At 72.7% G+C, this 56,744-nt stretch carries 47 protein-coding genes (2 of these 47 running past the window's edge); 29 read left to right on the top strand and 18 right to left on the bottom strand.

The features are described 5' to 3' along the window. Positions 1–1,003 carry the 5' portion of an HNH endonuclease signature motif containing protein gene (locus tag WFJ17_RS10940; protein WP_336648426.1) on the bottom strand. The gene continues 296 nt to the left of window position 1, outside the view, so only the first 1,003 of its 1,299 coding nucleotides appear in the window; the start codon lies at positions 1,001–1,003; its stop codon lies off the left edge, out of view. A gap of 273 nt (positions 1,004–1,276) precedes the next feature. On the opposite strand from WFJ17_RS10940, the gene WFJ17_RS10945 reads away from it, so the two are divergent. Beyond that, complete coding sequence (locus WFJ17_RS10945; protein WP_336648427.1) at positions 1,277–2,173, top strand: EamA family transporter; 897 nt, start codon at positions 1,277–1,279, stop codon at positions 2,171–2,173. A 57-nt stretch (positions 2,174–2,230) separates the two neighbouring features. Here the strand turns inward: WFJ17_RS10945 and WFJ17_RS10950 are convergent, their stop codons facing one another. Next, on the bottom strand, positions 2,231–2,977 hold the full coding sequence (locus WFJ17_RS10950) for a GntR family transcriptional regulator (protein ID WP_336629344.1): 747 nt from the start codon (positions 2,975–2,977) through the stop codon (positions 2,231–2,233). 172 nt (positions 2,978–3,149) lie between these two features. Between WFJ17_RS10950 and WFJ17_RS10955 the strand changes: the two genes are divergently transcribed. From WFJ17_RS10955 to WFJ17_RS10990, 8 genes are all read left to right on the top strand, one after another. Next, on the top strand, positions 3,150–4,076 hold the full coding sequence (locus WFJ17_RS10955) for a phosphate/phosphite/phosphonate ABC transporter substrate-binding protein (RefSeq protein ID WP_336648428.1): 927 nt from the start codon (positions 3,150–3,152) through the stop codon (positions 4,074–4,076). Between the two features lie 178 nt (positions 4,077–4,254). After that, positions 4,255–5,136, top strand: coding sequence for a phosphonate ABC transporter ATP-binding protein (phnC, locus tag WFJ17_RS10960; protein ID WP_251438818.1), 882 nt, complete (start codon positions 4,255–4,257; stop codon positions 5,134–5,136). Further along, a complete protein-coding gene (gene phnE, locus WFJ17_RS10965) occupies positions 5,133–6,872 on the top strand; it encodes a phosphonate ABC transporter, permease protein PhnE (protein ID WP_336648429.1) in 1,740 nt (579 codons plus the stop codon). Before phnC ends, phnE begins: the two co-directional genes overlap by 4 nt. Continuing rightward, entirely contained in the window at positions 6,869–8,146 is a 1,278-nt protein-coding gene (locus WFJ17_RS10970) for a TIGR03364 family FAD-dependent oxidoreductase (protein ID WP_336648430.1), read from the top strand. The genes phnE and WFJ17_RS10970 overlap by 4 nt, the downstream gene beginning before the upstream one ends. Continuing rightward, complete coding sequence (locus tag WFJ17_RS10975) at positions 8,143–8,913, top strand: phosphonatase-like hydrolase (RefSeq protein WP_336648431.1); 771 nt, start codon at positions 8,143–8,145, stop codon at positions 8,911–8,913. The genes WFJ17_RS10970 and WFJ17_RS10975 overlap by 4 nt, the downstream gene beginning before the upstream one ends. A gap of 1 nt (position 8,914) precedes the next feature. Further along, positions 8,915–10,072 carry an alcohol dehydrogenase catalytic domain-containing protein gene (locus WFJ17_RS10980; protein ID WP_336648432.1) on the top strand — a complete coding sequence of 386 codons (1,158 nt, stop codon included), beginning with the start codon at positions 8,915–8,917 and terminating at the stop codon, positions 10,070–10,072. 122 nt (positions 10,073–10,194) lie between these two features. Continuing rightward, the gene (locus tag WFJ17_RS10985; protein WP_251438811.1) at positions 10,195–11,127 is read left to right on the top strand and encodes an EamA family transporter; all 933 of its coding nucleotides are present in this window, start codon (positions 10,195–10,197) and stop codon (positions 11,125–11,127) included. Between the two features lie 61 nt (positions 11,128–11,188). After that, positions 11,189–12,232 (top strand): NAD(P)H-dependent flavin oxidoreductase, encoded by a 1,044-nt coding sequence (locus WFJ17_RS10990; RefSeq protein ID WP_336648433.1) that lies wholly within the window; start codon positions 11,189–11,191, stop codon positions 12,230–12,232. A gap of 46 nt (positions 12,233–12,278) precedes the next feature. Here the strand turns inward: WFJ17_RS10990 and purU are convergent, their stop codons facing one another. The 3 genes from purU to WFJ17_RS11005 form a co-directional block, all read right to left on the bottom strand. Then, positions 12,279–13,130: a formyltetrahydrofolate deformylase gene (gene purU, locus WFJ17_RS10995; protein WP_251438809.1), complete on the bottom strand. Its 852-nt coding sequence runs from the start codon at positions 13,128–13,130 to the stop codon at positions 12,279–12,281. A gap of 126 nt (positions 13,131–13,256) precedes the next feature. Next, positions 13,257–15,878 (bottom strand): discoidin domain-containing protein, encoded by a 2,622-nt coding sequence (locus WFJ17_RS11000; protein ID WP_336648434.1) that lies wholly within the window; start codon positions 15,876–15,878, stop codon positions 13,257–13,259. 338 nt (positions 15,879–16,216) lie between these two features. Further along, entirely contained in the window at positions 16,217–17,245 is a 1,029-nt protein-coding gene (locus WFJ17_RS11005) for a LacI family DNA-binding transcriptional regulator (RefSeq protein WP_251438802.1), read from the bottom strand. A gap of 110 nt (positions 17,246–17,355) precedes the next feature. On the opposite strand from WFJ17_RS11005, the gene WFJ17_RS11010 reads away from it, so the two are divergent. Further along, a complete protein-coding gene (locus WFJ17_RS11010) occupies positions 17,356–17,838 on the top strand; it encodes a glutaminase (RefSeq protein WP_336648435.1) in 483 nt (160 codons plus the stop codon). Between the two features lie 209 nt (positions 17,839–18,047). Here WFJ17_RS11010 and WFJ17_RS11015 read toward each other — a convergent pair whose 3' ends face one another. Continuing rightward, entirely contained in the window at positions 18,048–18,788 is a 741-nt protein-coding gene (locus tag WFJ17_RS11015) for a glutamine amidotransferase-related protein (RefSeq protein ID WP_336648436.1), read from the bottom strand. A 118-nt stretch (positions 18,789–18,906) separates the two neighbouring features. On the opposite strand from WFJ17_RS11015, the gene WFJ17_RS11020 reads away from it, so the two are divergent. Next, positions 18,907–21,453, top strand: coding sequence for an ATP-dependent Clp protease ATP-binding subunit (locus tag WFJ17_RS11020; protein WP_336648437.1), 2,547 nt, complete (start codon positions 18,907–18,909; stop codon positions 21,451–21,453). Between the two features lie 227 nt (positions 21,454–21,680). Here the strand turns inward: WFJ17_RS11020 and WFJ17_RS11025 are convergent, their stop codons facing one another. After that, positions 21,681–22,457, bottom strand: coding sequence for a LysR family substrate-binding domain-containing protein (locus WFJ17_RS11025; RefSeq protein WP_251438798.1), 777 nt, complete (start codon positions 22,455–22,457; stop codon positions 21,681–21,683). A 154-nt stretch (positions 22,458–22,611) separates the two neighbouring features. Here WFJ17_RS11025 and WFJ17_RS11030 point away from each other — a divergent pair, with 154 nt between their 5' ends. Next, positions 22,612–23,019 (top strand): transferase, encoded by a 408-nt coding sequence (locus WFJ17_RS11030; RefSeq protein ID WP_251438797.1) that lies wholly within the window; start codon positions 22,612–22,614, stop codon positions 23,017–23,019. Positions 23,020–23,287: 268 nt separating this feature from the next. On the opposite strand, the gene WFJ17_RS11035 is transcribed toward WFJ17_RS11030, so the two are convergent. Genes WFJ17_RS11035 through WFJ17_RS11045 form a run of 3 tightly spaced genes read right to left on the bottom strand, consistent with a single transcriptional unit; the run spans position 23,288 to position 29,650 of the window. Next, the gene (locus WFJ17_RS11035; protein WP_336648438.1) at positions 23,288–24,061 is read right to left on the bottom strand and encodes a DNA-formamidopyrimidine glycosylase family protein; all 774 of its coding nucleotides are present in this window, start codon (positions 24,059–24,061) and stop codon (positions 23,288–23,290) included. After that, complete coding sequence (locus WFJ17_RS11040) at positions 24,054–24,827, bottom strand: EI24 domain-containing protein (protein WP_336648439.1); 774 nt, start codon at positions 24,825–24,827, stop codon at positions 24,054–24,056. Before WFJ17_RS11040 ends, WFJ17_RS11035 begins: the two co-directional genes overlap by 8 nt. A 29-nt stretch (positions 24,828–24,856) precedes the next feature. Beyond that, the gene (locus tag WFJ17_RS11045) at positions 24,857–29,650 is read right to left on the bottom strand and encodes an ATP-dependent helicase (RefSeq protein WP_336648440.1); all 4,794 of its coding nucleotides are present in this window, start codon (positions 29,648–29,650) and stop codon (positions 24,857–24,859) included. A 161-nt stretch (positions 29,651–29,811) separates the two neighbouring features. Here WFJ17_RS11045 and WFJ17_RS11050 point away from each other — a divergent pair, with 161 nt between their 5' ends. Further along, positions 29,812–30,240: a DUF6157 family protein gene (locus WFJ17_RS11050; protein ID WP_251438793.1), complete on the top strand. Its 429-nt coding sequence runs from the start codon at positions 29,812–29,814 to the stop codon at positions 30,238–30,240. A gap of 13 nt (positions 30,241–30,253) precedes the next feature. On the opposite strand, the gene WFJ17_RS11055 is transcribed toward WFJ17_RS11050, so the two are convergent. From WFJ17_RS11055 to WFJ17_RS11065, 3 genes are all read right to left on the bottom strand, one after another. Continuing rightward, the gene (locus tag WFJ17_RS11055) at positions 30,254–30,436 is read right to left on the bottom strand and encodes a PspC domain-containing protein (protein WP_251438792.1); all 183 of its coding nucleotides are present in this window, start codon (positions 30,434–30,436) and stop codon (positions 30,254–30,256) included. 38 nt (positions 30,437–30,474) lie between these two features. Further along, on the bottom strand, positions 30,475–31,116 hold the full coding sequence (locus WFJ17_RS11060; protein WP_336648441.1) for an NADPH-dependent F420 reductase: 642 nt from the start codon (positions 31,114–31,116) through the stop codon (positions 30,475–30,477). Positions 31,117–31,237: 121 nt separating this feature from the next. Beyond that, positions 31,238–33,001, bottom strand: a complete 1,764-nt coding sequence (locus tag WFJ17_RS11065; RefSeq protein WP_336648442.1) for an ABC-F family ATP-binding cassette domain-containing protein — start codon at positions 32,999–33,001, stop codon at positions 31,238–31,240. A 369-nt stretch (positions 33,002–33,370) separates the two neighbouring features. Between WFJ17_RS11065 and WFJ17_RS11070 the strand changes: the two genes are divergently transcribed. Further along, on the top strand, positions 33,371–33,661 hold the full coding sequence (locus WFJ17_RS11070) for a hypothetical protein (protein ID WP_251438789.1): 291 nt from the start codon (positions 33,371–33,373) through the stop codon (positions 33,659–33,661). Here the strand turns inward: WFJ17_RS11070 and WFJ17_RS11075 are convergent. Next, complete coding sequence (locus tag WFJ17_RS11075; RefSeq protein WP_336648443.1) at positions 33,625–34,302, bottom strand: alpha/beta hydrolase; 678 nt, start codon at positions 34,300–34,302, stop codon at positions 33,625–33,627. The two genes, WFJ17_RS11070 and WFJ17_RS11075, sit on opposite strands and share 37 nt — an antisense overlap. A gap of 158 nt (positions 34,303–34,460) precedes the next feature. On the opposite strand from WFJ17_RS11075, the gene WFJ17_RS11080 reads away from it, so the two are divergent. Next, positions 34,461–35,087 (top strand): NUDIX hydrolase family protein, encoded by a 627-nt coding sequence (locus WFJ17_RS11080; protein ID WP_251438787.1) that lies wholly within the window; start codon positions 34,461–34,463, stop codon positions 35,085–35,087. Positions 35,088–35,151: 64 nt separating this feature from the next. Here WFJ17_RS11080 and WFJ17_RS11085 read toward each other — a convergent pair whose 3' ends face one another. Then, positions 35,152–36,219, bottom strand: coding sequence for a threonine aldolase family protein (locus tag WFJ17_RS11085; protein ID WP_251438786.1), 1,068 nt, complete (start codon positions 36,217–36,219; stop codon positions 35,152–35,154). A 167-nt stretch (positions 36,220–36,386) separates the two neighbouring features. On the opposite strand from WFJ17_RS11085, the gene WFJ17_RS11090 reads away from it, so the two are divergent. Further along, a complete protein-coding gene (locus WFJ17_RS11090; RefSeq protein WP_251438785.1) occupies positions 36,387–37,835 on the top strand; it encodes an MFS transporter in 1,449 nt (482 codons plus the stop codon). Between the two features lie 83 nt (positions 37,836–37,918). Further along, positions 37,919–38,566 carry a TMEM175 family protein gene (locus tag WFJ17_RS11095; RefSeq protein ID WP_336648444.1) on the top strand — a complete coding sequence of 216 codons (648 nt, stop codon included), beginning with the start codon at positions 37,919–37,921 and terminating at the stop codon, positions 38,564–38,566. A gap of 37 nt (positions 38,567–38,603) precedes the next feature. Here the strand turns inward: WFJ17_RS11095 and WFJ17_RS11100 are convergent, their stop codons facing one another. After that, positions 38,604–39,293 (bottom strand): SDR family NAD(P)-dependent oxidoreductase, encoded by a 690-nt coding sequence (locus WFJ17_RS11100; protein WP_251438783.1) that lies wholly within the window; start codon positions 39,291–39,293, stop codon positions 38,604–38,606. Between the two features lie 110 nt (positions 39,294–39,403). Continuing rightward, positions 39,404–40,834 carry a DUF6421 family protein gene (locus WFJ17_RS11105; protein ID WP_292885294.1) on the bottom strand — a complete coding sequence of 477 codons (1,431 nt, stop codon included), beginning with the start codon at positions 40,832–40,834 and terminating at the stop codon, positions 39,404–39,406. A gap of 72 nt (positions 40,835–40,906) precedes the next feature. Between WFJ17_RS11105 and WFJ17_RS11110 the strand changes: the two genes are divergently transcribed. The 11 genes from WFJ17_RS11110 to WFJ17_RS11160 all read left to right on the top strand — a co-directional run bounded on the left by WFJ17_RS11110 (position 40,907) and on the right by WFJ17_RS11160 (position 53,480). Beyond that, positions 40,907–41,359 (top strand): Lrp/AsnC family transcriptional regulator, encoded by a 453-nt coding sequence (locus WFJ17_RS11110; RefSeq protein ID WP_285813935.1) that lies wholly within the window; start codon positions 40,907–40,909, stop codon positions 41,357–41,359. 241 nt (positions 41,360–41,600) lie between these two features. Further along, positions 41,601–42,917 (top strand): aminotransferase class I/II-fold pyridoxal phosphate-dependent enzyme, encoded by a 1,317-nt coding sequence (locus WFJ17_RS11115; protein WP_336648445.1) that lies wholly within the window; start codon positions 41,601–41,603, stop codon positions 42,915–42,917. A 781-nt stretch (positions 42,918–43,698) separates the two neighbouring features. After that, on the top strand, positions 43,699–44,682 hold the full coding sequence (locus WFJ17_RS11120; RefSeq protein WP_442927979.1) for a 1,4-dihydroxy-2-naphthoate polyprenyltransferase: 984 nt from the start codon (positions 43,699–43,701) through the stop codon (positions 44,680–44,682). A gap of 114 nt (positions 44,683–44,796) precedes the next feature. Next, the gene (locus tag WFJ17_RS11125) at positions 44,797–45,471 is read left to right on the top strand and encodes a TlpA family protein disulfide reductase (RefSeq protein WP_336648446.1); all 675 of its coding nucleotides are present in this window, start codon (positions 44,797–44,799) and stop codon (positions 45,469–45,471) included. A 24-nt stretch (positions 45,472–45,495) separates the two neighbouring features. Further along, positions 45,496–46,257, top strand: coding sequence for a cytochrome c biogenesis CcdA family protein (locus tag WFJ17_RS11130; protein WP_251438779.1), 762 nt, complete (start codon positions 45,496–45,498; stop codon positions 46,255–46,257). A gap of 76 nt (positions 46,258–46,333) precedes the next feature. Continuing rightward, positions 46,334–48,142: a cytochrome c biogenesis protein ResB gene (gene resB / locus WFJ17_RS11135; protein WP_336648447.1), complete on the top strand. Its 1,809-nt coding sequence runs from the start codon at positions 46,334–46,336 to the stop codon at positions 48,140–48,142. A 19-nt stretch (positions 48,143–48,161) separates the two neighbouring features. Continuing rightward, positions 48,162–49,169, top strand: coding sequence for a c-type cytochrome biogenesis protein CcsB (gene ccsB, locus WFJ17_RS11140; protein WP_251438777.1), 1,008 nt, complete (start codon positions 48,162–48,164; stop codon positions 49,167–49,169). Positions 49,170–49,281: 112 nt separating this feature from the next. Then, positions 49,282–50,475 (top strand): SLC13 family permease, encoded by a 1,194-nt coding sequence (locus WFJ17_RS11145; protein ID WP_292885275.1) that lies wholly within the window; start codon positions 49,282–49,284, stop codon positions 50,473–50,475. 91 nt (positions 50,476–50,566) lie between these two features. Further along, the gene (locus tag WFJ17_RS11150) at positions 50,567–51,199 is read left to right on the top strand and encodes a response regulator transcription factor (protein ID WP_336648448.1); all 633 of its coding nucleotides are present in this window, start codon (positions 50,567–50,569) and stop codon (positions 51,197–51,199) included. Next, a complete protein-coding gene (locus WFJ17_RS11155) occupies positions 51,196–52,464 on the top strand; it encodes a sensor histidine kinase (RefSeq protein ID WP_336648449.1) in 1,269 nt (422 codons plus the stop codon). The genes WFJ17_RS11150 and WFJ17_RS11155 overlap by 4 nt, the downstream gene beginning before the upstream one ends. After that, a complete protein-coding gene (locus WFJ17_RS11160) occupies positions 52,452–53,480 on the top strand; it encodes a hypothetical protein (protein ID WP_336648450.1) in 1,029 nt (342 codons plus the stop codon). Before WFJ17_RS11155 ends, WFJ17_RS11160 begins: the two co-directional genes overlap by 13 nt. Here the strand turns inward: WFJ17_RS11160 and WFJ17_RS11165 are convergent. Then, positions 53,447–55,015: an SLC13 family permease gene (locus WFJ17_RS11165; protein ID WP_336648451.1), complete on the bottom strand. Its 1,569-nt coding sequence runs from the start codon at positions 55,013–55,015 to the stop codon at positions 53,447–53,449. The two genes, WFJ17_RS11160 and WFJ17_RS11165, sit on opposite strands and share 34 nt — an antisense overlap. A gap of 261 nt (positions 55,016–55,276) precedes the next feature. On the opposite strand from WFJ17_RS11165, the gene WFJ17_RS11170 reads away from it, so the two are divergent. Continuing rightward, positions 55,277–56,744, top strand: the 5' portion of a protein-coding gene (locus WFJ17_RS11170; protein WP_251438771.1) for an AbgT family transporter. Its footprint extends 191 nt past the window's final position; 1,468 of the gene's 1,659 nt are visible here — the first part of the coding sequence; it begins with the start codon at positions 55,277–55,279; its stop codon lies beyond the right edge, outside the window.

The raw sequence follows: 56,744 nt of genomic DNA on the forward strand, positions 1-56,744 counted from the left end.
GGCAGGTGCGATCTCGGGCGCGGAGATGGCGCCGCATCGCCGCGGTCGGCTGATAGGCGGTGGTGCGGGTGATCATCCCCGCGTCGTCGAGGTGCAGTCGTCGCCAGGAGGCGGCGGACGCGGCGAGGTCGCGCGCGAGGTCGGCGTCTGCCGGGCCATGGGCGTCGAGCTCGGCGAGGCGGTCGTCGATCCCCGCGAGGGTGGCGGCGCTGACGGTGACCTGCACCGTCGGGCGGATGCTCTCGAGGATGTCGGCGTCATGGTCGACGCGGCCGGTGAGGAGGCGCAGCAGGATCCGGTCGCAGCGCACCTGATCCAGGGTGCGTGCGTCGCCCAGCGGATCGGGGTCCGCGCCGTCCTGCTTCGCCGCGCGGAGGATCGCATGGCCCTCCTGCGTGACCAGGTCGTACGCGGAGTGGATGAGCACGGCGGGGCCCGTGACGTGCAGGCTCGCCTGTCCGCGGCCCTCGTCGGTCACCGTGACGAGCCGCTGATCCTGTGCGCGGTCGTGCTGCTCCTGCACGGTCGCGGGCGCGAGGGCGGCGACGACGCTCTCGGCGAAGGCCTTCGTGCGCGCGCGGGTCTCCGCGGAGGCGTAGGGGACGACCGCCGTCTCGTAGGCGGCCGCCACGGCATCGTCCCCGGCGGGGAGATCGCGCGCGGCCTCGACGATCACGTCGGCGTGCGCCAGCGTGAGCGCACCGGCGGCGAGGGCTTCACGCGTGCCAGGGAGGCGCTCCTGCAGGGTGTGTGCATTGGCGAGCTGCTTCGCAGCGGCGTAGGCGGTGATGCGCAGCCCCGCGGAGAGCTCGCTGATCATGGATCGTTCGGCCTGCTCGAAACCGTCCTGCCCCGGGCGGATCTCATCGAGGAGCAGCCGCACCCGTTCGGCCAGTCTCTCCGCCTTCCTGGCCTGCAGCCGGGAGATCTCGCGGTCGATCTGCGCGCACTCCTCGACCAGCGCCGCGCTGCGGCGAAGCGTGTGGTCGAGGGCGGGTTCCATGCTTCCAATCTAGAACGCAGCATCGATGCTGGAGAGGGGAAGAGGGGATCTGTGGACAACCGGTTTCGCACATCCGTATGACGGATCGAATCGCGGGTTCAAGGGGTCGCGCGGGCGTCGCTAGGCTGTCCCGTGACAGCGCCTAGGGTTCCGGGGTCCGCCCGACTGGTCCGAGCGGCGCCACGTCGGGCCTTCGTGGGCCCGACGTCATCTGAACGGACAAAAGCCTGGAGGAACCACGTCCGTCGCGCCCGCGCCGGACCGAAGGTTCCCATGTCGCTCGTCGCTCTCGTCCTCGTCTTCTCCGCCGCCATCGCCCACGCGGGCTGGAACGTGCTCGCGCACGGCGTCAGCCGCGCCGGCTACCCGTTCCTGTGGTGGGGCGCCGTCTCCAGCACGCTCGTCTGGATCGGCGTCGTGCCGTTCACCGGCGGCATCGGCACGGGGGACGTCGGCGGCTTCGTGCTGGGCGTGCTGGTCTCGAGCGTGCTGCACGTGACCTACATGGTCGTGCTGCAGCACGGCTACCGCGTCGGCAACCTCTCGACCGTGTACGCGACGGCGCGCGGGACGGGGCCGTTCCTCTCGGTCATCATCGCGATGACCCTGTTCGGCGAGCGGCCCGCGCCGGTCGCCCTCGTCGGCGTCGCGGTCGTGATCATCGGGATCGTGGCGATCGGCTTCGTGGACCGGGCGGGCTCGGCGGTCTCGGCCCTCGCCGCCCCGCAGCCGTCGGCGCCGCGCCGCCGCATCGACCCGGGGCTGCTCTTCGGCCTCCTCACCGGAGTCACGATCGCCGTCTACACGATCTGGGACGCCTTCGTGGTGCGGGCGCACGGCCTCTCGCCGGTCGCGTTCATGGTCGGCACCGCCGCGATGCAGATCCCGTTCTACTCGTTCGCGGTGCGCGGGCGCTGGGCGGCGCTCGCCGCGTTCGGACGCCTCGAATGGCGCCGGATCCTGGCCTTCGGGGTCCTCTCGCCGCTCTCGTACATCCTCGTGCTGCAGGCGATCCGCATCGCTCCCGTGGCGCTCGTCGCGCCGCTGCGCGAGGTGAGCGTGGTGCTGGTGAGCCTGTTCGGGGCGTTCGTGCTGCGCGAGGGGCGCCCGGCCTGGCGGGTGGGGGCCGCGGCGATCGTCGTGGCCGGGATCGCGCTGCTGGCGGTGTGAGCGCGCTGCCCCGGGACCCGGGGGTCGTCAGGGGTGCGCGGGCCCGCGGCGGACGGCTCAGCCGCCCACGGCGCGCAGGTACTGCCCGTCGGAGGAGATGCCGGATCCGGAGACCGTGAACCGCACGATGCGGGAGAGATAGCGGTCCTCGCTGGCCTCGAAGATGCGCCCGTCGGCGTCGCGCGAGGTGCGGCTGAGGCGCAGGATCGGGGCGCCAGGAACGACCTCCAGCAGCGCCGCATCCTGCTCGTCCGCGGCGACGGCGTCGATCTCGTGCTGCAGGCCCACGATCGGGTGGCCCTGCGATGCCAGGAATTCGGTGATCGAGATCGCATCGGTGTCGACGCTGAACAGCAGGCGGCCGACCTCTTCCGTGTAGAAGAGCCGTTCGAGCATCGTGGGGCGGTCGTCGAGGAAGCGCAGTCGCACGACGCTCACGATGGTGTCATCGGGGTCCACCCCGAGGGACTGAGCCTTCTCGGGTCCGGCTCGGCGCAGGCTCAGCTCCTGGGTGCGGGCGCCCGGGCGGGCGCCGAGCTCGCGGGCCCAGCGCGTGAACGGCACCGACACGTCCACGGCCTGGGTCGCCTTGCGCTCCACGACGCGCGCGGGCCTTCCGCGCGCGGTCTCGATGAGCCCCTCGGCGCGGAGCGCGGCCAGCGCGTTGCGGATCGGGCCCCGCGAGGTGCTCCAGCGCTCGGCGAGCTCCGCTTCCGTCGGCACCGCGTCGCCGGGGCGGAGGCGGCCGGAGGCGATCCGGGCGCGCAGATCGTCGGCGATCTGGGTGTAGACAACCTCGGGCACATAGGCATACTACTTCGTCGCCTCGGTGAGCGCACCCTCGTTCCAGCAGTGTTCATGCAGACGAATCGCGGGTGAACAGTCGGGGAACAGTGCCGAGGTAGGTATACATCTCGACTGTGAGCTTGAGAGAGTCTTCGAGGATCCCCTCCGCACCAGAACCCGAAAGGTCCTCATGAAGCTTCGCGCTCTCACCGTCGCAGCCGGCGCCGCCGTGCTCGCCCTCGGCCTCGCCGCATGTTCTGGCGCCGCCGGCGCCGCCACCGGCACCGACGCGCCCGCTGCCGCGAACGGCGGCTATGCCGTCGACGCGAACACCCTCGTCTTCGGCGTCGTGCCCGACTCGGTCGACACCCAGACCAACTACCAGCCCCTCATGGACTACATCGCCAAGGAGACCGGCAAGAAGGTCGAGTACCACGAGTCCACCGACTACGCGGCGCTCATCGAGGCGGCCGTCGCCGGCAAGGTCGACGTCGCCTCCTTCTCCGGCTTCACCTACATCACGGCCACCAACGCCGGCGCGAAGCTCACCCCGATCTCCTCGATCGTCACCAAGCAGGGGCAGGAGCCGGGCTACTACTCCGAGGCGATCGTGCCGAAGGGCTCCTCGATCACCTCCATCAAGGACTTCAAGGGCAAGAAGGTCTGCTTCGTCGACCCGTCCTCGACCTCGGGCTACCTGTTCCCGAGCTACAACCTGCTCAAGGACGGCATCGACCCCAAGGCGGACGTCACCCCGGTCTTCGCAGGCAAGCACGACGTCAGCGTGCAGAAGGTCGGCGAGGGCACGGAGTGCGAGGCGGGCTTCGCCGAGGACTCCGAGGTCGCCAAGAGCGACAAGGTCACCGTCGTCGACAAGACGATGGTCCCCGGTGCTCCGCTGGTCTACAGCTCGGCGCTGCCGAAGGAGACCGCCGACAAGGTCGTGACCGCCCTCAAGGAGGTCACCATCGACGACATCGTCAAGGCCGGCATCAAGGGCGCGGACAGCGACGCGTTCAAGGCCACCTTCTACGCGACCAAGCCGGTCGACGACAAGTACTACGACATCATCCGCGACATCTGCGACAAGACCAAGGCCGACCAGTGCAAGAAGTGATCTGACCGATCACGCCCCCGAACGGGGTCGTCGAGCGACACGTCGACTCGCGCTGCTCGTTCGGTGCAGGTCTTCGCGAGACGGAACGCGGTCGGATGCGAGAGCACCGCGTTCCGTCTCGGTCGCCGTTCCCGCGTCCTCGCTCGACGACCCCGTACACACCCAGGAGCGCAACATCATGAGCACGGCAACCACGGAGCCGGTCATCCGCCTCTCCGGCGTCACCAAGCGGTTCGGCGCCACCACCGCCCTCACGGGCGCCGACCTGGAGGTCGCGCGCGGCGAGATCGTCGTGCTCCTCGGTCTGTCCGGATCCGGCAAGTCGACGCTGCTGCGCCACCTCGACGGCCTCGAGACCCCGACCTCCGGCACCGTCGAGGTGCTCGGATCGGCCGTCCCGACGCTGAAGGGGAAGGCGCTGCGCGGCCTCCGCAGCCGGGTCGGCTTCATCTTCCAGCAGTTCGAGCTGGTGCCCTCGCTGACCGTGCTGGAGAACGTGCTGACCGGATCCCTCTCGTCCGTGCGCGGTCCGCGCCTCGGGCTCTGGGGCTATTCCAGGGATGCGAAGCTGCGCGCCCTCGGCCACCTCGAGCGGGTGGGCCTGCTGGAGCGCGCCTACCAGCGCAGCGACACCCTCTCCGGCGGCCAGCAGCAGCGCGTCGCGATCGCCCGCGCGCTCATGCAGCGCCCCGAGATCCTGCTCGCCGACGAGCCCGTCGCCTCGCTCGACCCGGAGTCGAGCGACCAGGTCATGGCGCTCATCCGCGAGATCGCCGCGGACCAGGGCCTCACCGTGGTGTGCAGCCTGCACCAGGTCGACCTCGCGATCAGCTGGGCGGACCGCATCGTCGGGCTGCGCCACGGCGAGGTCGTCCTGAACACCTCCACCACCGGCCTCAGCAAGGCCGAGGTCATGGAGATCTACGGCCGGGTCGCCACCACCACGGCCGACCTCACCGCCGTGACCACCGAGCTCATCGCGCAGGGCATCGCGACGCCCGCCGACGCGGCGACAGGCGCGGCGGCCGTGGGGTCGGCCGCCGCCGGGGCGCAGGCATGACCGCAGTCGCCTCCCCGCGCCGCGAGGGCTACGTCGGCGGCCTGCTGTCCCGGGCGCCGCGGCCCCGGATCTCGCCGGAGCGCATCGCCGCATCGCTCACGCTCGTCGTGCTCGCCGGGCTCGGCGTCGCCTCGCTCGTGCAGAGCGGCTTCTCTCTCTCCGGCGTCCTGTCGAGCTGGGGCAACGCGCAGCGCTTCATGACCCGCGTGGGGGCCCTGACCTTCCCCGCGCCCCTCGATCTGCTCTGGCTGATCGCGCTCACCGTCGGGCTGGTGCTGGTCGGCACGCTCGTCGCCGCCGCGCTCTCGGTGCCGATCGCCTACCTCGCCGCGGCGAACACCACGCCCGGACCGGTCTGGCGCGGCATCGCCCGGTTCATCGGCGTGCTCACCCGCTCGATCCCCGACGTCGTGCTGGCCATGGCGTTCGTGCTGATGTTCTCGCTGGGGACCCTCCCCGGCATCCTCGCGATCGGGATCCACTCGATCGGCATGATCTCGAAGATGTTCGCCGACGCGATCGAGCAGATCGACGAGGGGCCGCGCCTCGCGATCCGCGCGGCCGGGGGCACGAGGCTGCAGCAGTTCACCGCGGGGGTCCTCCCGCAGGTGCTGCCCAGCTGGGTCGCGACCGTGCTGCACCGCAACGACATCAACCTGCGCGGCAGCGTCGTCCTCGGCTACGTCGGCGTCGCGGGCCTGGGCCTGGAGATGTCCTACGCGTTCAAGGCGCTCAACTACGGACGCGGTCTCGGGATCGCCCTCGTGATCTTCGTGCTCTGCGTCGTCATGGAGATCGTCTCCAGCGCCGTGCGCGGGGCGATGCTCGGGGAGACCGCGCAGACGCGCTCGTGGATCGACCGGATCCTGCATCCGCGTCTGGGCCGGCGCGCCGGTGCCGTGAGCGCCACAGCCCCCGCTGCGAAGCCGGCCTGGGCGGCGACGCCGGAGACCGCCGTGCGGCGCCCGTGGACCCGCGAGCGCCGCCGCAACGCGATCGCCGGCGGGATCGCCGTCGCGATCGTGATCGGCAGCCTCCTCGTGTGCCGGATCCAGTGGAGCGATCTCATCACGGTGTGGGCGAGGATCCCCGAGACCGCGGCGAAGTTCTGGCCGCCCGACTTCGGCAACTACGACACCGCCGTCATGCTCGGCGCCATGCGCGACACGATCGCGATCGCGCTCGCCGCCACCGTGCTGACCCTGCTGCCGTCGCTGCTGCTCGGATCCTTCGCGGCGCGCAACGTCGCCCCGAGCGGCACGGTGCGCGGCATCGCCCGGTTCCTGCTCGTCGGCATCCGCGGGATCCCGGAGCTCATCCTCGCGATCGTGCTCATCGTCGTCACCGGCCTCGGCCCCACGGCGGGCATCGTGGCCCTCGCGATCGGCGGCATCGGGCTGCTCGGGAAGCTCGTGGCGGACTCGTTCGAGGAGGTCGACCGGGGACCCGAGCGGGCCCTGCGCGCCGTCGGCGCGACGCGGCTCCAGACCTACACGGCCGCGACCGTGCCGCAGGGCACCCGCGCGCTCATCGGGCACAGCTTCTACATGCTCGACACCAACATCCGGGCGGCGACGATCCTCGGCATCGTCGGCGGCGGCGGCGTGGGCTACTACCTGCTGAACGCCGGGCAGGGCTCGCGCTACGAGGTGGTCACGGCGATCGTGCTGATGATCCTCGCCACGGTGCTCGTGGTCGAGGGGCTCGCGATGTGGATGCGGAGGGTGTTCCGATGACGGCTTCGTCCCCCGACCGGGTCGACGTCGCGATCGTCGGATCCGGCATCGTCGGCCTCGGCGCGGCTTACGCGGCCGTGCGGCGAGGGCTGCGCGTCGTGGTCGTGGACCGCACCGAGCGCCCCGTGGGCGCGACGATCCGCAACTTCGGACACCTCTGCATCGGCGCGCAGGACGGCCCCGCGCGCGCCTACGGCGAGGCGTCCCGCGGGATCTGGCTCCGCCTCGCGGCAGAGGCCGGATTCTGGGCCCGGGAGAGCGGCACCCTCGTCGTCGCCCGGGCGGAGGACGAGCGGGCGCTGCTGGAGGAGGCGGCTCGCGCCGAGGCCGAGGCCGAGGCCGGGGCCGGGGCCGGAGGCGGCATCCGCCTGCTCTCGCCCGCCGAGGTGACCGCGCTCGCCCCGGTGCGCCCCGACGTCGTGCACGGCGGCGCGCTCGTGGCGGGCGACCTGCAGGTGAACCCTCGGGAGGCCGCCGGCGCGATCGTGCGGCACCTCGCGGCGCTCGGCGTCGAGTTCCGCTTCCGCACCGCGGTCGCCGAGGTCGGCACGGGGCTCGTCCGCACGACCCGCGGCGACATCGCGGCGAGCGACGTGGTCGTGGCCGTGAACCACGACGTCGACCAGCTGCTGCCCGCCCTCGCCGAGCGCGCGGGCGTGATCCGCTGCGCGCTGGACATGATGCGCGTCGCGGCCGATCTCGCCGCGCCGCTGCAGGCGCCCCTGCTCACCGGCTGGTCGCTCGTGCGGTACCGCCGGTTCGCCGGCCTCGGCACGGCGACGGTGCTGCGCGAGCGGCTGCACGCCGAGCGCCCGGAGCTTGCCGCACTCGATCTGAACCAGATGTACACGCAGCTCCCCGACGGCACGCTGCTGCTCGGCGACTCGCACCACAAGGCGGTGCAGCCCGATCCGTTCCAGCCCGAGGCCGCGTTCGACGCGTTCCTCGCCGAGGCGCGTGAGCTCTTCGACGTCGGCGGGATCCGCGTGATCGAGCGCTGGCAGGGCGTGTACGCCGCCGCGGGGGAGGAGTTCCTCATCGAGGAGGCCGCCCCGCAGGTGCTCGCGCTCGCCGCGACCACGGGCATCGGCATGACCACGGGTCTCGGTCTCGCCGAGATCGAGACCGCCCGCGCGTTCGGCTGGGCCGGATCCGGATCCGGGTCAGACGACACCGGCAGGTCCGTCGCGGACGCCGCACAGAACCCCGCCATCGTCGGCGGCGCAGGAACGACCGCCACCGTCGGCGGCATCGCACAGGAGGAGAACGCATGAACCCGCACACCCCGATCGAACTGGTCGTGCTCGACATGGCAGGCACCACCGTGCTCGACGACGGCATCGTGGAGCAGGCGTTCCAGCGCGCCGCCGAGCGCACCGGGGTCGCTTCCCGGATCGGCGGGGACGCGGCGCTGCAGTACGTGCGCGACACCATGGGGCAGTCGAAGATCGACGTGTTCACGCACCTCGCCGACGGGGATGTCGAGACGGCGGAGCGCGCCACCGCGCAGTTCGAGGCCGCCTACGCCGAGATCGTGGCGGAGCAGGGCGTGACCGGGATCCCCGGTGCGGCCGACGCCATCCGGGCGCTGCGGGCCGCGGGCCTGAAGGTCTGGCTGACCACGGGGTTCGCCCCGATCACCCGTGACGCGCTCCTGGATGCTCTGGGCTGGCGCGACCTCGTCGACGGGGTGCTCAGCCCGGTCGACGCGGGGCGCGGCCGCCCGGCTCCCGACCTCGTGCTCACCGCGCTGCTGCGCGCCGGCGCGTCGTCGGTGCAGGCCGTGGCCGTCGCCGGCGACACCGTGAGCGACGTGCAGTCGGGCCGCCGCGCCGGTGCGGGCTTCGTGGCCGGGGTGCTGACCGGTGCGCACGATGCCGCCGCGCTCGCGGCCGCGGGTCCGGACGCCGTGCTGCCCGACGTCACCGCGCTCGCCGCCGCGCTCGTCGAACGCGGGCTCGTGCCCGGCCTCGCGGCGGAGCCCCCGGCATCCGCCACGCTCGCGCCGGAGCCCGCCGTCGCGCCGATCGCGGCCGGCTGACATGCGCGCGGCGCTGGTCCGCCCCGCCGAAGAGGTGCACCGGCACGACGTGCCGCTGCGGCCCTCCGCCGTCGCCATGGCCTGGCTCGGCGTCGGGCTGCCGCACGAGGTGCTCGCCGTGCCGGGCGTCGCCCTGGCCCCGCACGACGTGCTCGTCGCGGTGGAGATGTCGACGATCTGCGGATCCGACATCCACACCGTGCAGGGACGCCGGCATGCGCCCACGCCCCTCGTGCTCGGGCACGAGAGCGTGGGCCGCATCATCGCCATCGGGGACGAGGGCGCGCGCGCCGTGGACGGCGGGGAGCTGCACGTCGGCGACCGTGTGGTGTGGTCGGTCACGGTCTCGTGCGGACACTGCGACCGCTGCCTCGTCGGCCTGACCCAGAAGTGCCGCACGCTCGCGAAGTACGGCCACGCGCGCATCGAGCCGCGCTGGGAGCTCACCGGCGGGTTCGCCGGACACGTGCACCTGCGGGCCGGTACCGCGATCGTGCGGGTGCCGGAGGCGCTGCCGGCCGCCGCCCTCGCCCCGGTCTCGTGCGCGACGGCGACCGCGTGGGCCGGGATCGCCCGGGGCGCGGCGCTGCGCGGGCGAGGACGGCCGGATCCGTTCCCCACGGCTGCGGAGGACGCGGCCGTGCTCGCGTGCGAACGCGTGCTCGTGCTCGGTGCCGGGCTGGTCGGGCTGACCGCCGCGGTGATCGCGGCGGACCTGGGCGGACAGGTGCGGATCGCGGATCCCGATCCCGCGCGCCGGGCGTTCGCCGAGCGCTTCGGCCTCACCGCGCTCGCCCCGGAGGACGTCGCCGAGGAGGGCGCCGACCTGGTGATCGAGGCCTCGGGGCATGCCGTGCGCGCCGCGCTCGACGCCGTCGACGTGGGCGGTGCGGTGGTGCTGCTGGGCAGCGTGTTCCCGGCGGATCCGGTGCCGCTCGACGCCGAGCGCATCGTGCGCGGTCTCGTCGCGGTCGCCGGGGTGCACAACTACACCGGGGCCGAGCTGCACGCCGCCGCCGCCTTCATGGCGGGGCCCGGGCGCGCGCACCCGTTCGCCGACGCCGTGGGCGCCGTGCATCCGCTCGCGGCGGTCGACGGCGCGCTGGCGGAGGCGGGGGCGCCCGGCGCTCCGCTGCGGGTCGGGCTCACCCCGCGCTGAGCGCGGTCCGCGGGGCGCCTCGCGCCATGCCCCGCGAGCCGGCTCGGGCCGCGCACCGGGAACGTCCGCGACGCGTCCGTGCCCGCGACGCATCCCCGTCCAGGCCGTGCCAGGCTTGAGGGGTGAACTCCCAGGAACCGCGGCAGCAGCCCGCTCTCGGTGTGCTGCTGGTCGTCGGATCCTGCCTGTCGCTGCCCTTCGGCGCGGCCGTCGCGACCACGATCTTCCCGCAGCTCGGCTCCTGGGGCGTCACCGGGCTGCGCGTGCTCATCGCCGCGATCGTGGTGCTCGTCATCGCGCGCCCGCGCCTGCGTCGATGGAACCGGGCGCAGTGGACCGCCGCCCTCCTGTTCGGCGTCTCGATCGCCGCGATGAACGGCACCTACTACGCCGCCATCGACCGTATTCCGCTCGGGCCCGCGGTCGCGATCGAGTTCCTCGGCCCGCTCGTGCTGGCGGCGGTGCTGACCCGGCGCCTCGCCGACGCGGTCTGGGTGGGGATCGCTCTGCTCGGCATGGCGCTGCTCGGGCTCGACGGGCTCACGGGAGCGGCGGCGCTGGATCCCTGGGGCGTGCTGTTCGCGCTCATCGCGGCCGCGTTCTGGGTGATGTACATCCGGATGAGCACGCGCGTGGGCGCGCTCACCACGGGAACCGAGGGCCTCGCGGTCGCGCTCGCGGTCGGTGCCGTGCTGCTGCTGCCCTTCGGGGTGCCCGCGGCCGTGACCGCGGTCGCGGATCCCCGCGTGCTGGGACTGGCCGCGCTCACCGCGCTGCTCGCCTCGGTCATCCCCTACATCCTCGAGCTCGCGGCACTGCGCCGCCTGCCGCAGCGGATCTTCGGGATCCTGCTCAGCCTCGAGCCGGTCTTCGCGACGCTCGCCGGGCTGCTCGTCCTGGGGCAGCAGGCCTCGCCGCTGCGGCTCGCAGCGATCGCGCTGGTCGTGATCGCGAGCATCGGCGTCACCGCGGGAGCGCGGCGGCGGCGCGGCGCGGGCCCCGACGAGGAACCGCCCTCCCCGCTCACCGGATCCATCCCCGTGGTGCCGGACTGACCCCGGAGGCTCCTTCGTCACACGCGACGGGCGCGGGCGGGCCCGGCGTAGCCTCGGGAGCATGAGCGCGCTCACCGACCTCCTCGGCATCCGCATCCCCGTCGTCCTCGGCCCGTTCGGCGGACTCAGCTCGATCCCGCTCACCGCCGCGGTCAGCGCGGCCGGCGGGCTCGGCTCGTACGGGCTCTACGGGTACGACGGAGACCGGATCCGCTCCACGATCGCCGGGATCCGCGCGGCGACCTCGGCGCCGTTCGCGGTGAACATCTGGCTGCCCGCCGGCGACGAGGTGGAACCGGGGGCGCAGCACGACGCCGACGCGGCCGCGCTCGCCCCCTTCTTCGCCGAGGTCGGGGTCGAGCCGCCCGCGCGTCCGGAGCGCTATCTGCCGCCGGTCGACGAGCAGGTGGAGGCGATCCTGGAGGCGGCTCCCGCCGTGCTCAGCGTCGTCTTCGGGGCGCCGTCGGCCGCGCTGGTCGCCGAGGCGCACCGCCGTGGAATCCGGGTGGTGGGCACGGCCACGACGGTCGCGGAGGCGGTCGCGCTCGCGGACGCCGGCGCGGACGCCGTCGTCGCGACGGGCGCCGAGGCCGCGGGGCATCGCGTGTCGTTCCTGCGTCCCGCGGAGGAGTCGCTCGTCGGGCTGTTCTCCCTGCTGCCCCAGGTCGTCGACGCCGTCGACGTGCCGGTGATCGCGGCCGGGGGGATCGCCGACCGGCGCGGGGTCGCCGCCGCGTTCGCCCTCGGCGCGCAGGGCGTGCAGGTCGGCACCGCCTTCCTCGCCGTCGCGGAGTCGGCCGCGAACGCGGCGCACCGGGCGGCGATCCGCTCGACGTCGGCGGAGGAGACCGTGCTCACCCGGGCGATGAGCGGGCGGCTCGCCCGCGGGGCGCGCAACCGCGCGCTCGCCGAGATCGAGGCGGCCGGATCCATCGCCCCGTTCCCGGCGCAGAACTGGATCACGGGACGCTTCCGAACTCCGGCCGGGGAGCAGGGGAGGGGCGAGCTGCAGTCGCTCTGGATGGGCCAGTCGGCGCCGCTGGCCCGGTACGGCACGGCGGCGGAGGCGTTCGCCGAGCTCGCCGCGGGTGTGCCGAGCGCCTGACCTGCGCCGGGCGGCCGCGCGCAGAGGGCCCTGAGGCGACCGTGCCTCAGAGGATGACGGTCGAGCGGCCGTGCACGATCACCCGGTCGTCGGCGTGCCACTGCACCGCGCGCGCCAGCACCAGACGCTCCACGTCGGCGCCGCGGCTCTGCAGCTCGGCGGCGGACTCCGCGTGCGTGACGCGCGTGACGTCCTGCTCGATGATCGGGCCCTCGTCGAGGTCGGCCGTGGCGTAGTGCGCCGTGGCGCCGATGAGCTTCACGCCGCGCTCCTTGGCCCGGGCGTACGGGTTCGCGCCGATGAACGCCGGCAGGAAGGAGTGGTGGATGTTGATCACCGGAGCGCCGAGGGAACCGATGAACTCGTCGGTGAGGATCTGCATGTAGCGCGCGAGCACGACCAGATCCACGTTGCCCTGCAGCAGCTCGAGCTGGCGCCGCTCCATCTCCGCCTTGTCGCCCGAGGGGATGTGCACGAACGGCACGCCGAACGAGCGCACCGATTCCGCGAGATCCGGATGGTTCGAGACGACCATGGTGATGTCGATGTCGAGCTGTCCGCGCTGGGTGCGCCAGAGCAGCTCCATCAGGCAGTGGTCGTACTTGGAGACGAAGATCGCCACCCGCTTGCGCTTGGACGCGTCGTGCAGTGACCAGTCCATGCCGAAGCGCTCGGCCACGGCGCCCAGGTCGGCTTCGAGGGCCGGACGGGCGGCGGCGAGCCCGTCGCGGTGGATCACGGTGCGCTGGAAGAAGCGCCCGCCCTCGGCGTCGGTCGAGTGCTGATCGAGGGAGATGATGTTCACCTCGTGCGCGGCGAGGACGCCCGCGACGGCGGCGACGATGCCGGGCTGATCGGCGCACGCGATGAGCAGTCGTGCGGTGTCGGGCTGCGCCATGACGGGTCTCCTTGCAAGGGGGTGTGCGTCGATTCTGCCGTGCGGACGGACCCGAGGCGAATCGCCGGGCGGACGCGACGGCGGGGACCCGGGCACGAGGCCCGGATCCCCGCCGAGACTGATCCGTCAGGAGCGCGTGGTGCGGGCGCGTCGCCGGATCAGGGCGAGCGCGGCGCCGGCGAGGATCAGCAGTCCGGCCGCGATCGCCGGGACGACCGCGAGCGCGCCGCCCGTGCTGGCGAGGGATCCTGCTGCCGTTCCGGTGCCGTGCGACCCGCTGTCGGATCCGGTCGAGCCCGGGCCGGCCGACGGCGTCGGCGTGGGCGTCGGCGTGGGCGTGGTGCCGGGGTCGGGCGTCGAGTCGTCGAACACCGAAAGCGCGATGACCTGGTTCGAGGCCGCGCCGAACGGGGCCGACGACGCGGCCGCAGCCCGTGCCGTGGGGCTCGTCGCGTCCCAGGTGCGGCCCGGTGTCGTCGCCGCGGCCGTGTCGTCCAGGCCCAGCACGAGTCCGGAGTAGCGGTTCACGAGCCGGATCGATCCGGTGGCCTCACCGCTGGCGGGGTCGGTGTTCGGGACGACGAACCACTGCTGCCCGACACCGGCCGATGCCTGATCGGTGAGCGTGAGACCCGCGCCCCAGGCGCGCCCGGCGGTCGTGGACGCGTCGACGCCCAGCAGCGCGCCGCCCTGGGTCGCGACGGTGTACGCGCCGTCCCCCGTCGCCGCGAACGTCCACGCGCCGTGCCCGCGGTCCACGGTGTCCGCGGACGTCAGCGCCGTGCCGTCGCCGGAGACCGCGAGCTTGCGCCCGTCGGCGTTGGCGATCGTGTAGGCCTTCGTCGTGTCGACGGCGGCGGCCGGCGAGACCGAGGGCCCCGCGTCGATCGTGATGTTCGCGAGCTGCGCAGAGGCGTCGCCCATGCAGCCGAACGAGCAGTACGAGCGGAACGACTTGCCCACGATCGCCGAGCTCGTCTTGTTGGCCGGGTCGACGAACCAGCGGTACCAGGAGGCCGTCGTGTACGCGGATCCGCTGTCGCCCAGGCGGAACCACTTCTGCGTCGCGAGGTTCTTCGTGGCGTAGAACTCCTGCGGCGCGTTGCCCGACTGGTCGGGATTCTGCGGCTGGCCGATGTACAGCCCGAGGTACGCGTCGTAGGTGACGTCCATCACGAACAGCGGCGACGTCGCGGGCATCTGCCCCTTCTTGATCTGCTGCTGCGCGGTGCCGGGGGTGTTCGGGTCGTACTCCTCGTCGGTGGGGGTGTAACCCGTCTCGCTGTCGTCGGCGACGGGGACCATGTTGCTCTCCTTGCCGGAGATGCCGGGCTGGGTCCAGGTGCCGTCGTACCACTTCTGCCAGGTGCCGGTCGCCATCTTCCCGGAGATCGGGGCGCGGGCGACGTGCTCGTAGAACGCGACCCAGCCGCCGGTCTTGTTCACGATGCGGGAGCCGTAGAACGCGTAGAAGTAGCCGGAGGCGTAGTCGACGTAGAGGCGGGGATCGCCGTCGCCGTAGGAGTAGGTCTGCTGCGGGAACGCCGTGGTGTCGCCGCGGGTGGTGCTGTACGGCGAGGTGATCGCGTGGCCGGGGATCGTCCAGGTCCTGCCCTGATCGGTCGAGACCGCGTAGTCGATGGCGTCGTAGTGCAGCCCGTCGCCGAAGGGCTGGGGGGTGAACTCGTTGTGCACGAGGCCGTACCAGTCGCCCGAGTCGGGGTCGACCCACATCTGCGTGATGTCGCAGTAGTTCGGCTGGGTGTAGCTGGATCCGGCGGGCGCCTTGGTCGAGTCCACGCCGGTGGGGCTCGCGTTGCAGAAGTCGGTGGTGTCGGGGTTGGTGCCGGCGGCGTTGAGCGCGTCGTCGGGCTTCGCGGTGTCGAAGTCCGTTCCGGTGTACCAGTTCCACTGCCGGATGTCGCCGTTGCTGCCGTCCGGCTCGTTGTAGTAGTTCGCGTGCGACTCGCCGAAGTGGAACGTGCCGTCCTTGTCGATGAACGGGCTCGCGGGGGTGTCGTCCGGATACTGCCAGGTGCTGTCGTCGACCGAGTCGGTGGTCACGGTCGCGGCGGCGGGCTTGGGCGTCGGTGTCGGCGTGGGAGTGGGGGTGGGCGTGGTGATCGGGTCGGTCGTGTAGACGACGATCTCCGAGGCCGAGGCGTTGTTCGACCCGTTCACCGCATCCAGGACCTTGAACTCGACGTAGCGCGCCGACACGGGCTGGGCGAACGCCACGTACTGGATCTGCGTGCCGCTGGTGGGCTGCGAGAAGGTCGCGGTGCCGGCGAGCGACCATCCGCTGTTCTTGCCGTCCTTCGCGACGTCGGCGTCGTTCGTGGTCAGCACCTGCACGTTCTTGACCGGGCCGTTGCCCTGCACCTTGACGGAGTAGCCGAGCCCGGTGAGCGCGTGCTGCGCGCCGATGTCGAACGTGAGGTAGTGCGGCATCGGGTCCGGCGTGCCGCCGTTGTAGTCCGTGGCCCACTGGGTCGAGTAGTCGCCGTCGAACGCCCCCTTCGCGGTGCCGTCGAGCGAGGGCGGGGCGGGGTAGGGCGCCGATTCGGAGTCGACGTCGAGGAGGGTGTACCCCGTGTCGGGGATCGCGGCGCCGGCGGGTGGGGCGGGGTCGGCGTGCGCCGGGGAGAGGGAGCCGAGGCCCAGCGCGGTCGCGGCGATCGCGAGGGCGACGCCGCCGGCGACGGCACCGCCTGACCGGCGCGGGAGGGACAGGATCTGTGGAGGCATCGGTCTTCCTTGCTGCATCGTCGAGGCGGGGAGAACAGGGGACACGGTACGCCCAAGTTATCGCTAACATCAAGTCCTTTCCGCTTAATCAGCGGATCTGATCCGTGCGACAGATATCGCAAACATGTGGATGAGGGATGTCAGGACGCCGGGTCCTCGCGGGGAGTGCTGGCGACGGGACCCCGGGCGCTCCAGCGCCCTGGCCGGACGCGACGCAGGCGGGGAGCTCCGCGAGGCGGGGCTCAGCGGCGCGGCGCGGCGGTCAGCGGCGCGGGGCGGCGGTCGACGGCGCGGGGCGACGGGCGGACGGTGCGGGGCTCAGTCGCGTGGGGCGACGGTCAACGGCGCGGGGCGGCGGTCGAGCGGCGCACCACGAGCTGCGGCGTGATCGACTCCGCCGGGGGCACCGCTCCCGGGTGGGCGATCGCGTGCAGCAGATGCTCGACGGCGATGCGCCCCACGTCGCCGAAGGGCTGGGCGACGGTCGTGAGCGCGGGGGAGCAGAACTCCGCGAGCGGGATGTCGTCCACCCCGACGATCGACACGTCGTCCGGGATCCGGCGGCCGAGCTCGGCGAACGCCCGCGCGAGGCCGAACGCCATCTCGTCGCTCGCCACGAACACCGCGGTGACCTCCGGGATGCGCGCCAGGATCTGCCCGGAACGGTGCCCAGAGGCGGGGGACCAGTCCCCGAGGATCTCGGGCGGGGCCTCCCGGCCGGCGTCTGCGAGGGCCTCCCGCCAGCCCTGGGTGCGGCTGGATGCATCGAGCCACTGCTGCGGCCCCGCGACGTGCCAGACGGTCTCGTGGCCGAGATCCAGCAGATGGCGGGTCGCGATCCGGCCGACTTCGCGCTGGTCGACCGCGACCACCTGGGTCGATGCGGTGCGCGACCCGTCGATGGTGATCGTCGGAACCGCGCGGGTGAGCTCGTCGATCGCCCGAGACGTCGCGATCAGGGGGAGCGCGAGCACGATCCCCTCGACGCCCTGGTCGGCGAGGCGCGACATCGCCAGCTCGATCTCGCCGGCATCGAGCGACGGCGTCGTGACCGAGTTCACGATGTACCCCGCCTCGGACGCGGTCGTCTCGATGCCGACCGTGACCGCGGTGCGCGAGTAGAAGCCGGTCCGCAGCGAGACGACGCCGATCGCCCTGCTCCGCCCGGAAGACAGCGCGCGGGCGGCGTTGTTGCGCCGATAGCCGAGCTGGTCCACGGCCGCGAGCACCTTGGCGCGGGTCTCGGGCTGCACGCTCGGATTGCCGCTCAGAGTGCGCGACACGGTCTGCGCCGACACCCCGGCCAGGCGCGCGACGTCGGCCATCCCGGGGGCGCGGCGGGGATCCGGCGTCGCTGGGGTCGTCATGAGATCCGATCGTGGGGCGGAGGCGCGGGCGTCGTCCCGGCACACGTGCATGATAGCGATCACTCGGACGGTCCCGGGGTGCCGGCCATCGGCGGGCTTAGCCTGGTGGGGTGACCTCACCTGACTCCGGCTCCGGGCTCGGCGCGCTGCTCGGACGGGCGCGTGCTGCGCTCGCCGAGGCGCCGCGGGAAGCCCTCGGACGCGAGAGGACGTCGCGCTGGCGGGCGCCGCGGATCGTCCGCGCCGGAGCCGCCTGGCACGTCGGCGTGCTGCTCCTCGGCGACGATGCGGTGTTCGCGACGGCGGAGGTGCTGCGCGCCGCCGCCCCGGTGCGCCGGGGGTACGCGGCGGAATCGGCCCGGGCCCGGGCGGAGCGCCGCGCGGAGGCCTCCCGCGGCGGATTCCGCGACGGCGAGACCGTGCACGTGGGCTGGACGGCGATCGATCTGGACGCGGTCGAAGCCGGGGGATCCTCCGGTCCGCTCGCCCTGCGGGACGGCGTGCCGTCGGTGCGCTGGTCGGCCGCCGGAGGCTACATGCCGCTGGAGGCATATCTGGACGAGCGGATCGCCCTGCTGCGCGACGGCGCCTGACGCGGACCCCGCCGCGTTCTCGCGAGACCGCATCTCCGCGTCGAGACTGCGCGAATCAACTGCGGTCTCGCCACGGGGATTCGGTCTCGTCGCCCCGTTGCCGTCTCGTGGTCCGTCGGCGCGGCCGGTCGGACCCCCGGTGGCACCGCCCATCGGGCCGGACTGTGGGGGCGGCCGGGGGGGATCGCTCGGGCGGCGCGGATAGCGCGTCAGTGGCCTCGGCGGCGGTTCAGGGCGCGGGCGCCGAAGCGGTGCAGGATCCGGGCGGGCTCGGTGACGACGGATTCGAGCACCGCCTCCTGGACGGTGTGGAACGCCTCGGGGTCGAAATAGCCCGTGGTGCGGTAGAACACCATCCGGTCGGCGAAGTCCCGCGGCGAGGGCTCGGGGTGGAACTGCGTCGCGTACAGATCGGCGCCCACGCGGTACGCCTGCACCGGGCAGGTGTCGTTGCCGGCGAGCAGCACGGCGCCGGGCGGCGGGGTGACGGAGCCCTCCTTGTGCGCGGTGAAGGCGTGGAACACGGGGCCGGCCGGCCCGAACAGCGGATCGGTCGCACCCTCGGGCGTCGTGCGGATCTCCGCTGCGGCGGCCTCCTCCGGGGTGCCGTTGCCGACGGTCCCGCCGAGCAGCCGCGTCACCACGCCGATCCCGAAGCAGGTGAAGAATGCCGTCGTCGTCCCCTCGATCGCGCGCTCGGCGATCCGCTCGAGATCCGCCTCCACGCGCTGCTGCGTCGCCGACTTGCGGGCATCGGTGACGTTGAACGGGGATCCGCCGATCACGAAACCCGCGTAGCGGTCGAAGACGTCGTCGGGCAGGGCCGTCGTGGTGAGGTCGACGCGATCCAGTGCCTCGGCGTCGACGCCAAGGGCGACGCGGAAGGAGGCGCGCTCCGCCGTGGCCGCATCCAGCTCAGGGCGCACGCCGACGTACAGAAGCGAGGCCATCCCTGGATTCTAAGGGAGGGGGACGGGGCGTCGAAGTCCGGATGCAATGGTCGGGAATAGGATCCGCCACCGTGCGTTGAAGTTGACAGCACAACGCTCAAGTTTGAGAGGAAGCGAAATGCCCAACGACTTCACCGACGCGGGTTCGGGTTCGTTCGACGACTTCCTCGCCCGCTACCTGGCGGGCGAGCAGGCTCGTGAGACGCGCTCGATCGACCTCAGCCGGTTCCTCACCGTCCGCACCCAGCGCATCCTGCAGCGCGCCGGCCGATTCGCCCTCGGGCGCGGCCAGACCGAGCTCGACGCGCTGCACGTGCTGCGCACCGTCGTCGAGGACGACGCCGTGGCCGAGGCGATCCGCAACATCGGCGTGACCGCGCAGACGATCGTCGACGCCGTCGAGGCGCGACTGCCCGCGCCGGCCGGCGCCTCCGACGTGGACGCGGCGACCATCACCCCCAGTGCCAGCCGGGCGCTCTTCCACGCCTACCAGGTGGCGCGCTCGTCCGGCGCGACCTACATCGAGCCGGAGCACGTCTTCTTCGCCCTCGTGCTCGGACAGGACGCCCCCGCCGGGCAGATCCTGGCGCGCGCCGGGGTCACGGCGGAGGCGCTCACCCAGGGGATGCGCGAGACCGTCACCGCGGGAGCGGCCCCGGAGGCCGACGCCGCGGCGGACGCCTCCGAGACGCCGATGCTCGACCGCTTCGGCCTGGACCTCACGGCACGAGCCCGTGCCGGCGAGCTGGATCCCGTGATCGGGCGCGCCGCCGAGATCGAGCAGACCATCGAGATCCTCAGCCGCCGCACCAAGAACAACCCGGTGCTGATCGGCGAGGCGGGCGTCGGCAAGACCGCGATCGTCGAGGGGCTGGCGCGCGCGATCGTCGACGACGCCGTGCCGGCGCAGCTCAAGGACCGCCGCGTCGTGTCGCTCGACCTGCCCGCGATGCTCGCCGGCACCCGCTACCGGGGCGACTTCGAAGAGCGTCTCACCCAGACCATGGACGAGATCGCCGCGCACAAGGGCGAGATCATCGTCTTCATCGACGAGGTGCACACGGTCGTGGGCGCGGGCGGATCGGGGGAGGGCGGCGGCATGGACGCCGGCAACATCCTCAAGCCGCGCCTCGCCCGGGGCGACCTGCACCTGGTCGGCGCGACGACCCTCGCCGAGTACCGGCGCATCGAGAAGGATCCGGCTCTCGAGCGCCGCTTTCAGCCGGTGAAAGTCGCCGAGCCTTCGATCGAGGACGCCGTGCGGATCCTGGAGGGCCTCAAGCCCGCCTACGAGCAGCACCACGCCGTGACCTACACCGACGACGCGATCCGCGCCGCGGTCGAGCTCGGAGTCCGCTACCTGCCCGACCGCGTGCTGCCGGACAAGGCCATCGACCTGATCGACCAGGCCGGAGCGCGACTGCGACTGCGGCTCGGCCTCGTCACCGACGTCGCCGCGCTGTTCGCCGAGCTCGCCGACCTGGAGGCGCGCAAGAACGCGGCCGTCGGTGCCGAGCACTACGAGGAGGCCTCGCGCATCCGCGACGAGATCGCCGCGGTGCAGGCGCGGATCGACGACGCCGGTGCACCGGTGGCCGACGCCGCGGACGCGGTCGTCGACGAGGCGGAGATCGCCGCGGTGATCGCACGCGCGACGGGGATCCCGGTGAGCCGGGTCTCGGAGAGCGAGCGCGAGCGGCTGGGCGACCTCGAGGCCGACCTGCACGCCCGCGTGATCGGGCAGGACGACGCGGTCACCGCCGTGGCGCGGGCCGTGCGCCGCAGCCGCACCGGCATGGGCGATGCCCGCCGGCCGGTCGGATCCTTCCTGTTCCTGGGCCCCACCGGCGTCGGCAAGACCGAGCTGGCCAAGGCGCTCGCCGATCGCCTCTTCGACGACGAGACCGCCGTGATCCGCTTCGACATGAGCGAGTTCGGCGAGCGGCACACCGTGTCGCGGCTCGTCGGTGCCCCTCCGGGATACGTCGGCTACGACGAGGCGGGACAGCTCACCGAGCGCGTGCGGCGCAACCCGTACTCGATCGTGCTGTTCGACGAGATCGAGAAGGCGCACCCCGACGTGTTCAACCTGCTGCTGCAGGTGCTCGACGACGGCCGTCTCACCGACGGTCAGGGACGCACGGTCGACTTCCGCAACACGGTGATCGTGATGACGTCGAACATCGGCTCGGAGTTCCTGGCTTCGCGCTCCGGCGCGCTCGGGTTCGTCGCATCGCAGGACGCGTCCGCCAACGGGTTCGCCTCGCAGGACGACCTGCGGGCCAGGGTCATGGGCAAGCTGCGCGAAGCCATGCGACCGGAGTTCCTGAACCGCATCGACGAGATCGTGCTGTTCTCCAAGCTCGGACGCGAAGAGCTGGGGCGCATCGTCCGGCTGCTGCTGGAGGCGACCGCCCGCCGCCTCGGCGGCCGCGAGGTGGTGCTCGACGTCACCGACGCCGCGGTGGCCTGGCTCGGCGAGCACGGCTACGAGCCGGAGTACGGGGCGCGACCGCTGCGTCGCCTGATCCAGCGCGAGGTCGACGACCGCATCGCGGACCTGTTCGTCTCGGGCGAGCTGAGCGACGGCGGACGCGTGCAGGTGGACGCGGCCGGCGGCGATCTCCGGGTGACGTCCGAGACCGGGCTCGCGCGGGCGGCCTGATCCGCGTGACGAGGGCGCATAACGGCCGGGCTCCCGCGGATCCCGGCCGTTGTGCAGGGAGCACCCGCATTATGCAGGGAGGACACGACGGCGGGCGGGTAGCCTGCCCGGAAGACCGCGGAACGACGGGTCGCCGATGGCGAACCACGGCTGCCGGCCCTGCACAATGCGCGGGCTCCCTGCACAATGGCGCGGCGGACGGGCGGAGGCCGAGGTCCGAGCGGGCGTCAGCGGGAGGAGTTCGCCGTCCGCCCGCGCACGACCCCGACGAACGCCTCGATGTCGGGAGTCGTCGCCCCCTTCGGCCAGGCGAGCAGCACCGGCGAGACGGGCGCGCCGCGCAGGATCCGGAAGTCCACGTCCTTGCGGTGGTGCAGCCGGGCCAGCGACATCGGGGCGACGAGGATCCCGACGCCGGCGGCGATGGTCTCGACCGCGTCCTGGATCGTCTCGAGCGGGGGGATCCGGGACGGGGACGTCGGGAGATCCAGATCCCCCAGCACGTCCTCGTGCGTGGTGAGCAGCGTCTCGCCCTCCAGGTCGGCGGGCGCGAGCTCGTCGGCGGCGAGCAGGTGCGATTCCGAGGAGGCGATCACGACCGGCAACTCCTCGTACAGCGGGATCGCGTGCATGTCCTCGTCGTCGAAGGGGGCGCGCACGAGGGCGAGGTCGACGATCCCGTCGGTGAGGGCCGCCCGCTGCGTCGGGAACGCGATCGGCACGAGCTCGAGCGCGACGTGCGGCATCCGGTCGTTCCAGGTGTCGATCCACCGTCCGGGCGTCGCCCCGGGCACGGCGCCGAGGCGCAGCGTGCGCGGTTCCTCGGGGGTCGGGGCGGGCGCGTCGAAGACGACCTTCTCGGCCTTCTTCGCCGGCCGCTGCGGGGCGCCCTTCGCGGTGCCGTTGCCGGCCTTCGCGGCGTTCCGGCCGCCGGCGGTACTGCGGGCGCCGCCCTTGGCGGAGCGCACCGCGGGTTTGCGTCCGGAAGCGCCTCGCCTGCTCATGCGTTCAGCGTACCGGCGACCGCGTCGCGCCGCCGCTGCGGGGCACGTCGGGGAATCGCGGCGCGACACGCGCGAAATGCGTGCACGGGAATAGATCCGGCACGCACGAGGTTGCAGATGTATCCGGGGAAAGTCCCGGGCACGGGAGGTTTTCGTGGGTAAGAACTACGTCGACATCGAGGACGGCCGTGGAGGCACGCTGCGCTACCGCAAGCACGCCAACGGCCGTGGTCTGATCGCGCACGGTGCCAAGGTGCACCCGCAGGCGATCGTGGAGGCCGGCGCCTATGTCGAACCGGGTGCGAAGGTCGGGGCCGGTGCGCACGTCGCACGCGGCGCCTGGATCGAGCCCGAGGCGATCGTGGGCGTCAACGCCCGGATCGAGGCCCACGCCCACATCGGGCAGGGGGCCGTGATCGGAGACGGCGCCACGATCGGCGTGCGCACCGAGGTCGGCACCGGCGCGCACATCGCGCGCGGTGCGAAGATCGGCGACGACGAGACGGTCGCCGCCGGCATGAATCTGAACACCGACCGCAAGGGCCTCTGGCTCGCGGCCTGATCATCACGGTCGGCCGCCGGGTCGGCCGCTGCGGACCTGTACGCGAAGACGCGCATCCCCGAGGGGTGCGCGTCTTCGCGTAGCGGCCTGTGACGATCAGCACACGCTGCGACGATCAGCACACGCAGTGACGATCAGCACACGGATCCAGCCGGATCCTGTGCCGATCGTGACACTGCGTGCCGATCGTGACACTGCGTGCCGATCGTGACGGCACCGGCCCGAGCAGCAGCACCAGCGCCAGCAGCAGCACCAGGCCGGTGCGCGGTCAGCGCTGGCAGTTCGGGCACCAGAACGTGCGGCGCTCCTCCGTCGGATCGGCGCCCAGCTCGCCCGTGCGGATCGGCGTGCCGCAGCGCCGGCAGGGGCGGCGGGCGCGTCCGTACACCCACGTGGTGCGCCCGGGCAGCGCGACGCCCGTGAAGGTGCGGTCGGGGCGGTCGCGGTTGGCGCGGATCGTGCGCGCTCCCAGATCGAGCAGCGCTGCGGCGTCCACCTCCGTCGCGGGTCGCGTGGGCAGGACGCCCCGCAGGAACAGCAGCTCGGCGGCGTACTCGTTGCCGAACCCCGCGACGTTGCGCTGATCCAGCAGGGCGACGTGGACCGGCCTCGGATCCGCCCCCAGACGGCGCGCGGCCTCGGCCGGATCCCAGTCGTCGGCCAGCGGGTCGGGTCCCAGGTGCCCGACGAGCTCCTCCTCGCGGGCGGTGGGGACGAGCGCGAGCATCGACACCTCGAACCCCACGGCCTCGACATCCGCCGTGCCGACGATCGCCCGCGCCGTGTGCGCCGGCGCCCGCCAGTGCTCGCCGGGCCGGTACAGGTGCCAGGCGCCGTCCATGCGCAGGTGCGAGCGGAGCGTCCGGTCGCCGATGCGCATGAGGATGTGCTTGCCGCGGGGCACCACGGCGTGCACCACCGATCCGGTGAGATCGGCGTCGGCGAGCTGCGGCACCCGCAGGTCGAACCGCGTGATCGTGCCGCCCCGCAGCGCGTGGTCGAGGCGCGCAGCCGCGCGGTAGACGGTGTCGCCCTCAGGCACCCTGCGCCGCCTCGATCGCGTCGGGATCCGCGGCCGCGGCGCGGTCGGTGAGCGCTCGGGCGAGCATGGTGGATCCGGCGACGGCCGCGGGCATCGTGACGACGGCGCCCAGCGGGACCATGAAGCAGAGCTGCGTGGCGACGCCGAAGCCGAGTACCCGCGCCCTGCCCGTCGCGAGGAGGCGTGCGCGATCGCCACGACTCAGGCCGCGGGCGTCGAAGGCGCGCGCGGTGAGCTCCCGGGCGAGCAGGCGCCCGGACAGCAGCACGCCGACGACCGTGGCGAGCACCCCGCCCACGACCGGGACGAACCCGAGGGCCAGGGTCAGCAGGGCGATCAGGACGCCGAGCACGACGAGGCGCAGCCCTTCGCCGACGGTCGACCAGAAACCCGTCTCGCCGGTCGGCTCGGCACCGCCGAGGCTGCGCTCCACCGCGCGCCAGATGCGCTGGTAGAACGGGTCGCCGATCGTCAGCGTGAGGGCGGTGAAGAGGAGCCCTGACAGCACGGCGCCGGCGACGAACAGCACGACGCCGAGGGCGATGCGCAGCGCATCCCGCCAGCCGGCGATCCATCCGTCGGCGAACGGCGTCAGCCAGGCGGTGATCGGGCCGAGCGAGAAGCCGAGGGGGATGAGCAGGGCCGCGAGCAGGAGGGCGCTGATCGCCGCAGGGATGAGTCCGAGGGCGAGCAGTCGCGGCCGGGTGCGCCAGAGGGCGAATCCGCGCAGCAGGGTTCCGACGCCGGCGGCGAACTCGTGGATCATGCCCCCAGGGTAGGCGCGACCGGGCGCGGTCACAGCGCCTTGCGCAGGGTGACACCGCGCGGGGTGGCGACGAAGCCGGCCTCCTGCAGCAGCCGGCTGAGCCGTGCGCCGGTCCCCGGTCCGTCGGCCCCGCGCTCGTACAGCCCGACGCCGTTCGCCTTCTCGACCGTGAGGGTCTCCAGCCGTCTGGCACGGGCGGTCGCCGCGAGGTCGGCCGCCGCCGCGCGCAGGTCGTCCTCGTCGTCGGTGAAGACGAGGACCGTCTTCCCGCCGCGCTCGAGGTAGAGCACCAGGGCTCCGTCGACGAGGACCACGAGAGCCCCGGCCTTGCGTCCGGGACGGTGCGAGACGTCGTCCAGCCGCGGCCAGCCCAGGGCGGCGCCGTAGGGGCTCGCCGGATCCGTGGCCGCGAGCGTCCGCGCGGTGCGCGGCGGGGGATCGGCGAGGCCCGCGAAGGTGCGCAGCCGGTCGATCGTGGCGGAGGCGGCGAACTGCGCCGCGCCGAGCTTCTCGATCACGTAGCCGCGGCGGCAGTGCCCCGCCTCCTCGAACCCTGCGAGCACACGGTAGGCCTGCGCGAACCCTCCGGGCATCCCCTCCGCCTGCACCGACCCGCGGGTGACCACGCCGTAGCGGTCCAGCAGGAGTCCCGCCGAGACCGTGGCCCGCCGAGCCGGATCCGTCTCCGCCTCCGGCAGCAGCGACCAGCGTCCGCCCACCGACAGCGGACGCGGGGCGGCGGAAGGGCGGGCCAGCGACATCCCGCGGAACGTGCGCGTGCGCGGGGCGCGGCGGGCAACCTTGTGCGCCTGGCTGCCACCGCTCACCAGCGAGCGGATCGGCGCGAAGGTGTCGTTCGTGACGTGGCCCGCCCACGCGAGGTTCCACAGCGCCTCCACGACGGAGGCCTCGTTCTCGGCCCCCGTGGACTCCCGCAGCTGTGCGGCGAAGTAGGCCCCGCCGGAGGAGAGCGCGGCCAGCAGCTGCGCCTCGAGGGATCCGGGCTCCGGCGTCTCCTCGGGGAACGGCACGGTGAAGGGGGCGAGGTCGGCGGGGTGCAGCGACACCCAGCCGTCGCGGCCGGGCAGGGCGCCGTGGCCCGCCCAGACGACCTCGCCGGCGCTGGTCAGCTCGTCGAGCATCGCCGGCGCGTAGTCGCGCACGCGCTGCGGCAGGATCAGCGACTCCCAGGCGCTCGCCGGGATCGGCATGCCCGCGAGCTGCTCGATCACCGTCGCCACCCCGTCGATGCCCTCGAGCGGACGGGCCACGTGCTGCCACTCGGGCAGGAACCGCGCGAACGCGGTCGGCGGCACGGGCTCGACGCTGCCGCGGATCGCGGCGAGGGAGCGCATCCGCAGCCGGCGCAGCACCTCGGTGTCGCACCATTCGGTCTCGTCGGGGCCGGCGGATTCCTGCGGGCCGGAGGATCCGGGCGGATCGGAGTCCCGGCCTGCGGCGGAAGGGTCGGGCAGGAAGTACCCGCTCGTGACGCGCCCGTCGGCCTCGAGGCGCTGCAGCGTCTGGCGCACGATCGCGGTGCCGAGGCCGAACCGCCGGGCGACGGCCGAGCCGAGGAACGGGCCGTGCGTGCGCGCGTGCCGGGCGACGAGGTCGCCCAGCGGATCGGCGACCGGCTCCAGGAACGCCACGGGGATCCCGACGGGCAGCGGCGCGCCCAGCGCGTCGCGCAGACGCCCCGCATCCTCGATGGCGGCGACGCGCCGGATCCCGCCGACGGTCACCTCGATGGCGCGGCGGGCCTCGATCAGCGTCGCGAGGTGCGCCGCAGCCGCGGCATCCGTCGAAGCGCCCGGCGCGTCCGGGTCGGGTTCGAGCCGGTCTGCGACCTCCTCCGCGTCCAGCGGGCCGAGGAGGCGCAGCAGATCGGCCACGCCCTCGACCCCGCGTGCGCGACGGGACGGATCCAGGCGCTGCGCCTCGCGCTCGAACTGCGCGATCACGTCCGGATCCAGCAGCTCGCGCAGCTCGACGGTGCCGAGCAGCTCGCCCAGCAGCGCCGGATCCACCGACAGCGCCGCAGCCCGGCGCTCCGCGAGCGGAGAGTCGCCCTCGTACATGAACGCGCCGACGTAGCCGAAGAGCAGATCGCGGGCGAACGGCGACGGCTGCGCGGTCTGCACCTCGACGAGCCGGATGCGCCGCTCGGCGATGCCGGACGCGAGGCGCCGCAGCGAGGGGAGGTCGTAGACGTCCTGCAGCACCTCGCGCAGGGTCTCCAGGATGATCGGGAACGTCGGGTGCCTGCGGGCCACCTCGAGCAGCTGCGCGGCGCGCTGCCGCTGCTGCCAGAGCGGGCTGCGCCGGTTCGGGTTCATCCGGGGCATGAGCAGCGCCCGCGCGGCCGACTCGCGGAACCGGGAGGCGAAGAGGGCGGATCCGCCCACCTCGTCGGTCACGATCCGCTCGAGCTCGTCGGGCTCGAAGACGAACAATTCGGCTCCGGGCGGCTCGGCGTCGGCGTCGGGCACGCGCACGATGATGCCGTCGTCGCTCGCCACCGCAGAGCCCTCGACGCCCAGGCGCTCGCGGATCCGCGCGTTCACCGCGAGGGCCCATGGCGCGTGCACGGTCTGCCCGTAGGGGGAGTGCAGGATCACGCGCCAGTCGCCGATCTCATCGCGGCTGCGCTCGACGGTGAGCGCCCGGTCGGTGGGCAGCGTGCCCGTCGCCTCCTTCTGCTCATTGAGGTGCGCGAGCAGGTTGTCCTGCGCGTGCACGTCGAGCCCCGCGGCGGCGAGCCGCTCCCTGGCCTTCGCCTCCGGGGCGCCGTGCACCTCGCGGTTGAAGACGCCGAGGGCCTCGCCGAGCTCGAACGGGCGGCCGAGGCCGTCGCCGTGCCAGAACGGCACCTTGCCGGGCTGACCGTAGGCGGGGATCACGTTGACCCGGTCGTGGGTGATCTCGGCGATCCGCCAGCTCGTGGTGCCGAGCGTGAAGACGTCGCCCACGCGGGACTCGTAGACCATCTCCTCGTCGAGCTCGCCCACGCGCGCCCCCGTGGTCTCGCCGGCGACGAACACGCCGAACAGCCCGCGGTCGGGGATCGTGCCGCCGCTCGTGACCGCGATCCGCTGCGCGCCGGGACGCCCGGTCAGGGTGCCCGCATCGCGGTCCCACACCAGGCGCGGACGCAGCTCGGCGAACTCGTCGGAGGGGAACCGGCCGGCCAGCAGGTCGAGGGTCGCCTCGTACGCCGAACGGGGGAGCGCGGCGAACGGCGCGCTCCGGCGCACCGTGTCGAACCACTGCTCGACGTCCAGCGGTTCCAGCGCGCACGCGGCGACGGTCTGCTGGGCGAGGATGTCGAGGGGGTTCCGCGGCACGCTGATCGCCTCGATCTGCCCGGCGAGCATGCGCTCGGTGACGATCGCGGTGTGCAGCACGTCGCCCCGGTGCTTGGGGAACAGCGACGCCCGGCTGATCTCGCCGACCTGGTGCCCGGCGCGGCCCACGCGCTGCAGGCCGGATGCGGCGGACGGGGGCGCCTCCACCTGGATCACGAGGTCGACGGCACCCATGTCGATCCCGAGCTCGAGGCTGCTCGTCGCCACGACGCAGCGCAGCACTCCCGCCTTCAGCTCCTCCTCGACGAGCGCACGCTGCTCCTTCGAGACGGATCCGTGGTGCGCCTTGGCGAGCACCGGGTCGGCTCCCGCCGTCGATCCCGCCTGTGCCATCATCGCGGCGGGGACCATGGCCGCCGGCAGGTCGAGCCCGATCCGCTCGCTGTAGATCTCGTTCAGGCGTCCCGTGAGCCGTTCGGCGAGGCGCCTCGAGTTGGCGAACACGATCGTCGACCGGTTCTGCAGGATCCTGTCGACGATCGCCTCTTCGACGTGCGGCCAGACGGATCCCGTCATCTCCGTGTTCTCGCCGAACGCGTCGGCGCCGCCGGCCGACTGGTCGATCCGCTCCGCAACGGACGGTCGCGGGGTCTCGTCGGCGCCCGGGGGCGGGGGCGGGTTGAGCATGTCCTCGATCGGCACGACGACCTGCAGGTCGAAGGTCTTGGACGCCGGGGGCGCCACGATCTCGACGGGCTGCGCTCCGCCGAGGAACCGGGCGACCTCGTCGATCGGGCGCACCGTCGCCGACAGGCCGATCCGCTGCACCGGGCGGTAGGGCACGCCGGCCTCGGCGTCGGCCGTCCGCCGCAGCTGGTCGAGCCGCTCCAGGCTCACCGCGAGGTGGGCGCCGCGCTTGGTCGCCGCGACCGCGTGCACCTCGTCGATGATGACCGTGTGCACGTCGCGCAGGGTGTCGCCGGCGCGGCTCGTGAGCATGAGGTAGAGAGATTCGGGCGTGGTGATGAGGATGTCCGGCGGATCCACGACGAGCCGACGCCGGTCCGACGAGGTCGTGTCGCCCGAGCGCACGCCCACCGTCACCGCGGGCGCGGGGACCCCGAGCCGACGCGCGGACTGCCCGATGCCGATGAGGGGCGAGCGCAGGTTGCGCTCCACGTCGACACCCAGGGCCTTGAGCGGCGAGATGTAGAGGATCCGGGTGCGGCCGGGCCTGTCGGCGTCGGCCTTCCGGCGCCCCTTGCCGGTCCTCGCCGCGGCGGGGGCGACGGACTCGGCCGCCGCGGCTTCGGCCGTGCGCTCGCGGAACACCCGGTCGATCGCCCAGAGGAACGCCGACAGCGTCTTACCGGATCCGGTCGGGGCGACCACGAGCGCGTTACGGCCGCTCGAGATCGCCTCCCATGCCCCGGCCTGCGCGGCGGTGGGCGCGGTGAACGCCCCGCGGAACCAGTCCTGGGTCGCGGGGGTGAAGCGGTCGAGCACATCGCTCATCCGTCCATCTTCGCCGGTGCCGCCGACATCGGGCGCGGAGAGGGGTGTCCGGGCAGCGAACTCCGCTCCGTCGCAGCGCCGTCCACGGCCGGCATCGCTCCGCGATCGGACTGTCGCGGATCGCCAAGCCCGAGGTCGGCGCACGGTGCGAGCATGGTTCCATGGCGGTGCACACAACGAACTACACGAGGACGTTCATCGAGGTGGCCGAGGACTGCCCGACCGATCACGCCCAGGAGCCGCCCGCGGGCCCTGCGACGACCGCGGCGAGCGTCCCCACGATCGCCGCGCTGCACTACCGCATGATCGCGGAGCACCCCTTCGAGCACACCTCGGACGACGTCGTCTTCTCCACCTGGGCGCTGCGCCGCGGGCTGGATCCGGCCGACGCCGAGGCCCGGGCGGCGTTCTTCGCGAAGGGTCAGGCATGCCTGCGCGCCTCTCCGCTGGGCAAGCGGTACGGCTGGGGCGTGCTCAGCGACGCCGAGGGGCGGGTCGCCCTGGTGCCGCGCGAGTCCGAGGAGTACGCCCTGCTCGCGGCGGATCCGGAGCTCGGGCACACCCGCGCGATGCGGTCCAAGCGCGCCTGATCGGCGGCCGCGCTCAGCGCTCGTTCGGGATGACGATCCACAGCACGAGGTAGACCCACAGCGGGAGCCCGGCGAAGATCATCGCGATGACCGCGATGATGCGCACGAGCGCGACGGGCATGCCGAAGCGGCGGGCGAGGCCGGCGCACACGCCGGCGATGAAACGGCCCTTGCGGGGGCGGACGAGGTCGCTCATGGCCCCATCCTGCCCCCGCCGCCTGGGCGGCTGCTGGATCAGGGCAGGCGGTTGGCGATGGCGAGGTTGGCGCGCAGCTCCTCGGCGTTCTGCCGCGTGACGTAGGCCGGGCGGTCTCGTTCGAGGCGCCACGACTCGCTCAGCGGGCCGGCGCTCACGGTGTCGAAGCCGAGGCGGTCGTAGAGATCGGTCACGAAGGCGACCGCGGCTTCGTCGTCGCCCGCGGTGCCGAGGGCGCGCCGGTCGGGCGTGCCCGCCGGGGATCCGGTGGTCAGGATCTCCTCGGCCCGGATCTGGTTGAACGCCTTCACGACGGTCGATTCGCGCAGGTGGGCCTGCACCAGCTGGGAGGTGGTGGTCTCGCCGCGGTCGAGGGCCTCGATGCGACCGTCCCGCTCGAAGTAGTAGTTGTTCGTGTCGAGCACGAGCTTCCCGGCGAGCGGAGCCGCGGGGACGTCCTTCAGGGCTTTGAGCGGAACCGTGACGACGGCGACGTCCGCGGCCTCGGCGGCGCCGGTCGCGGTGGATGCCGTCACGTGCGGGCCGAGCCGTGCCGCGAGCCCGGCGAGCGTCTCCGGGCCGCGCGAGTTCGCGATCACGACGTCGTAGCCGAGGCCGGCGAAGGCCTCCGCGAGCGCGCTGCCGATGTGTCCTGCACCGATGATTCCGATCGTTGTCATGACGTCCGCAACAGCGCGCTCCCGCGGTCGCATTCCCGACGCGCCGGAACCGCGAGGCCGTGCGCCCGGCCGGACCAGGGAGAGGGCCGGCCGGGCGCGCGCGGGGACCGCGGGGGCCGGGTCAGGTGCCGAGCGCCACCTCGGAGAGCACGCCCTCCGCATCGAGTTCGAGCGTCAGATCCAGGTCCAGCCGCCGCAGGAAGGCGTCGTCGTGGCTGACGATCAGCACGGCCCCGCGGTAGGCGCGCAGCGCCTGCACGACCTGTTCGACCGTGTCGAGGTCGAGGTTGTTGGTCGGCTCGTCCAGCACCACGAGGTGCGGGGCGGGATCCCCGAGCAGCAGCGCCGCGAGGGCGACCCGGAAGCGCTCGCCGCCGGAGAGCGCCCCGACCGGCCGGTCCATCGCCGCACCCCGGATGAGGAACCGCGCGAGCCGGTTCCGCAGCTCCTTGTCCGGGATCTCCGGGGCGCGGGCGGCGACGTTCTCGACGACCGTGGCCCGGTCGTCGAGGCCGTCGATCCGCTGCGGCAGGTATCCGATGCGGTCGGTGTGGCGTGCGCAATTCAGGCCAGAAGCCGCGGAAGTCCCGGAATCGGCCGTTTCGGCCGTCGTGTCGGAGAGCGAGCCTGAATTCGGTACGGCTCCGAGCGGTACTTTCGGCACGGCGCCAGGTTTCGGCGCGGGATTGTCGCCCGGTTCCGGCTCTGCTGAGAGCGGAGCCGGGGTCGTGGTGCCGGCGCCGTCGACCAGCCGGCGCAGCAGCGTCGTCTTGCCGACGCCGTTGCGGCCGATCAGTGCGACCCGCTCGGGGCCCTGGATCGTCCAGGACCGCTCGCCGTCGCCGATCGTGGCGATGCGCCGGGCCCGGGAGACCCCCGGATCCGGCAGCTCGATCTTCATCGCGGCGTCGTCGCGGATCCGCCGGCCGGCCTCGTCGAGCGCGGCGCGCGCCGCTCCCTCCTTCTCGGCGACCTCGGTGCGCAGGCGTCCCGCCGACACCTCGGCGGCCATCCTCCGGCCGTGCGCGACGATCTTCGGCACGCGCTTCTCATGCTCGGCCTTGTTCGCCATGCGGGCGCGCGTGGCGAGCTTGGTCTCGGCCTCGATGCGCTGCCTCTTCTCCTTCTTGAACGCCTGCTTGGCGTCCTTCTCGGCCTGCCGTGCCGCATCCTGCTCGGCGTCCAGCCAGGCGCGCCAGGCGGAGTAGGGGCCGCCGAAGACGCTGAGCTCGTGCCCGTACAGCTCGGCGGTGTCGTCCATGAGCTCGAGCAGCGCGACGTCGTGGCTGACGACGACGAGCGTGCCCCGCCACGATCGCACCATCTCGCCGAGCCGGGCTCGCGCGTCCCGGTCGAGGTTGTTCGTCGGCTCGTCGAGCAGCGTGATCGGCGCGCGGCGCGCCCGTATCCCGGCGATCGCGACCAGTACGGCCTCGCCACCGGAGAGCTCGCCCACGGTGCGGTCGAGGAACGACGGATCGAGCCCCGCCTCGGCCAGGGCGGCCGCGGCGCGGGCCTCGACGTCCCAGTCGTCGCCGACCTCGTCGAAGCGGGCGGGGTCGACGTCGCCCGCCGCGATGGCGCGGACCGCGTCGAGCGCCGCGGCCACGCCGAGCAGCTCGGCGACCCGGGCGTGCGTGTCGAGCGTGAGGCGCTGCGGCAGGTACGCCACGTCGCCGGTCGCGGCGATCCGCCCCGACGTCGGGGCGAGCTCCCCGGCGATCAGCCGGAGCAGCGTGGACTTGCCGGATCCGTTGCGGCCGACGAGGCCGGTGCGGCCGGCTCCGAACGCGCCGGAGACGGCGTCGAGCGCGGTGGATCCGTCGGGCCAGCGGAACATGACGCGGTCGAGCACGACCGCGGAGGAAGGGGTGGGTGATGACATGGGGCGGCTCCCGGAAGATGTTCGGGTGCGCTGATGCCGGAGGATCCTGAGCCGGTCGCGGAGGGGACGTCGCGGAGAGCGGTCCCGGCTCTCGGGGGCAGGTCACCGGAAGACCGGAGACGCCTGTGCCGAAGCGGCGTGGGCAGGAAGGAGTGTCGGATCAGCGCGTGGATGGAACGCGGAGGCGACGACTCAGATCAAGGGACTTCCTTACACGGCGGACAGGACCCGGACGACGATACCGGGCCCCCGAGGATCGTGCAACCCGGGCGTGTCGCGGCTCGGCGGCGCTACGTGCCGGCACGTTCCCGGATACGGATCCTCCGAGAGACGGATGCCGGGCGGCCCGGCCGGACCTAGCCTGGGGGGATGGTGGAGCAGAGGCCGGCCTCGGGCGAGACGTTGCGGCGGATGGGACTCGGCGTCGGGCTCGCGATCGGCATGGGCGTCGGGGTGGCGCTCGGATCCGCGCTGCACAACATGGGCACCGGCATCGCGCTCGGCCTCGTGGTCGGCGCCGCCGTCATGGTGCTGTTCACCTGGGCGGGCACGCGCATGCAGCGGGACGAGCAGCGCCGGCGCAGCGAGGCGGACGCCGCGGCCGGGGCGGACGAGGATCCGGATCAGCCGTCCGCGGGAGCGGGCTCGGCCGAAGACTGAAGGCTCTCCAGCCAGCCGTCGAGGAACCGGCGGACGTCGGCCAGCTCCTCCTCGGACACGCTGTGCGTGAGTCCCGGGTACACGCGTCCGGTCAGCTCGGCGTGATCCGGCAGCCACTGCGCGGTGTGCACGATGAGCGCGGGCGGGATGACGTCGTCGCGCGAGCCGCGTCCCCAGAACACCGGGATGCGCCTCTCGCGCAGCGCGGAGTCGCCGGGCAGCTCCCCAGGGGCCGCGTAGCCGCTGAGGTTCACGACCGCGGCGATGCGATCCGGATCCCGGCGGGCCGCCTGCAGCGCGACGGAGGCGCCCTGGGAGAACCCGAGCAGCGCGACGGACGGCGCGTCGGCGGCCTCGGCGTCGAGCCAGCGCAGCACGGCGTCGGCGGCGGCGGTCACGGAGGCCGGATCGCGGCGCTCCAGCTCGTCGATCGGATACCAGGAGCGCCCGGGCATCGGCCACGGCGCGGGGTGCGGGGCGGGGACCGAGGCCACGGCCGCGCCCTCGGGGAGGAACGGCACGAGCGAGAACAGGTCGCGCTCATCGGATCCGTAGCCGTGCAGCAGCACCAGCAGCGGGAGCGCCTCGCCCTGGCGGGCCCAGCGCACCGCGGTGCGATCGATCTCGACGGTTTCGGCCATGCGTCCATCCTGCCTCAGGGATCCGACCTCGCCCCGCGGGATCCGTGAGAGACCGGATTCTGTGTGACACACCATCCCCGCCGTGGTGCCTCACACAGAATCCGGTGTTTCGTCCATCGCGCTCACGGGTCCTCGTGACGCGCTGGTAGAAAGGGACCATGGCGGTACGCACACCCGACCCCGATCCGGCCGACGACGACGGCCTCCCCGACGCGCTCGCGGGAGGGCTCCCGTCGGGGCTCGACGGTCTGGGCGCCTCCGGCGGGGCGAACCCCGGCTGGCTGACCGACTTCGAGCTCGCCCAGGCCCGGCGCCGGCTGCCGATGCTCTACGTCGAGGCGGTGCCGGTGCGCACCGACGGATCCGGCATGGTGACCGACATCGGGATCCTGCTGCGTGCGACGCCGCTCGGCGAGATCACGCGCACCATCGTCTCCGGCCGCGTGCGCTACGGCGAGACCGTGCGGGACGCGCTGTTCCGGCACCTGGAGAACGACCTGGGACCGATGGCGTTCCCGATGCTGCCGCCCTCGCCCGCGCCGTTCACGGTCGCCGAGTACTTCCCGCTCCCGGGTGTGAGCGCCTATCACGACGACCGCCAGCACGCCGTGTCACTGGCGTTCGTCGTGCCCGTGACGGGCACGTGCGAGCCGCGTCAGGACGCGCTCGAGGTGACCTGGTTCAGCCCCGAGGAGGCGGCGAGCGATGCGCTCGCCGCCGAGATGGAGGGCGGCCGGGGCACGCTCATCCGCCAGGCGCTCGCGCACCTCGGCCTGCTGCGCTGACCCGGGCCCGCTGTGCTGACCCGGGCCCGCTGCGCTGACCCGGGCCTGCGGCTGACCCCGGGCCTCAGCGGCTGGTCTCCTCGGCGACGAGGGCGACGAGGGCGTCGATGTCGGCCTCGGTCGTGTCGAAGCCGCACATCCAGCGCACCTCGTTGCGCGCCGCGTCCCAGTCGTAGAACCGGAAGGTCTCGCGCAACCGGTCGGCGACGCCGTCGGGCAGGGTCGCGAAGACCCCGTTCGACTGGGTCCGCTGCGTGAAGCCGACGCCCTGGATGGATCCGTCGGCGATCCCGGCCTCGAGCGCGGAGCGCAGCCGCTGCGCCATGGCGTTCGCGTGGCGGGCGTTGCGCAGGTACAGGTCGCCTTCGAGCAGCGCGATGAGCTGCGCCGACACGAAGCGCATCTTCGAGGCGAGCTGCATGTTGAACTTGCGGGAGTAGACGAGGCCGTCGGCGGCGCCCGGGGTGAGCACCACGATCGCCTCGCCGAGCATCGCGCCGTTCTTGGTGCCGCCGAAGCTCAGCACGTCCACGCCGGCATCGCGCGTGAAGGCGCGCAGCGGCAGGTCGAGCGCCGCGGCGGCGTTGGAGAGCCGGGCGCCGTCGAGGTGCAGCTTCATGCCGCGCTCGTGGGCGTGATCGGCGAGGGCGCGGATCTCCTCGGCGGTGTAGAGCGTGCCGACCTCGGTCGACTGGGTGATGGAGACGACCAGCGGCTGGGCGCGGTGCTCGTCGCCCCAGCCCCACGCCTCGCGGTCGACGAGCTCGGGGGTGAGCTTGCCGTCGTCGGTCGGCACGGCCAGGATCTTGAACCCGCCGATGCGCTCGGGGGCGCCGCCCTCGTCGACGTTGATGTGCGCGGTCGTGGCCGAGATCACGGCGCCCCAGCGCGGCAGCATGGCCTGCAGACCGGTGACGTTCGCGCCGGTGCCGTTGAAGACCGGGAAGGCCTCGACGCCCTCGCCGAAGTGGTGCCGGAAGACCTCCTGCAACCGCTCGGTGTACAGATCCTCGCCGTACGCGATCTGGTGGCCGCCGTTGGCCGCCGTGATCGCCGCGAGCACCTCGGGGTGGATGCCGGAGTAGTTGTCGGATGCGAAGCCCCGGATCGCGGGGTCGTGCTCGATGTTCACCGCACAAGTCTATTCGGCGGGGCCGCGCGCGATGGTCCGCCGGACCCGCGCCGGACCCGCGCCGGACCCGCGCCGGAGCCGCCCGGACCCGCGCCGGACCGCGCCGGAACCGCCCGGCGGCCGGGCTCGGGTTCCGGATGTCGGAGGTCCGTCCTACGCTCTGATCCATGAGGAGCACGGTCGCCTCCCGGGCGTTCGCCGGAGTGCTCGTCAACACGCTGATCGCCAACGTGACGACGAGCTTCCTCTGGTTCGCGCTCACGTTCTGGGTCTACATCGAGACGCGGTCCGTGCTCGCCACGGGCATCATCGGCGGCGCCTACATGCTCTTCATCGCGTTCTTCGCGATGGTCTTCGGCACGATCGTCGACCGGCACCGCAAGCACACCGTCATGCTGCTGTCGAGCGTGGTCTCGGCCGCGGCGTTCCTCGTCGCCGGGGGGATCTACCTCGCGCGGCCGGAGTCGTCGCTGCTGGATCTGGGCGGACCGTGGTTCTGGCTGTTCTCCGGGGTGATCCTGTTCGGCGGTGTGATCGAGCAGCTCCGCAACATCGCCCTGTCGACGACCGTGACCCTGCTCGTACCCGAGGAGAGGCACGCCAACGCCAACGGTCTCGTCGGCACGGTGCAGGGGGTCGCCTTCCTGGTGACCAGCGTGTTCTCCGGACTGTCGGTCGGATTCCTGGGCATGGGGTGGACCCTGGTGATCGCGATCGCCGCCATGGCGCTCACCCTCCTGCACCTGCTCTTCCTGCGGATCCCGGAGGAGCGCCCGCAGCCCGATCCCGGCGGCGCCGGGGCCCTCGATCTCCGCGGCAGCGCGCGGGCGATCCGGCAGGCGCCGGGGCTGTTCGCCCTCATCGTCTTCTCGACGTTCAACAACCTCATCGGCGGCGTCTACTTGGCGCTCATGGATCCGTACGGCCTCACCCTGTTCGACGCGCAGACGTGGGGCTTCGCCCTGGCGTTCTCCTCGACGGGATTCCTCATCGGCGGCGCCCTCGTGGCGAAGTTCGGGCTCGGGGCGAAGCCGATGCGCACTCTGCTGCTGCTGGTCATGGCGATGGGCCTGCTCGGCGCGGTCTTCATGCTGCGGGAGTGGTGGCCGCTGTACGTGGTCGGCATGTGGATCTACATGGCGCTGGTGCCGCCGGTGGAAGCGGCGGAGCAGACGGTGATCCAGAAGGTCGTGCCCTTCGAACGGCAGGGCAGGGTGTTCGGCGTCGCGGCGGCCATGGAGGCGGCTGCCGCGCCGATCACCGCCTTCCTCATCGCCCCGCTCGCGGAGTTCCTCGTCATCCCCTACATGGACGGGGATGCGGGCCGAGAGCAGTGGGGGTGGCTGCTCGGCGAGGGTCACGCGCGCGGCATCGCCCTCATCTGCCTCTGGGCCGGCCTGATCATGGTGGTGGTCGCCGGGCTCGCGTTCCTCACGCGGTCGTATCGCCGCCTCACCGCCCTCTATGCGCAGGCGCCCGCGCAGGTGCTCCCCGTTGCGGGCCCGGCCGACGAGGGCGAGGCGCCCGCACAGGCGCTCCCGGTTGCGGGCCCGGCTGAGGGTGCCGAGGCGCCCGGGTCCGTGGAGGCCGAGGAGCGCGGCCGGCACGGACCCTGAGCAGCGCGGCGCGGAAGCACGGGATCCGCAGACCCGGGCGCGGTGCCTTGACCGGATCCGCTCCGATACGGGAGCATGCCGGAGTGAGCCAGCCCGCCGACCCCATCCCCGAGGACTCGTCGCAACCGATCCTCTCGGCCGAGCGGCTCAAGGCGTTCGTGGACGCGGTCGTCGCGATCGCCATGACCCTGCTCATCCTGCCGCTCATGGAGAACGTCACGGAGCTGGGGCGGGAGGGGAAGACGACGCTGGAGTATCTGCAGGAGGAGCAGGCACCCCTGTGGAGCTTCGCCCTGAGCTTCCTCATCATCGCCCTGCTGTGGATCAACCATCATCGCGTCTTCGACCGGGTCGAACGGGTCCGGATCCCGCTCGTCTGGCTGCAGGTCGGGTGGATGTTCACCATCGTCTGCCTGCCGGTGAGCACGGCGATGCTCGGGGCGATGCCCACGGACAGCACGCAGAAGATCGTCTACATCGGCTCTCTGCTCATGTCGTCCCTGTTCATGGTCGCGACGCGCGTGTACCTCTGGAGGCATCCGGCGCTGCATCGGATCGCGCCCGGGTCGCTGCGACGAGGCATCGTCGCCGAGATCGTCACGGCGACGATGTTCGCGATCTCGTTGATCGTCTCCATCTGCGTCCCCGCGATCGGGTACTCGGCGCTGTTCCTGCTCGTGCTGTCGGATCCGATCCAGGCGCTCGTCGCCCGGCGTCAGCGCTCGTCCTGAACCGTCCTCCGCGGGGCGCAGGACGAGCCGGCAGGCGTCAGGCCACGTCGATGATGCGGTCGTTCAGCGCGGCCGCATCCTCGTCCCAGAGGGCGACGATCCGTTGCGCGACGGCGTCGATCGCGTCGTCCAGGCCGCGCACGCGCAGCACCACCGCGGCCGCGTGCAGCGGCTGCTCGTCGTCTCTGGCGGCCTTCGCGAAGCCCTGGGCGACGGCGCGGGTCCACGACTCGCTCGCCGCCTTCACCGCGGCGTAGTTGGCGCCCCCGGCGAGCGGCCGGGCGACGGCGGTGGAGGAGATGATCGCGAACCGTCCGGCATCGGAGGCGCGGAGGTCGGCGTCGAACGCGCGGCTCGTGACCCGCACGGCGGTGAACGCCTGCTCGAGAGCGCGATAGTCCTCCTCGGTCTGCCCGGCGAGGCCGCCGCCGCCGCGCCAGCCGCCGACCAGCGGGACGAGCCCGTCGACGTGCTCGCCGTCGGCCGCCAGGCGCTCGGCGAGGGAGGCGACCTCCGCCTCGTTCGTCAGCGAGCAGCGCTCGATGCGGATCGAGCCGGGGCCGGCGGGGTCGCCCGAGTGCAGCGCCGCCGCGAGCGCGTCGAGCTTGACCTGATCCCGCCCGACGGCGACGACGCGCGCCCCGGCGCTCCGCAGCGCGCGGGCGATCGCGAGGCCGGACGGGCTCGTGGCGCCGGCGAGAAGTACGGTGCGTCCTGCAGCGGTCATGCGGTGCTCCTGGTGATCGGCTCGGCGTGCGGGAGGAAGACGGATGGCGGGGGCTCCCGGGTCGATTCTGCATCCCCGGGAGATCCCCCGCCATCCCTGCGGGACTCCGGTCAGTCGTCGGTGCCGCGGATCCCCACGGTCGACTCGATGACCGGCTTCATCTTCTTGTCGAGCGTCTCGAAGAACATCGACAGTGGGAACTCGTCGTCCAGCACCGCGTCGGTGTAGCCCTTGGGGGCGCCGGCGAGGATCTCGTCCGACAGGCCGCGGGCCCACTGCGAGGCCGGGTGCGGGGTGAGCGTGCCGCGGACCAGCTCGTAGGCGGCGAGCCAGTGCGCCGTCTTCGGGCGGTCGATCGAGTGCCAGTAGAGGTCGTCGATCGCGTCGCCCAGGGCCACGACCGCGTCCGGGACGTTCTCCCAGTCGAAGGCGAGGGCCGTGTCGGTCCAGTGCAGCACGCCGCGCTGGTGCAGCCACGCGAACAGCAGCTGACCGCCGACGGCGTCGTAGTTGCGCGTCCGGGTGCCCGTGATGGCGAACCGGAAGATGCGGTCGAAGATCACCGCGTACTGCACGAGGTGCGCGTAGTCGTGCATCTCCTGCTCGGTGGCGGTGAGCTGCTCACCGGCGGCGATGCGGGCGTCGAACGCGCGCTCGATCTTGACCGACTCGCGGAACGCGGTCATGTCGCAGCGCATCTCCTCGAGCGAGTAGAGGAAGAACGGCATCCGCTGCTTGATCATGAACGGGTCGAACGGCAGGTCGCCGCGCATGTGGGTGCGGTCGTGGATGATGTCCCACATCACGAACGTCTTCTCGGCGAGCTCCTGGTCGTCGAGCATCGCCGCGGCCCGCTCGGGCAGCTCCAGGTTCGTGATCTCGCTCGCGGCGCGCACGACGCGGCGGTAGCGGGCGGCTTCGCGGTCCTGGAAGATCGCGCCCCACGTGAAGGAGGGGATCTCGCGCATCGCGACGGTCTCGGGGAAGAGCACGGCCGAGTTCGTGTCGTAGCCGGGCGTGAAGTCGACCAGGCGCAGCGAGACGAAGAGCTTGTTGCCGTAGTCGCCGGCCTCGAGGTCGGCGATGAACTCCGGCCAGATCGTCTCGACGATGAGCGCCTCGACGAGGCGGTCGCTGGAGCCGTTCTGCGTGTACATGGGGAACACGACGAGGTGGCGAATGCCGTCGACGCGGTGCTGCTGGGGCTGGAACGCCATGAGCGAGTCGAGGAAGTCGGGCACGCCGAAGCCCTCGGCGGCCCAGCGCTCGAAGTCCACGACGGACGCGGCGAGGTACTCGGCGTCGTGCGGGAAGGCGGGGGCGAGGGCGCGGATGCCGGCGACGATCGCGGCGACGTGCGTGCGGGCGGCCTCGTGGTCGTCCGCGTTCGGGATGGAGCCGTCCTTGATCTGCAGCGGGCGGATCGCGATCGCCGCATCCTTGAGGAGCTTCCAGGCGGCGGACTGCTCCGCGACCGAGGCGTCCTCGACGACCTCGGGCTCGCCGATGAGAGCGTTGCGGGACGTGGTGGTGAGGGACATCGGGACCTCCGATCGAGGACTCGCAGGAAATATTCCTGCAGAATTGACTGAACTCAGGATATTATTCCAGATATGGACGATCCTGTCGACCTCGCGATCCTCGCCGCCCTCTCCCGGGACGGGCGGGCCACGCTCGCCCAGCTCTCCGATGCCGCGGGACTCTCGGTGTCCGCCGTGCAGTCCCGGCTGAAGCGGCTCGAATCGCGGGGGGCGATCGCCGGCTACCGCCCTGTGATCGACGCGGAGTCCGTCGGCAAGCCGCTGTCGGCGTTCATCGAGATCACGCCCCTCGATCCCGCCCAGCCCGACAACGCGCCGGAGCTGCTCGAGCACCTCGACGCGATCGAGGCGTGCCACTCGATCGCCGGCGATGCGGCGTACATGCTGTTCGTCCGGGTCGCATCGCCGCGCGCTCTGGAGCAGCTCGTGCGCGACATCCGCCTTGCGGCGAACGTCAGCACGCGGACGACCGTCGTGCTGCAGACGTTCTACGAGCACCGTCCGATCGTGCCGGCCGCGGGCTGAGTCCGGCCCGGTCTCGCGTCGCCCGGCCACCTAATTCAGGCTGCACCCGCGCTGCGAAGCGGATCCGGGCCGATCTGACCCCTTCCGCAGAGGCCCGGCCTGATTTGTGCACGCCCGATCGCTGAGCGAGGACGCGGTGCCTCCTCGCGCCGGATCCGCGCCGGGCCGGATCCGGACCGCAGACGCCCACGGCCTGCCGAGGATCCGGCCCGGGCCGGATCCTCCCCATAGGCTGGGAGACGTGGGTGAAGCGAGGATCCAGGGCAGCACGGCGCATGAGATCGCCGACTCGATCCGCGCCCTGATCGGCGCCGGCCGACTCGCACCGGGGGAGGGCCTGCCGACGGTGCGCGCGCTGGCCGATGCGCTCGGCGTGAACCGGAACACGGTCGCCGCCGCCTATCGGGCGCTCGCGCGTGCGGGAGCCGTGGAGAGCCGCGGGCGCGGGGGCACCGTGGTGACCGAACTGCTGCGCACCGAGGAGGAGGGCTTCGCGGCCGAGACCGTGCTGCGCGACCTCGGCAGCGGCAACCCGGATCCCGATCTGCTGCCGCTGCCGGTGCTCGCCGAGGTCGACCTGCGCACCCCCGCGCTCTACGGCGACGCGCTCATCGACGAGGGGCTGCGCACCTGGGCGACGGCCTGGCTGGCCGAGGCGCGGCCCGGTCCGTTCGAGCTGTCCGTCACCTCGGGCGCCGTCGACGCGCTGGAGCGGCTGCTCGTCGCCTCCCTCGCGCACGGCGACGTGGTCGGCCTCGAGGATCCGTGCTTCCTCTCCAGCATCAACGTCGTCAAGCTCGGCGGCTACCGTCCGTTCGGGATCCCCCTCGACGAGGAGGGGATGACCGTCGCGGGCCTCCGCGCCGCGATCGACGCCGGAGCCCGCACCGTGGTGTGCACCCCCCGCGCGCACAACCCCACCGGGATCAGCCTCAGTGCGGCGCGCGCCGCGGAACTGCGGGCCGTGTTCGCGGAGACGCCGCACGTGCTCATCATCGAGGACGACCACTACTCGCTGCTCTCGCGACGGCCCTACCACTCCGTGATCCCCGAGGGGCATCCGCGCTGGGCGCTCGTGCGCTCGATGTCGAAGTTCCTCGGCCCTGACCTGCGCCTCGCGCTGCTGGCCAGCGACGCCGACACCGCGGCGCAGCTGCGCACGCGGCTCTCACCCGGAAAGACCTGGGTGAGCCGGATCCTGCAGCGCGTCGCCGTCGGCATGCTCGACCACCCGGAGACCCCGGCGGCGCTGGAGCGTGCCGGGGCCCACTACGCCGAGCGCGGCGACGCCCTGCGCGCCCTGCTGCGCGAGCGCGGCATCACGGTGCGCGGCGACGACGGGCTCAACGTCTGGGTCGAGTGCGGGGTGGACGCGCGCGCCGTGTCGGAGGCGATGATGCGCCGCGGCTGGCTGGTGCGCACGGGCGGCGGGTTCCTGCTCGAGCCGGACGAGGCCTCGCCGCAGATCCGGCTCACGGCGCACACGCTCGACGACGCCGAGCTGCGCGTGCTCGCCGACGACCTCCGCGCCGCGATCGCCGACGCCCGCCGGCGCTGACCGGATCCGGCTTCGCCTGCGAGGTTGCCCCCCCGCTGGCGTGACCGGACCCCCGCTGGCGTGACCGGACCCCCGCTGGCGAGCCCGGACCCCCGTTGTGAGGCCGGCCCCTACCCGCGAGACCGAACGCGGGTCCCGAGACCGACGAGGGGAACTTCGGTCTCGAGACGAGGGTTCGGTCTCATGGTTTCGCGGGCCCGCCGTCTCGGGCGCGCCGTCTCGGGCGCGCGCGTGTGGGCGGACGGGCGGACGGGCGGGCGAGACCGAACGCGCGTGCCGAGACCGACGATGGGAACGTCGGTCTCGGCACGAGGGTTCGGTCTCGTGGTTTCACGGGCGCGCGGTCTCGGGTGGGCGGACGGGCAGGCGGCTGTGCGGACGGGCGGGCGAGACCGAACGCGGGTCTCGAGACCGACGATGGAAACGTCGGTCTCGAAACGAGGGTTCGGTCTCGTGGTTTCGCGGACGCGGACGAGCGTGCGCGCGCGTGCGGACGGTCGGGCGGACGGGCGCGCGTGCGGACGGGCGCGCGGTCACGTGCGGACGGTCGGGCGCGCGGTCTCGGGTGGGTGGACGGGGCGGCGGCTGTGCGGGCGCGCCGGCGAGACCGAACGCGCGTGCCGAGACCGACGATGGGAACGTCGGTCTCGAGACGAGGGTTCGGTCTCGTGGTTTCGCGGACGCGGACGAGCGCGCGCGGGGACGGGCGCGCGCCGACGGGGCGGGCGGACGGAGGTGCGGCCGGTGGGGGCGCCACAACCGCCGCCGCTAGGATTCCGGGGTGGCGAACCGCAAGACCAAGAAGACCGTGCCCGCCTCTGCGCGCCCGGTGACGCACTCCCGCTCCGGCAATCCGGCCAAGCGCCCGGTCGAGCAGCTGCGGCCGGTCACCCTCGGCGACTGGATCGGGGCGGCGCGTCCGCGCACCCTGCCGCTCGCGATCGCGCCCGTGCTCGTCGGCACGGGGGCCGCGCGGCTGGGCGATCCGCAGTTCCACTGGGTGATCGCGCTCGCCTGCCTCGCGGTGGCCGTGTGCCTGCAGATCGGCGTGAACTTCACGAACGACTACAGCGACGGGGTGCGCGGCACCGATGCGCACCGGGTCGGCCCGGCCCGGCTCACCGCCTCGGGCCGGGTGAGCGCGAAGAGCGTGCTGTACACCGGTCTCGCCTTCTTCGGGCTCGCGGCGATCGCGGGGCTCGGGATCGTGGTCCGCACGCAGCAGTGGTGGATGATCGCCGTCGGCGTCGTGTGCATCGTCGCCGCCTGGTTCTACACCGGCGGCAAGCGCCCCTACGGCTACAACGCGCTCGGCGAAGTGTTCGTCTTCGTCTTCTTCGGGCTCGTCGCGACGCTCGGCACCACCTGGGTGCAGTCGCTCAGGCTCCCCCAGGAGGCGTGGATCGGAGCGGTGGCGGTCGGCCTGTTCGCCTGCGCGGTGCTGCTGGCCAACAACCTCCGCGACATCGACCAGGACCGCGTGGTCGGCAAGCGCACGCTGACCGTCGTGATCGGTCGACGCGCCACCCAGATCCTCTACACGCTGTTCGTGATCCTGCCATTCCTGGCGCTCGTGCTGCTCGCGCTGTTCTACCCCGTGGCGTGGATCGGCCTGCTCGCGCTGCTCGCGGTCCTGCCCGCGGTCGTGATCGTCTGGGCGTACCGGCAGCCCGCCGAGCTGGTGATCGCGCTCGCCCTCACCTCGCTCGGCACGCTGATCTACGCCGGTGCGCTGTTCTGGGCGTTCATCGCGACGGCGGTCTGAGCGCGGGGCGGAGCCCGGGAGGCGGCCCGCGCGCACCGGCGACCGCGCCGCGACGGGCGGCGCCCCCAGCCCGCGCCCACCAGGCGCATAGAGTCCTTTCGTAAGATTCCGAGCATGCCTCTGAGTTCGTCGCGCCCGTCCGCGCCCCTCGAGACTGCCGCCGATCGCCCCTGCGTCCGTCGCATCCGGCGCCCGCGGGTCCTGACGGCGGGCGCCCTGGTGCTCGGCGCCGCCCTCGTCGCCGGTCTCGCCGGCTGCGCGAGCGATCCCGTCGCCGACCAGTACCGCAACGGCGACAACAAGGGCTACATCGGATCCGACGGCATGCGCGTCGAGGAGATCAAGCCGGCCGACCGCAGCAAGCCGGTCGCGTTCGCGGGCACCCTCGAGAACGGCAAGAAGTTCCGCAGCGCGGACATCGCGGGCGACGTCGCCGTCGTCAACTTCTGGTACGCCGCGTGCGGACCGTGCCGGGTCGAGGCCAAGGGCCTCGAGTCCGTCTGGCAGAAGTTCGACGGGAAGGGCGTCTCGTTCGTCGGCGTCAACACATACGACCAGCCCGGCACGGCGCAGTCCTTCAACGAGAAGTACGGCGTCACCTACCCGAGCATCATCGACGTCAACACCGGCGACGCGAAGTACGCCTTCGCCGAGGTCACGTCGATCCAGGCCACGCCCACGACCCTCGTCCTCGACAAGCAGGGCCGCGTCGCGGCACGCGTGATCGGCCCGATCGGATCCGCGTCGATCCTGGAGACCCTCGTGCAGGACGCCCTGAATGAGAAGTGACGCCCGGGAAGCGACCCCCCAGTCGTGAACATCGACGCCATCGTCGGGACCGGTGCGCTCTGGGCGGCGCTGCCCGTCGCCATGCTCGCGGGGCTCCTGTCGTTCCTCTCGCCCTGCGTGCTGCCGCTCGTGCCCGGCTACCTCGGCTTCGTCGGGGGAGCGGTGGGCGGTTCCGCCCCGCGGCAGGACGGCACGACGGCGGCGCCCACCCGGCGCCAGATGGTCCTCGGGGTGCTGCTGTTCATCCTCGGCTTCACGCTCGTCTTCGTGCTGTTCGCGGTCGTCGGCGGTGCGGCGAGCATGTTCTTCCTGCGCTGGGGCGACCTCATCACGCGGATCCTCGGCGCGGTCATCATCGCGATGGGCCTCGTCTTCATCGGCCTCTTCGGGTTCGCCCAGCGCACCATGCGGATGAACGTCTCCGGTCGAGCCGGGCTCATCGGCGCCCCGCTGCTCGGCATCGCGCTCGGCCTTGGCTGGAGCCCGTGCATGGGCCCGACCCTCTCGGCGATCGTGGCGCTCTCCTGGAGCGTGGGAGGCACGGGCCGGGCCGCCCTGCTCGGAGTCGCCTACTCGCTCGGCCTCGGGATCCCGTTCCTGCTCGTCGCCCTCGGATTCGGATGGGCGACGCGGTCGCTGTCGTTCCTGCGCCGGCACGTGCGCGCGGTCAACGTCGTCGGCGGCGCGCTGCTGATCGTGCTGGGTCTGCTCATGGTGACCGGCGTCTGGAAGGCGATCATGTCGAGCATCGGGGCGGTGATCGGCAGTGTCGAACTCCCGCTCTGACCTGACCGCCTCCGATGCCCCCGCAACGGCGGAGGAATCCGAGACCGTGCCCCTCCGCGAGCCTCAGGGACCGAGAGTGAAGAACCCGAAGAAGAAGCAGTCCGGCGCCGGCGGATCGACCGATCCGCTGCGCCCCAGCGACCACATCGACGGATCCGGAGACGCCGGCGGGGACGGCGTCGAGTCGCCGCGACTGAGCGTCGTGGGCTGGCTGCGCTGGGGCTGGCGGCAGCTGACGAGCATGCGCACCGCGCTCGTGCTGCTGCTCATCCTCGCCATCGCCGCGATCCCGGGCTCGATCTTCCCGCAGCGGATGGCGGATCCGAACGGCGTCACGCAGTACAAGGTCGACCATCCGGATCTGTTCCCGATCATGGACTCGATGCAGCTGTTCGACGTCTATCTGTCGGCGTGGTTCTCGGCGATCTACCTGCTGCTGTTCCTCTCCCTGGTCGGGTGCGTGATCCCGCGGATCAAGCACCACCTGAAGGCGCTCCGCTCCCGCCCTCCCCGCACTCCCGCACGCCTGTCGCGACTGGACGACCACCGCGAGGCCACCCGCACCGTCAACGGGACCGACGCGAAGGCCGCCGCGGCCGAGGCGATCACGATCGCGGAGAAGCAGCTGCGGGCGCTGCGCTACCGCGTGCAGCGGTACGACGACGCACGCGGGTTCTCGGTGTCGGCCGAGCGCGGCTACGCCCGTGAGACCGGCAACCTGCTCTTCCACCTCGCCCTCGTCGGCGTGCTGGTCTCGGTCGGCGTGGGCGGCAGCTTCGCCTACACCGGTCAGCGCGTGGTCGTGCAGGGCACGAGCTTCGTGAACACGCTGCTCGACTACTCGTCCATGAACCGCGGCCGGTTCGTCTCCGACGACGCGCTCGCGCCCTACCGGATGCGGCTCGACTCGTTCGACGTCACCTACCAGCCCTTCGAGCAGGGCAAGCCCTCCTCGGGGCAGGCCGGCGACTTCTCCGCGAACGTCACCGTGTCGGAGCCGGGGCAGTCCTCGCACAAGGCCGCGGTGCAGGTGAACCATCCGCTCGGCATCGCGGGCGACCGCGTCTACCTGCTCGGCAACGGCTACGCCCCCACGATCACCGTCAAGAACGCGAAGGGCGAGGTCGTCTACCACGACTCGGTCCCCTTCCTGCCGCAGAACAACAGCACGATGATGTCGATCGGGATCGTCAAGGTCACCGACGGCCTGCCGGAGCAGCTCGGGCTGCAGGGCTTCTTCTACCCGACCTCCGCGCAGCTGGCCAGCGGCGCGCTCACCTCGGTGTACCCGGCGCTCGTGAACCCCACCCTGACCCTCAACGTGTTCGCGGGCGACCTCGGCATCGACGACGGCACCCCGCGCTCGGTCTACGTGCTCGACACCGCGGGGATGACCCAGCTCACCGGCGGCAAGACCGGCGTGAAGTCGATCGAGCTGGGCCCGGGGGAGAGCACCGACCTGCCGAACGGCATGGGTACGATCACCTTCGAGAACGAGGCGCCGCAGGGGGCGAAGGACTACGCGCAGTCGGTCAAGCGCTACGTCTCGCTGCAGATCCATCACGACCCCTCCGAGCAGTGGGTGCTCGGCTTCGCGGCGCTCGCCGTGCTCGGCCTGGTGCTGGCGCTGTTCGTGCCGCGTCGCCGGATGTGGGTCAAGGCCGTGGTCGTCGACGGCGCCGTGCGCCTGGAGTACGCCGGCCTCGCCCGGGGGGAGGATCCGACCCTGGCTGCCGCCGTGGAAGACCTCCGCGACGGGCACGCGCGCCTGCTCGACGCCGCGGGGACGACCGCGGCGAGCCCGGCGGTCGACGACGGGACGGACTCGGCGACCGCTTCCGAGCCCGATGACAGCGGACGCTCCGACCAGCTCGGCGACCGGTAGTGGAAAGTAGGCTGACACCATGAACTTCGACTCGATGTCGATCCTGACGATCTGGACCGCCGTCGCGATCTACGCCGCCGCCTTCATCGCGTACGCGTTCGACCTGGCCCGGCGCTCGCAGGTCGCGGCCGACGCGAAGGCCGTGGCGCCGGAGCGCGAGCTCGTCGGGGCGTCGGTGGGGGGACCCGCCGGCGGCGCGGGGAAGGCAGGCGCCGCGGCGTCTCCGACGGGGTCCGCCGGCGACGGCGGCACCGCCCCGACGCGTTTCGTGATGGCGCGCATCGGCACCGCCCTCACCACGCTGGGCTTCCTCTTCCACCTCGCCGGCGTCGTGCTGCGCGGCATCGCCGCCGGCCGGGTGCCGTGGTCGAACATGTACGAGTTCGCGATGACGGGCACGCTCCTGATCATCGCGGTCTACATCGCCGTGAACATCTGGTTCGACCTGAAGTACCTGGGCACGTTCATCGTCGGCCTCGTCGTGGTGCTGCTGGGCGGCGCCGCGACGGGCTTCTACACGCAGGTCGTGCCGCTGGCGGATCCGCTGAAGAGCGTCTGGCTCGTCATCCACGTCTTCGTCGCCTCGCTCGGCACGGCGTTCTTCGCGCTGGCCTTCGCGCTCAGCGTGTTCCAGCTCATGCAGGCGCGTCGCGAGTCGCGCATCCTCGCCGAGGTCGCGAAGCCAGGCCCGCGCTTCCTGGCGACGCTGCCGACGGCCGATCGGCTGGAGAGCCTCGCCTACCGCTTCGCGACCGTCGGCTTCATCCTGTGGACCTTCACGCTGATCGCCGGATCCATCTGGGCCAACGACGCCTGGGGCCGCTACTGGGGCTTCGACACCAAGGAGACCTGGACCTTCATCATCTGGGTGCTGTACGCCGGATACATCCACGCGCGCGCGACGCGCGGCTGGCGCGGCTCCCGTTCGGCGTGGCTCTCGATCGTCGGCTTCGCGGCGGTGCTGTTCAACTTCACCATCGTGAACCTGTTCTTCAAGGGGCTGCACGTCTACTCGGGCCTGAGCTGAGCCGCCCGGTAGGGCCCGCGAACCCCGTGATGGTCGTCCTCGTCCTTCGCCCGGCCCCCGCCGCGGATCCGCGCCGCGGTCGGCGGGCGTGCCCGCCGGGGCGGAGACGACGGTGACCGCGCGACGGGCCCGCCTGCGACCCGGCGCGGTGGCGGTCGTCGCCCTGGTGATCGTCGCCGCGGCCATCGTGGCGACCGGGGTCCTGCCCGCCGCGGACGCCGAGGCGCTGGGCGCCCGCACGGCACCGGTGCTCGGCTTCGTGATCGCGATCACGATCGTCGCAGAGCTCGCGCGCCACGCCGCGGTGTTCGACGTCGTCGCTCAGCACCTCGCCCGATGGGGACGCGGCCGGGTGATCGCGCTCTGGGCCGCGGTGATCCTCCTCGCGGTGGTCAGCACGATCTTCCTCTCGCTGGACACGACCGCCGTGATCGTCACACCGGTCGTGGTGCTGCTCGCGCAGGGCGTCGGCGTCTCGCCCCTGCCCTTCGCGCTGGCCACCGTGTGGCTCGCGAACACGGCGTCGCTGCTGCTGCCCGTCTCGAACCTGACGAACCTGCTCGCGGCGCCGACGATCGGATCGGATCCGGCCGCCTTCCTGGCGCTGAGCTGGGCGCCGGCGCTCGCGGGGGTGCTCGTGCCCGTCGTGATCCTCACCGTCGCGAACCGGCGCGCGCTGTTCGGCACGTACCCGGCTCCGCCGCAGGCGCAGCCGGCGGACCGCGTGCTGCTCCTGGCATCGGCCGCCGTGCTCGTCGCGCTGCTGCCGCTGCTCGCGCTCGTGCGCGACGTGTGGATCCCCGCGACGGCGGCGGCGCTCATCCTCGTCGTCCTGTTCGCGTTCCGCCGGCGCAGGGCGCTGCGTCTCTCGCTGGTGCCGTGGCAGGCGCTCGGCCTCGCCGCCGCGCTCTTCGTGATCGTCGAGGCCGCGCACGTCCGCGGCCTGGCTGCACTGCTCTCGCCGCTCGCCGCGACCGGGCACGGACCGCTCGAGCTGCTGCGCATGGCGGGCCTCGGCGCCCTCGCCGCGAACGGCATCGACAACCTCCCCGCCTACCTGGTGCTGGAGCCGATCGCCTCGCACGACCCCGTCGCGCTCATGGCGCTGCTCATCGGCGTCAACCTGGGTCCGCTGGTGACCCCCTGGGCCTCGCTCGCCATCCTGCTCTGGCACCACCGGATCACCGCGCTCGGACTGTCGGTGCCCTGGGGTCGCTTCGCCCTGTGGGGCCTCGGCGGCGCGACGGCCACGGTGATCGCGGCGACGCTCGCACTCGCGGCCGTGTCGGGGACCGCGGGGTCGTGAACCGCCGGCCGGTCGGGCCCAGGATCCCCGCGCGCCGGCGTTCTCGGCGTCGATATGCTGTGACACAACCTCGGAGGACGGCGGCGCAGCGGTGACCATACGGATCGGGATCGTCGAGGACCACCCGGCGATGATGCTGGGCACGGTCGCGATCGTGAACGCCCAGTCCGGGATGAGGGTCGTCGCCGCAGCCGGGTCGGCGCGGGAGGTGCTCGCGCAGTCGCAGAACCTGCACGTGGTGCTGCTCGATCTCGCGCTCGGCGACGGCTCCACGCCGGCCGCCAACACCCGCCGGCTCACGGAGGCGGGCGCGAGGGTCCTCGCCTACACGTCCGGCGATCGGCCGCAGCTGGTGCGCGAGGCCGCGCAGGCCGGCGCGGTCGGGATGATCCGCAAGACGGAGCCGGTGAAGGCGATCGTCGACGGCATCAGGGCCGCCTTCCGCGGCGAGGTGGTCGCCGGTGCGGACTGGGCGGCCGCGCTCGAAGGCGACCGGCTCCTGGTGGATGCGCGGCTCACCGCCCGCGAGGCGGAGGTCCTGGCGCTGTACGCGTCGGGCGCGACCGCCGATCAGGTCGCCGAGATGCTGTTCCTGTCGCGCGAGACCGTGACGGAGCACATCAGCAACATCCGCAAGAAGTACCTCGCGGTCGACCGGCAGGCGCCCACCAAGGTCGACTTGTTCCGCCGCGCCGTCGAGGACGGACTGGTCGAGGCGCGGTGACCGTCCCGCCGTCGTTCGTCGGCATCGGGAGCAGATCCGCCGATCGGCGTCTCGGAGGAACCCGCTCCGCCGGTTCCGGCTCTCCGGGGAGCAGCACCGATCCCGACACCGCCGTCTCAGACGGGCGCGTCGCGCACATCGACCGGCTGCTGGGGTGGGTCCTCGCGCTCTGCGGGGTGGTGATCGTGCTCGCCGCGGGATCCCGGGTGCGGCTGACGCCGGCCCAGTTCGCGCCCTGGTGGGCGGCGCTGGCCTTCGGGACCGTCGGGATCCTGCTGGTGCTCGTGGTGACGGGCCGGATCCTGCCGAACCCGTGGCTGCGCGTGCTGTGGATCTCGGCCGTCGTGGCGACCGTGGCCGCCCAGGCGACGGTGTTCGCGGGGTACACGGGCGGCGATCCCGACACCCTTCGCCCCTGGGTGTGGGCGCTCGAGCCGATCATGATGTGCTTCGTCGCGCTGCTCGCTCGATGGCCGGTCGTGCTCGGCTACATCGTGCTGAGCCCCCTGCTGCCGGTGCTGTCCGGCGCGGTGTTCCTCGGGCGGATCCCGCACGAGGCGATGCTGCAGGCGCCGGTGCACCTCGGCAACGGCGCGTTCGTCGCGATCATCTACGGCATCCGCGCCGGACTCCTCGAGCGGGAGCGCGTGGCCGAGCGCAACCGGCGCATCTCCGAACGGCGGGCGCAGGCGCGGTCCGTGGCGGAACGGCAGCAGGTGCTGGCGCGGATCGTGCACGACGAGGTGCTGTCCACGCTGATCGCGGCGACCCGGCTGCCGGGCGAGCCCGTGCCGGAGCTGCGCGTCGCCGCACGCACGGCGCTGCAGGCGCTGGAGCGGGCCGCCGCGGGACCCGGAGCATCGGCCGAGATCGCGGTGCACGAGGCGGTCGAGCGCCTCGCGGCGGCGGCCCGGCGCTGCGCTCCGGGGGCCGAGGTGCGGATCGGCGCCGTGCGCGGCGCGGAGGCCGAGGCGGTGCCGGGTGCGATGCTCGACGCGGCCGCCGCCGCGATGTCGGAGGCTCTGCGCAACAGCGTGGTGCACGCCCCGGGGTCGCGGCTGCGCGTGCGCGGCCGGCTCGACGCCGCGAGGCTGCGCCTGACGATCGCCGACGACGGGCCCGGGTTCGACGAGGGCGCGATCCCCGAGGAGCGGCTCGGGGTGCGCGAGAGCATCCTCGGCCGGATGCGGGCGCTTCCCGGGGGGACCGCCTCGGTGCGCGCCGACGCCGCAGGAACCGTCGTGGAGCTGGGGTGGCGGAGGTGAGCCCGGGGTCGGCGGCCCTGGGGCTCTCCACGCGGACGGCGCGGGTCGCCCTGGTCCTGGTCTGGGCGACAGGACTCGTCCAGGCGCTGCTGGCGGGACGGTTCTCGGTGCTCGGCGGGGCGATCGGCGTGCTCAGCTATGCGCTCCCGCTGCTGGGCGCGATCCTGGTGACCTCGCGCCGACCCGGGCCGCTGTCGCGGGGCGCGGCGCTGATGGTGCTGGGCGGCGTGCTGTTCGTCGCGCTGTCGGTGCTCGCCTTCCTCGACGTCACGGATCGGGGGGCGAGCGAGATCTGGCTGTTCAGCGCCAACTCCTACCTGGCGGCGCTGCTCATCATCCGCCGCAACACGCTCGCCGGCGTGGCGGGCGCGGTCGGCGTCCTCGCCTTCGTCGTCGCCTGGGGCACCGCAACCGGCCAGCGTCCGGAGGACCTCGTCGAACTGGTCGCCCCCGGGATGAGCGCGGCGCTCATCGGCGCGCTGTGGGCGGGCGTGCTCGCTGTCGCGGTGCGCCGGGAGCGCGCGGCGGCGGTGCGGGCGGAACGGGAGCAGCGCGAGGCGCGGGCGGCCGAGGCGGTCGCGTCCGCGTCGCGCAGCGAGGTCGCGGGCATCCTGCGGCTCGCGGGGCCGCCACTCTCCGATCTCATCGCCGGCCGGACGATCGAGGCTGAGTTCCTGCGCGAGCTCACGGTCGTGGAGGGCGCGATCAGGGATCGCATCCGGGCCGCCGACCTGGCCCACCCGCGGCTGGAGCGCGCCATCGCCGGCGCGCGGGCGCGGGGCGCGCACGTCGTGCTGCTGGGCGCCGAGGGGGCGGGCGGTCGCCCCATGCCGGATGCACTGGCCGATGCCATCATCGATGTCGTCGAGGCGTCCGCCGGGATCACGATCCAGGCGCGCGGAGAGCGTCCGGGCGGGATCGTCTCGATCCTCGCGCGTCTCGGCGACGGCCCGAGCGTGCGGATCCTGCTCGACGAGCAGGGTCAGCGGGTGAACGGCCAGATCATCGGCACGTAGAAGACGGCGACGGCGAAGTACAGCAGCATCAGCGGCAGGCCGAAGCGGGCGTAGTCCCCGAAGCGGTATCCGCCGGGCTCCATGACCATGAGGTTCGCCGGTGTCGCGACCGGGGTCAGCAGCGCGGCGGCGCCGGCGACCGTGAGTCCCATCAGGAAGGGCAGGGGCGAGAGGTGCATGGTCGAGGCGAGCGCGACCGCGACCGGAGCAACGATCAGCACCGTGGCCGTGTTGCTGATGAGCTGGCCGAGCACGAGCGTGATGAGCACGATCACCGCGAGCGCCGCTGTCGGCCCTGCGCCGCTCAGCCAGGTCCCGAGACCGTCGGCGATGAGCGCGGCCGCTCCCGTGGTCTGGAACGCCGTGGACATCGGGATCATGCCGGCGACGAGCACCACCGTGGTCCAGGAGATGGAGCGGTAGGCGCGGGTGACGCTGACCACGCGGGTGAGCACGAGGGCGAGCGCGGCGAGCAGCCCCGCGACCGCGGCCGGCACGATCCCCGTCGCCAGCAGGACGATCATCGCCCCGAGGATCACCGCCGCCCGCTTGGCGCCCGCCCCGAGGGGCACGGCCCGACGCAGGGTCGCCGGGTCGTCCACGACGAGCACCTCGTCGCTGCCGGAGGTGTGCCGGTGCAGATCGTCCCAGGTGCCGTCGAGCAGCAGCGCGTCGCCCGCCTGCACGTCGGCCCCGTGGTCGGACAGCGTGTCCTCGCCGCGCTTGACGCCGAGGATCACGAGATCGCCGCTCGGCGTGCACATGCCGGGGAACACGTGCAGGCCGATCAGCGGTGAGCGCGGGGGGACGACGACCTCGGTGACGCCCCGGCCGGAGGTCATCAGCGCACGGTCGGCGTCGATCGCGTACTCGGCGCGCAGCGTGGCGGCCAGTTGCTCGAGATCCACCGGAACGGACTTCGGGGTGCGGTGCGGCAGCAGCCGTTTCCCCAGGAGCAGGATGATCGCCAGCGTTCCGATGACGAGGGGCAGCCCCGCCAGGGCGAACTCGAAGAACCCGAACCCGCGCCCGCCGGACTCCTCGGCCAGCTCGGAGACGATGATGTTCACCGGAGTCCCGGTGAGGGCCAGCATGGATCCGGCGTGCGCCGAGAACGCCAGCGGGATGAGCAGCTGCGACGGGCTGAGCCGTGCGCGGGCGGCCACCACCACGACGAGCGGGAGCAGGGCGGCGACCGCGCCGTTGACGCTGATCACCGCGGTCACGACGGCGACGAGCAGCCCGATCGTGAGCAGCAGGGACCTCTGCCGGGTGCCCGCCCGGCTGATCACCTGCTGCCCCGCCCAGGCGACGATGCCGGTCGATTCCAGCGACTCGCTGACCACGAACAGGGAGGCGATGAAGAGCACCGTCGGATCGCCGAAGCCGGCCAGCGCCTGCGGGAGGCTCAGCACGCCGGTGAGGTACAGCGCGAGGGACACCGCGATCGCGATGGCGCCGAGCGGGATCCGGTTGGAGACGAAGGCCACGACGGCCACGACCAGGATGATCAGGGTGACGATGATCGGATCCATTCGCCTCACCCTAGGTGCCCCGCCGAGCCGGACCAACCCCCCAGGTCTGGGGGGCGGGGTTGCACCCGGCCCGGCGCATCGGAATCATCGGTTCTGTGCCGAATGCCCGCCCCTCCTGCGGGGGACGCGGCACCGCAGGGTCGTCGCCGCGACCGGGCGGATCCGTCGGCCTCGAGAGCAGCTGAGAGAGGTGCGCGACGTGACTCTGCGCCGAGATCCCCGACCGCTCGTCCGTCACGGCCGGCCCCTGGACCGCCGATCATGAGCGCCGCCGACGCCGCGGCGCTGAAGAAGGCGAACTCGTCCAGCGGCTTCCTGAACTGGATCGAGAAGGTCGGCAACAAGGTGCCCGACCCGACGATCATGTTCCTGTACCTGATCGCCTTCATCGCGGTCCTCAGCTGGATCCTCAGCTGGGTCGGGGTCTCGGTGACGGATCAGGTGGCCACGCCGGTGTCGACCGGCGAGTTCGAGCAGCTGAACGATCAGTTCGGCAGCCACTGGATGATCTACGACACGTCCACCGGCGAGCCGGCGGTGATCCCGAAGTACATCGTCGAGACCCGCACCTTCGCGGTGCAGAACCTCCTCTCCATCGAGGGCCTGCGCTTCTTCTTCACCTCCTTCGTCGACAACTTCGCCGGCTTCAGCGTCGTCGCGACCGTGCTGATCGCGATGGCGGGCGTCGGCGTCGCCGAGCACGCCGGCCTCATGGGCGCTCTCATCCGCCGCGTCGTGAAAGTCGCCCCGCGCCGCTGGCTCGCGGTCATCCTGCTGTTCGTGGGCGTGCTCTCCTCGGTCGCCACCGATGCCGGCTACCTGATCCTCGTGCCCCTGGCCGCCGCGGCGTTCCTCACCGTCGGGCGCCATCCGCTCGCGGGTCTCGCGGGTGCGTTCGCCGCGGTCGGGGCCGCGTTCGGCGCGAACATCCTCATCACGCCGAGCGACAGCATGCTCACCGAGGTCACGAACGGCGTGCTGACGGCCGCCGGGATGAAGCCGATCGCGGTCACGCACAACCTGTACTTCGGCATCGTCTCCACCTTCCTGCTCACGATCGTCGCCCTGCTGGTGACGATGTTCGTGACCGAGAAGCGGCTGGGGACTTACGACCGGACCGAGATGACGATCGTCGACGACGCGGACGGCATCGACCACGACGCCGAGGCGCGCGGGCTGAAGTTCTCCGGTCTGGCACTGCTGGGGTTCGTGCTGGTGATCCTCGCCCTCACGCTCCCGCCGGGCGCGCCGCTGCGGGCACCGCAGACGGGCGACGTCGCCGGCACCAGTCCGTTCATGGCCAGTCTCGTGTTCATCATCTCCCTGGCGTTCCTCGTCTGCGGTGTCGCTTACGGTTACGGGGCGAAGACGCTGCGGGGCGGATCCGCCGCCGTCGGCGCGATCGCCAAGACGTTCGGCTCGCTCGGCGGGCTGCTCGTGATGTTCCTGATGATCGCCCAGTTCATCGCCCTGTTCAACTGGACGAACCTGCCCACCGTCGCGGCCATCGCCGCCGCGGAGGCGCTGCAGACCGCGCAGGTGCCGGCGATCGTGCTGCTGATCGCGTTCATCCTGGTGATCCTGATCCTGGACTTCATCCTCCCGGGCCTGGTGCCCAAGTGGGTGATCTTCGCGCCGGTGTTCATCCCGATCTTCGCGTCCCTGAACGTCGCGCCGCAGACGCTGCTCGCGGCCTATCGCGTCGGCGACTCCCCGGTCAACGTGCTCA

Source organism: Microbacterium sp. MMO-10 (genome assembly GCF_037148715.1).
Taxonomy (GTDB): Bacteria; Actinomycetota; Actinomycetes; order Actinomycetales; family Microbacteriaceae; genus Microbacterium.

What these genes read in the sequence shown, in the direction of transcription:
- phnC (WP_251438818.1), top strand. Translation starts at nt 4,255, where the DNA reads ATGAGCACGGCAACCACGGAGCCGGTCATCCGCCTCTCCGGCGTCACC.
- WFJ17_RS11005 (WP_251438802.1), bottom strand. Translation starts at nt 17,245, where the DNA reads ATGACGACCCCAGCGACGCCGGATCCCCGCCGCGCCCCCGGGATGGCC.
- WFJ17_RS11105 (WP_292885294.1), bottom strand. Translation starts at nt 40,834, where the DNA reads ATGTCCCTCACCACCACGTCCCGCAACGCTCTCATCGGCGAGCCCGAG.
- WFJ17_RS11110 (WP_285813935.1), top strand. Translation starts at nt 40,907, where the DNA reads ATGGACGATCCTGTCGACCTCGCGATCCTCGCCGCCCTCTCCCGGGAC.
- WFJ17_RS11125 (WP_336648446.1), top strand. Translation starts at nt 44,797, where the DNA reads ATGCCTCTGAGTTCGTCGCGCCCGTCCGCGCCCCTCGAGACTGCCGCC.
- WFJ17_RS10945 (WP_336648427.1), top strand. Translation starts at nt 1,277, where the DNA reads ATGTCGCTCGTCGCTCTCGTCCTCGTCTTCTCCGCCGCCATCGCCCAC.
- WFJ17_RS11055 (WP_251438792.1), bottom strand. Translation starts at nt 30,436, where the DNA reads ATGAGCGACCTCGTCCGCCCCCGCAAGGGCCGTTTCATCGCCGGCGTG.
- WFJ17_RS11080 (WP_251438787.1), top strand. Translation starts at nt 34,461, where the DNA reads ATGGCGGTACGCACACCCGACCCCGATCCGGCCGACGACGACGGCCTC.
- WFJ17_RS11000 (WP_336648434.1), bottom strand. Translation starts at nt 15,878, where the DNA reads ATGCCTCCACAGATCCTGTCCCTCCCGCGCCGGTCAGGCGGTGCCGTC.
- WFJ17_RS11065 (WP_336648442.1), bottom strand. Translation starts at nt 33,001, where the DNA reads ATGTCATCACCCACCCCTTCCTCCGCGGTCGTGCTCGACCGCGTCATG.
- WFJ17_RS11045 (WP_336648440.1), bottom strand. Translation starts at nt 29,650, where the DNA reads ATGAGCGATGTGCTCGACCGCTTCACCCCCGCGACCCAGGACTGGTTC.
- phnE (WP_336648429.1), top strand. Translation starts at nt 5,133, where the DNA reads ATGACCGCAGTCGCCTCCCCGCGCCGCGAGGGCTACGTCGGCGGCCTG.
- WFJ17_RS10990 (WP_336648433.1), top strand. Translation starts at nt 11,189, where the DNA reads ATGAGCGCGCTCACCGACCTCCTCGGCATCCGCATCCCCGTCGTCCTC.
- purU (WP_251438809.1), bottom strand. Translation starts at nt 13,130, where the DNA reads ATGGCGCAGCCCGACACCGCACGACTGCTCATCGCGTGCGCCGATCAG.
- WFJ17_RS11060 (WP_336648441.1), bottom strand. Translation starts at nt 31,116, where the DNA reads ATGACAACGATCGGAATCATCGGTGCAGGACACATCGGCAGCGCGCTC.
- WFJ17_RS11090 (WP_251438785.1), top strand. Translation starts at nt 36,387, where the DNA reads ATGAGGAGCACGGTCGCCTCCCGGGCGTTCGCCGGAGTGCTCGTCAAC.
- WFJ17_RS11050 (WP_251438793.1), top strand. Translation starts at nt 29,812, where the DNA reads ATGGCGGTGCACACAACGAACTACACGAGGACGTTCATCGAGGTGGCC.
- WFJ17_RS11025 (WP_251438798.1), bottom strand. Translation starts at nt 22,457, where the DNA reads ATGAGCAGGCGAGGCGCTTCCGGACGCAAACCCGCGGTGCGCTCCGCC.
- WFJ17_RS11020 (WP_336648437.1), top strand. Translation starts at nt 18,907, where the DNA reads ATGCCCAACGACTTCACCGACGCGGGTTCGGGTTCGTTCGACGACTTC.
- WFJ17_RS10970 (WP_336648430.1), top strand. Translation starts at nt 6,869, where the DNA reads ATGACGGCTTCGTCCCCCGACCGGGTCGACGTCGCGATCGTCGGATCC.
- WFJ17_RS11040 (WP_336648439.1), bottom strand. Translation starts at nt 24,827, where the DNA reads ATGATCCACGAGTTCGCCGCCGGCGTCGGAACCCTGCTGCGCGGATTC.
- WFJ17_RS11165 (WP_336648451.1), bottom strand. Translation starts at nt 55,015, where the DNA reads ATGGATCCGATCATCGTCACCCTGATCATCCTGGTCGTGGCCGTCGTG.
- WFJ17_RS10955 (WP_336648428.1), top strand. Translation starts at nt 3,150, where the DNA reads ATGAAGCTTCGCGCTCTCACCGTCGCAGCCGGCGCCGCCGTGCTCGCC.
- ccsB (WP_251438777.1), top strand. Translation starts at nt 48,162, where the DNA reads ATGAACTTCGACTCGATGTCGATCCTGACGATCTGGACCGCCGTCGCG.
- WFJ17_RS11015 (WP_336648436.1), bottom strand. Translation starts at nt 18,788, where the DNA reads ATGGCCTCGCTTCTGTACGTCGGCGTGCGCCCTGAGCTGGATGCGGCC.
- WFJ17_RS11070 (WP_251438789.1), top strand. Translation starts at nt 33,371, where the DNA reads ATGGTGGAGCAGAGGCCGGCCTCGGGCGAGACGTTGCGGCGGATGGGA.
- WFJ17_RS10975 (WP_336648431.1), top strand. Translation starts at nt 8,143, where the DNA reads ATGAACCCGCACACCCCGATCGAACTGGTCGTGCTCGACATGGCAGGC.
- WFJ17_RS11100 (WP_251438783.1), bottom strand. Translation starts at nt 39,293, where the DNA reads ATGACCGCTGCAGGACGCACCGTACTTCTCGCCGGCGCCACGAGCCCG.
- WFJ17_RS10980 (WP_336648432.1), top strand. Translation starts at nt 8,915, where the DNA reads ATGCGCGCGGCGCTGGTCCGCCCCGCCGAAGAGGTGCACCGGCACGAC.
- WFJ17_RS11075 (WP_336648443.1), bottom strand. Translation starts at nt 34,302, where the DNA reads ATGGCCGAAACCGTCGAGATCGATCGCACCGCGGTGCGCTGGGCCCGC.